This window comes from Rothia sp. (in: high G+C Gram-positive bacteria), from assembly GCF_030540545.1.
Classification (GTDB): Bacteria; Actinomycetota; Actinomycetes; order Actinomycetales; family Micrococcaceae; genus Rothia.
In genome coordinates this window covers 115,344-173,014 of the sequence record NZ_JAUNVZ010000004.1, presented here as the reverse complement: position 1 = coordinate 173,014, position 57,671 = coordinate 115,344, and the positions used below count along the sequence as shown (strand labels likewise).

Annotated in this window: 41 protein-coding genes, 3 tRNA genes and 1 other RNA gene (1 of these 45 only partly in view); 18 read left to right on the top strand and 27 right to left on the bottom strand. The window is 55.5% G+C overall.

Features of this window, described 5'->3' with window-relative positions; genetic code table 11:
* Both Q4P78_RS05030 and Q4P78_RS05025 read right to left on the bottom strand, forming a co-directional pair.
* A protein-coding gene (locus Q4P78_RS05030) for an amino acid permease (protein ID WP_303339256.1) crosses the window boundary here: on the bottom strand, positions 1-300 show its start. Its footprint begins 1,131 nt before the window's first position; 300 of the gene's 1,431 nt are visible here — the first part of the coding sequence; its start codon is at positions 298-300; its stop codon lies off the left edge, out of view.
* Between the two features lie 199 nt (positions 301-499).
* The gene (locus Q4P78_RS05025; protein ID WP_303339255.1) at positions 500-1,225 is read right to left on the bottom strand and encodes a queuosine precursor transporter; all 726 of its coding nucleotides are present in this window, start codon (positions 1,223-1,225) and stop codon (positions 500-502) included.
* A 233-nt stretch (positions 1,226-1,458) separates the two neighbouring features.
* Here Q4P78_RS05025 and Q4P78_RS05020 point away from each other — a divergent pair, with 233 nt between their 5' ends.
* Entirely contained in the window at positions 1,459-2,142 is a 684-nt protein-coding gene (locus Q4P78_RS05020; protein WP_303339254.1) for a TetR/AcrR family transcriptional regulator, read from the top strand.
* 191 nt (positions 2,143-2,333) lie between these two features.
* Here Q4P78_RS05020 and Q4P78_RS05015 read toward each other — a convergent pair whose 3' ends face one another.
* Together Q4P78_RS05015 and Q4P78_RS05010 are read right to left on the bottom strand one after the other, a co-directional pair.
* The gene (locus tag Q4P78_RS05015) at positions 2,334-2,705 is read right to left on the bottom strand and encodes a type II toxin-antitoxin system VapB family antitoxin (protein ID WP_303339253.1); all 372 of its coding nucleotides are present in this window, start codon (positions 2,703-2,705) and stop codon (positions 2,334-2,336) included.
* 98 nt (positions 2,706-2,803) lie between these two features.
* Positions 2,804-2,889: transfer RNA gene (locus Q4P78_RS05010), tRNA-Ser, on the bottom strand.
* 198 nt (positions 2,890-3,087) lie between these two features.
* Between Q4P78_RS05010 and ffs the strand changes: the two genes are divergently transcribed.
* The 9 genes from ffs (at position 3,088) to purL (ending at position 14,994) form a co-directional block, all read left to right on the top strand.
* An RNA gene (ffs, locus tag Q4P78_RS05005) (signal recognition particle sRNA small type) lies at positions 3,088-3,184 on the top strand.
* A 100-nt stretch (positions 3,185-3,284) separates the two neighbouring features.
* Positions 3,285-5,804 carry a DNA polymerase III subunit gamma and tau gene (locus Q4P78_RS05000; protein ID WP_303339252.1) on the top strand — a complete coding sequence of 840 codons (2,520 nt, stop codon included), beginning with the start codon at positions 3,285-3,287 and terminating at the stop codon, positions 5,802-5,804.
* 127 nt (positions 5,805-5,931) lie between these two features.
* The gene (recR, locus tag Q4P78_RS04995; RefSeq protein WP_303339251.1) at positions 5,932-7,008 is read left to right on the top strand and encodes a recombination mediator RecR; all 1,077 of its coding nucleotides are present in this window, start codon (positions 5,932-5,934) and stop codon (positions 7,006-7,008) included.
* Between the two features lie 91 nt (positions 7,009-7,099).
* Entirely contained in the window at positions 7,100-8,257 is a 1,158-nt protein-coding gene (locus Q4P78_RS04990) for an MFS transporter (protein WP_303339250.1), read from the top strand.
* 118 nt (positions 8,258-8,375) lie between these two features.
* The gene (locus Q4P78_RS04985) at positions 8,376-9,671 is read left to right on the top strand and encodes an aspartate kinase (RefSeq protein ID WP_303339249.1); all 1,296 of its coding nucleotides are present in this window, start codon (positions 8,376-8,378) and stop codon (positions 9,669-9,671) included.
* Between the two features lie 154 nt (positions 9,672-9,825).
* Entirely contained in the window at positions 9,826-10,755 is a 930-nt protein-coding gene (locus Q4P78_RS04980; protein WP_303339248.1) for a 3-methyladenine DNA glycosylase, read from the top strand.
* An 835-nt stretch (positions 10,756-11,590) separates the two neighbouring features.
* Positions 11,591-11,842, top strand: coding sequence for a phosphoribosylformylglycinamidine synthase subunit PurS (gene purS / locus Q4P78_RS04975; protein WP_303339247.1), 252 nt, complete (start codon positions 11,591-11,593; stop codon positions 11,840-11,842).
* A 3-nt stretch (positions 11,843-11,845) separates the two neighbouring features.
* On the top strand, positions 11,846-12,655 hold the full coding sequence (gene purQ / locus Q4P78_RS04970) for a phosphoribosylformylglycinamidine synthase subunit PurQ (protein ID WP_303339246.1): 810 nt from the start codon (positions 11,846-11,848) through the stop codon (positions 12,653-12,655).
* Between the two features lie 20 nt (positions 12,656-12,675).
* Positions 12,676-14,994, top strand: coding sequence for a phosphoribosylformylglycinamidine synthase subunit PurL (purL, locus tag Q4P78_RS04965; protein ID WP_303339245.1), 2,319 nt, complete (start codon positions 12,676-12,678; stop codon positions 14,992-14,994).
* A gap of 278 nt (positions 14,995-15,272) precedes the next feature.
* Here the strand turns inward: purL and Q4P78_RS04960 are convergent, their stop codons facing one another.
* Positions 15,273-15,929 carry a heme oxygenase (biliverdin-producing) gene (locus tag Q4P78_RS04960; RefSeq protein ID WP_303339244.1) on the bottom strand — a complete coding sequence of 219 codons (657 nt, stop codon included), beginning with the start codon at positions 15,927-15,929 and terminating at the stop codon, positions 15,273-15,275.
* Between the two features lie 245 nt (positions 15,930-16,174).
* Here Q4P78_RS04960 and Q4P78_RS04955 point away from each other — a divergent pair, with 245 nt between their 5' ends.
* The 5 genes from Q4P78_RS04955 (at position 16,175) to Q4P78_RS04935 (ending at position 24,519) form a co-directional block, all read left to right on the top strand.
* Positions 16,175-18,514 carry an HtaA domain-containing protein gene (locus tag Q4P78_RS04955; RefSeq protein WP_303339243.1) on the top strand — a complete coding sequence of 780 codons (2,340 nt, stop codon included), beginning with the start codon at positions 16,175-16,177 and terminating at the stop codon, positions 18,512-18,514.
* 206 nt (positions 18,515-18,720) lie between these two features.
* Entirely contained in the window at positions 18,721-19,866 is a 1,146-nt protein-coding gene (locus Q4P78_RS04950) for a hemin ABC transporter substrate-binding protein (RefSeq protein WP_303339242.1), read from the top strand.
* 54 nt (positions 19,867-19,920) lie between these two features.
* Positions 19,921-20,949, top strand: a complete 1,029-nt coding sequence (locus tag Q4P78_RS04945) for an iron ABC transporter permease (protein ID WP_303339296.1) — start codon at positions 19,921-19,923, stop codon at positions 20,947-20,949.
* Entirely contained in the window at positions 20,949-21,722 is a 774-nt protein-coding gene (locus Q4P78_RS04940) for a heme ABC transporter ATP-binding protein (protein ID WP_303339241.1), read from the top strand. The genes Q4P78_RS04945 and Q4P78_RS04940 overlap by 1 nt, the downstream gene beginning before the upstream one ends.
* Positions 21,723-21,948: 226 nt before the next feature.
* Positions 21,949-24,519 carry an HAD-IC family P-type ATPase gene (locus Q4P78_RS04935; RefSeq protein ID WP_303339240.1) on the top strand — a complete coding sequence of 857 codons (2,571 nt, stop codon included), beginning with the start codon at positions 21,949-21,951 and terminating at the stop codon, positions 24,517-24,519.
* 270 nt (positions 24,520-24,789) lie between these two features.
* Here Q4P78_RS04935 and Q4P78_RS04930 read toward each other — a convergent pair whose 3' ends face one another.
* The 15 genes from Q4P78_RS04930 to Q4P78_RS04860 form a co-directional block, all read right to left on the bottom strand.
* Positions 24,790-26,511, bottom strand: a complete 1,722-nt coding sequence (locus Q4P78_RS04930) for an ABC transporter family substrate-binding protein (RefSeq protein WP_303339239.1) — start codon at positions 26,509-26,511, stop codon at positions 24,790-24,792.
* 301 nt (positions 26,512-26,812) lie between these two features.
* Positions 26,813-28,117: an MFS transporter gene (locus Q4P78_RS04925; protein ID WP_303339238.1), complete on the bottom strand. Its 1,305-nt coding sequence runs from the start codon at positions 28,115-28,117 to the stop codon at positions 26,813-26,815.
* A 604-nt stretch (positions 28,118-28,721) separates the two neighbouring features.
* Positions 28,722-28,871, bottom strand: a complete 150-nt coding sequence (locus Q4P78_RS04920) for a hypothetical protein (RefSeq protein ID WP_303339237.1) — start codon at positions 28,869-28,871, stop codon at positions 28,722-28,724.
* Positions 28,872-28,897: 26 nt separating this feature from the next.
* The gene (locus Q4P78_RS04915) at positions 28,898-29,530 is read right to left on the bottom strand and encodes a hypothetical protein (protein WP_303339236.1); all 633 of its coding nucleotides are present in this window, start codon (positions 29,528-29,530) and stop codon (positions 28,898-28,900) included.
* Between the two features lie 232 nt (positions 29,531-29,762).
* Positions 29,763-31,811, bottom strand: coding sequence for a glucose PTS transporter subunit IIA (locus Q4P78_RS04910; protein WP_303339235.1), 2,049 nt, complete (start codon positions 31,809-31,811; stop codon positions 29,763-29,765).
* A 382-nt stretch (positions 31,812-32,193) separates the two neighbouring features.
* Positions 32,194-32,907 (bottom strand): hypothetical protein, encoded by a 714-nt coding sequence (locus tag Q4P78_RS04905; RefSeq protein ID WP_303339234.1) that lies wholly within the window; start codon positions 32,905-32,907, stop codon positions 32,194-32,196.
* A 178-nt stretch (positions 32,908-33,085) separates the two neighbouring features.
* On the bottom strand, positions 33,086-34,768 hold the full coding sequence (locus Q4P78_RS04900) for an ABC transporter family substrate-binding protein (protein ID WP_303339233.1): 1,683 nt from the start codon (positions 34,766-34,768) through the stop codon (positions 33,086-33,088).
* Positions 34,769-35,086: 318 nt separating this feature from the next.
* Positions 35,087-36,775, bottom strand: a complete 1,689-nt coding sequence (locus Q4P78_RS04895) for an ABC transporter family substrate-binding protein (RefSeq protein ID WP_303339232.1) — start codon at positions 36,773-36,775, stop codon at positions 35,087-35,089.
* A 290-nt stretch (positions 36,776-37,065) separates the two neighbouring features.
* On the bottom strand, positions 37,066-38,757 hold the full coding sequence (locus tag Q4P78_RS04890; RefSeq protein ID WP_303339231.1) for an ABC transporter family substrate-binding protein: 1,692 nt from the start codon (positions 38,755-38,757) through the stop codon (positions 37,066-37,068).
* Between the two features lie 357 nt (positions 38,758-39,114).
* Positions 39,115-41,259: an ABC transporter ATP-binding protein gene (locus Q4P78_RS04885; RefSeq protein ID WP_303339230.1), complete on the bottom strand. Its 2,145-nt coding sequence runs from the start codon at positions 41,257-41,259 to the stop codon at positions 39,115-39,117.
* A complete protein-coding gene (locus tag Q4P78_RS04880) occupies positions 41,259-42,284 on the bottom strand; it encodes an ABC transporter permease (RefSeq protein ID WP_303339229.1) in 1,026 nt (341 codons plus the stop codon). The genes Q4P78_RS04885 and Q4P78_RS04880 overlap by 1 nt, the downstream gene beginning before the upstream one ends.
* On the bottom strand, positions 42,281-43,264 hold the full coding sequence (locus Q4P78_RS04875) for an ABC transporter permease (protein WP_303339228.1): 984 nt from the start codon (positions 43,262-43,264) through the stop codon (positions 42,281-42,283). The genes Q4P78_RS04880 and Q4P78_RS04875 overlap by 4 nt, the downstream gene beginning before the upstream one ends.
* A gap of 644 nt (positions 43,265-43,908) precedes the next feature.
* Positions 43,909-44,868, bottom strand: a complete 960-nt coding sequence (locus Q4P78_RS04870) for a phosphoglycerate dehydrogenase (protein WP_303339227.1) — start codon at positions 44,866-44,868, stop codon at positions 43,909-43,911.
* A gap of 121 nt (positions 44,869-44,989) precedes the next feature.
* Positions 44,990-46,663, bottom strand: a complete 1,674-nt coding sequence (locus Q4P78_RS04865) for an MDR family MFS transporter (RefSeq protein ID WP_303339226.1) — start codon at positions 46,661-46,663, stop codon at positions 44,990-44,992.
* Positions 46,664-46,695: 32 nt separating this feature from the next.
* Positions 46,696-47,349: a TetR/AcrR family transcriptional regulator gene (locus Q4P78_RS04860; RefSeq protein WP_303339225.1), complete on the bottom strand. Its 654-nt coding sequence runs from the start codon at positions 47,347-47,349 to the stop codon at positions 46,696-46,698.
* A 209-nt stretch (positions 47,350-47,558) separates the two neighbouring features.
* Here Q4P78_RS04860 and cls point away from each other — a divergent pair, with 209 nt between their 5' ends.
* Positions 47,559-48,992, top strand: a complete 1,434-nt coding sequence (cls, locus tag Q4P78_RS04855; RefSeq protein ID WP_303339295.1) for a cardiolipin synthase — start codon at positions 47,559-47,561, stop codon at positions 48,990-48,992.
* 25 nt (positions 48,993-49,017) lie between these two features.
* The gene (locus Q4P78_RS04850; RefSeq protein ID WP_303339224.1) at positions 49,018-49,584 is read left to right on the top strand and encodes a hypothetical protein; all 567 of its coding nucleotides are present in this window, start codon (positions 49,018-49,020) and stop codon (positions 49,582-49,584) included.
* Between the two features lie 69 nt (positions 49,585-49,653).
* On the opposite strand, the gene Q4P78_RS04845 is transcribed toward Q4P78_RS04850, so the two are convergent.
* From Q4P78_RS04845 to ilvD, 4 genes are all read right to left on the bottom strand, one after another.
* Entirely contained in the window at positions 49,654-50,703 is a 1,050-nt protein-coding gene (locus tag Q4P78_RS04845; RefSeq protein ID WP_303339223.1) for a YdcF family protein, read from the bottom strand.
* A gap of 69 nt (positions 50,704-50,772) precedes the next feature.
* On the bottom strand, positions 50,773-51,969 hold the full coding sequence (locus tag Q4P78_RS04840; RefSeq protein ID WP_303339222.1) for an RNase H family protein: 1,197 nt from the start codon (positions 51,967-51,969) through the stop codon (positions 50,773-50,775).
* Positions 51,970-52,226: 257 nt separating this feature from the next.
* Positions 52,227-52,562 carry a recombinase gene (locus Q4P78_RS04835; protein ID WP_303339221.1) on the bottom strand — a complete coding sequence of 112 codons (336 nt, stop codon included), beginning with the start codon at positions 52,560-52,562 and terminating at the stop codon, positions 52,227-52,229.
* A gap of 176 nt (positions 52,563-52,738) precedes the next feature.
* Positions 52,739-54,583: a dihydroxy-acid dehydratase gene (gene ilvD, locus Q4P78_RS04830; protein ID WP_303339220.1), complete on the bottom strand. Its 1,845-nt coding sequence runs from the start codon at positions 54,581-54,583 to the stop codon at positions 52,739-52,741.
* 294 nt (positions 54,584-54,877) lie between these two features.
* On the opposite strand from ilvD, the gene Q4P78_RS04825 reads away from it, so the two are divergent.
* Positions 54,878-56,608 (top strand): alpha,alpha-phosphotrehalase, encoded by a 1,731-nt coding sequence (locus tag Q4P78_RS04825; protein ID WP_303339219.1) that lies wholly within the window; start codon positions 54,878-54,880, stop codon positions 56,606-56,608.
* 167 nt (positions 56,609-56,775) lie between these two features.
* Here Q4P78_RS04825 and Q4P78_RS04820 read toward each other — a convergent pair whose 3' ends face one another.
* The 3 genes from Q4P78_RS04820 to Q4P78_RS04810 form a co-directional block, all read right to left on the bottom strand.
* Positions 56,776-57,198 carry a hypothetical protein gene (locus Q4P78_RS04820; RefSeq protein ID WP_303339218.1) on the bottom strand — a complete coding sequence of 141 codons (423 nt, stop codon included), beginning with the start codon at positions 57,196-57,198 and terminating at the stop codon, positions 56,776-56,778.
* A 187-nt stretch (positions 57,199-57,385) separates the two neighbouring features.
* Positions 57,386-57,458, bottom strand: a tRNA-Phe gene (locus tag Q4P78_RS04815).
* Positions 57,459-57,517: 59 nt separating this feature from the next.
* Positions 57,518-57,591 (bottom strand) — tRNA-Asp (locus Q4P78_RS04810).
* Between the last annotated feature and the right edge of the window lie 80 nt (positions 57,592-57,671).

Sequence of the window (57,671 nt, the reverse complement as noted above, 5' to 3'; positions counted from 1 at the left end):
ATATGCCCAGCGACCCAAATAGCCCGCGTAGGGGTTCAGGTAGCGGGTAGAAATAGTACCGAAACCGCCGGGCACGGGGTGACGGATTGCCATTTCGCCCGCGCAGGCAACAATAATTGCGGCGATCAGGGAGCCAATGGCGTAGGAGATAATCACGCCGGGGCCTGCAATGCCGATAGCTGCGCCCGACCCCAGGAAAAGACCGGTGCCCAGCGCCAGACCCATGGCGATCATGGTCATCTGGCCGTGGCTTAGGGAGCGTTTGAGCTCGCTATGCTCAGCTGTCTGCGATGTACTCATCAGGTTACTTTCACTCTGTGCATTGTGTGTTCTTGACGCTTGGACACCCTATGGGGCGCTTGCGTCCTATCGGGTACGATAAAGCGCCGAATGCCCATAGTCATCAAGCAATGCTCTTAACTATCCAGCACTCCGGCGCTCTTATCAAGTTTTATGCGGTGTGCAATATATACCTAAGATAGCCACACTCCCTTAATTTTTAGCCCACGTATTCAGCTTCGTGCTTCTTGAACCAAGCAATGACCGGGTAGCTAATGGGCATGAGCAGAATTTCCACCAGGCACTTGTATACATAGCCCAGCAGTACATAGCTCATAAAGGTTTGAATATCGCTAATGCCCAGCACGGGAGCAGCAATAGTGCAGAAGATCAGGGTGTCCACCAGCTCACCGGCCAGGGTGGAACCAATCATACGGCTCCACAGGTGCTTGCCGCCGGTTGCCTTCTTCATGGCGACCATGACCCAGGCGTTCAGGGTCTGACCGGTCAGATAACCCAGCAGGGAGCCGGCAAAGATCTGCCAGACCGGGCCCAGAACCGTAGCGAATGCCTCCTGATTGGTGTAGAAGTCCGCGGCGGGCAGGTTCAGGGTAATCACAAAGCAGAGCACGGCGAAGGCGGTTGCCACGAAGGAGGCAATAATTGCGCGGCGTGCGCGCTTGAAGCCGTAGACTTCCGAGAGCACATCACCGAGCACATAGGCCAGGGGGTAGAGGAAGAAACCGCCGTCGGTAATGATCACGCCATCGGGCATGATGAAAGGAATGCTAAAGGGCAGCGGGCCAAAGGCGACGCCCTTGGTTGCGGCAATATTGGAGATAATCAGAATCACGCAGGATGCTGCCAGTAGCAGATCGAAGTAGCTGCGACGCTTGCCCCACGGGGTACCCGCGGTGGTTTGAGATTCAGTAGATACAGAGGACATAGTTCACCCTTGATGTGTTTGTTCATGTTCTTGAATCGCCCGTCTGCCACCCGAGCATTATTTAGTGTAGCGCACCGGCAGGGCTCAGCAGCTCTGCCTGCGGCTTCCCGCGGGTGTGGATATATGACATGTACAGTGTTTTAGGGCAGTGACGTGGGAAAATACTTAAATTTTTGGGCTACTTAGGGCACACAGAGTAGTCATTTATTGACATTTTCATGTAAAGTGTCAATATGCCCCGTATTAGTGCTTCTTCCAATGCCGCGCAGCGTGAAAACACCAAGCGCGCAATTCTCGACTCTTTCGGCGCCCTGCTCTACGCGCAGGGCCTGCCGGGACTGACCATGACCGATGTGGCAAAAAATGCCGGCATCGGCCGCACCGCAGTCTATAACTACTTCGCCGATATGGGCGAGCTGCTGGTCGCCTACGCCCTGGATGAGACCGAACGCTTTTTGAAGGAGCTCAACTCCTCCCTGGAGGGTGTCACCAACCCGATCGACCAGTTGGCAATCTATATTCGCCTGCAGATTGAAGACCTTTCCCGCCGCCACCTGCCTCCTGGCCCGGCAATGCGTTCCATGCTCTCCCCCGAGAGCTACGCCAAGCTGGGCAAGCATGTGCGTGAGCTGCAGATGGTACTGGCGGGCATTCTCTCCGAGGCTATTGAGCAGCGCTATATTCCGCGCGCCGATATTCGCGAGCTGGCTATGCTCATTCACGGCTCCCTCTCCTCTAGCGCAGGCCGCACCGAGGACGCACCGGATGAGGAGACTCGCGAGCGCCAGATTTTGAGCACGATTCGTTTTATTCAGATGGGTCTGGGTGCTCGTTTTGATGCCGATGGTGTGTCGGTTCAGCTCTCTGAGGAGCAGGCATCCACCGAATCTTCTCCCACCGCGGTTCAGGTGGCTTAAGCCCTCTGCCGCTGAGGTGATATAGCGGGGCATCATTGTATACCTATAGATAAAGCGCGGGAAGCAGTAATAATCTGCTTCCCGCGCTTTATCTATAGGTGCTTTATCTATATCTCATGGTTCGCCGGGCATCTATGGGCTTGCCGGGCACGCGTTACCTATGTCTTAGAAATCGAGACCTAGGGCGCGGGTTAGGATACGCGCACAGTGGGCTTGGTATGTGTAGCGCTACCCTGGGCAGCAGCCATACCCAGCAATGCCGGGTCGAGAGCATCCAAATCCAGCACGCGCGCATACATCACGGCGCGGCGGTGCAGGGCATTACGCAGCGCGCGGTGTACGCCATCTTCCAGGTAGAGCTCATTGCGCCATTTGACCACGTGCGGGAAAAGATCGCCGTAAAAGGTGGAGTCCTCGGCAAGCAGGGTCTCCAGATCGAGCATTTTTTGGGTGGTGATCATCGAGTCCAGGCGCACCTGCTGCGGCGGGATTTTACCCCAGTCGGCGTGGGTAATGCCGTGCTCGGGGTACGGGCGGGTGGTGCCTACTCGTTTAAAAATCATAGTTCTTTATTCTACCTGGGTGCCCGGTCTTCGGGCGGGAAATACGGTGGGAGTGAGATATAAAAAAGCCCGGTAGCTAGTGCTACCGGGCTTCGCGGCGGAGAATGGGGGATTTGAACCCCCGAGGGCTGTTAACCCAACACGCGTTCCAGGCGTGCGCCATAGGCCGCTAGGCGAATTCTCCTCGTTGCTATAAAAGCGAACGGATAAAACTATACCGGGCTTTTTTGCCCTGCGCAAGCCAAAAGCAATAAAAGTGATAGGGAACACTTATTTAGCCCTGTGAGTGCCGGAAATCTATCCCATCCAAGTCCTCCGTACCCTCTTTTACACCTACTCTCACACCCCATCTCGCTTTTTAGGCGCTCATCGGGTATAGTAGAAGAGCCTCTTACGTGGCGTTATCTTGGAAAACTCCCCCAGGACCGGAAGGTAGCAAGGGTATTCGAGCTATGACGGGTGCGTAAGGGGTTTTTTCATGCCCGAATAACTTTCGAATATCGCCGGGCGCACAGCCCCCTGCGGGTATCTTCTCCCCTAAAATGAGAAGTGAAAGTTTCCCCAGCGCAAAGGATTCCCGTGAGCACCGCACTCTACCGTCGATACCGCCCCGAAACCTTCGCGCAGGTTATCGGCCAGGATCAGGTCACCGAACCGCTCATGACCGCCCTCGCCAATGACCGCGTTAACCACGCCTATCTTTTCTCCGGCCCGCGCGGATGCGGTAAAACCACCTCCGCGCGTATTCTGGCGCGCTGCCTCAACTGCGCCCAGGGCCCGACCCCCACCCCCTGCGGCGAATGCGATTCCTGCCGCGAACTCTCCCGCGACGGCACCGGCTCCCTGGACGTCATTGAAATGGACGCCGCAAGCCACGGCGGTGTGGACCATGCCCGCGATCTGCGCGAGCGAGCAACCCTAGCGCCCGTACGCGACCGCTACAAAATCTTCATTATTGACGAGGCGCATATGGTCACCCGTGAGGGCTTTAATGCGCTGCTGAAGATTGTGGAAGAGCCGCCGGAGCACATTAAATTTATTTTTGCGACCACCGAGCCCAATAAGGTGCTCGGCACGATTCGTTCCCGCACCCACCACTACCCCTTCCGCCTGGTGCCCCCGGAGATCCTGCTGCCCTATTTGCAGCAGCTCTGCGATGAGGAGCAGGTCAGCGTGGAGCCCGGTGTGCTGCAGCTGGTGGTACGTGCCGGCGGTGGTTCGGTGCGTGATTCTCTCTCGATTTTGGATCAGCTGATTTCCGGCGCTTCCACCGAATCCGGCGTGAGCTATGACCGTGCGGTGGCTCTGCTGGGTTATACCCACGCGCAGCTGCTGGATGAGATTGTGAGCGCTATTGGTTCGGCGGATGCTTCCGCGCTCTTTGGCGCGGTGGCGCGTGTGGTGGCAACCGGTCAGGATCCTCGCCGTTTTGTGGAGGATCTGCTGGAGCGTCTGCGCGATTTGCTGGTGGTTCAGGCTGTTCCCGAGGAGGCCGGCAGTATTTTGCAGGGTGTTCCGGCGGATCAGCTGGAGCGCCTGAAAGAACAGGCGAGTGCTCTGAGCGCCGCTTCTCTCAATGCTGCTGCCGAGACGGTGAATACTGCTCTGAACACTATGAGTGGCGCCTCGAACCCGCAGCTTCAGCTGGAACTGCTGGCGGCTCGTTTGCTCCTGCCTGCCGGCGGCGATAGCGCGGCTCTTTCCGCTCGTTTAGATGCCCTGGAGGCGCGTATTGCGCGCGGTCTACCCGCCGCTTCTGCTACTTCTGGCTCGGCTGCTCCAGCACAGAATGCGGCGATTCAGAATGTGCCGGGTCAGGCTACGGCAGCACAGAATACTCGAGCGGCTGCTGCAGCCCAGAGCGCACCCGCCATTCAGGCCCCGGAGCCGCTGAATGCTCCGCCGCTCTCTCAGGCACCGCTTTCTCCGGCGCCTCTGGCACAAGCGCCCCTGGCACAGGCGCATAATGCGCAGGCTGTTGCCACTCCGGCTACTCCCCCGCTGGGAGTTCAGGAAGCACAGCCTACTGCTACCGCGCCCGCTCCGGCACCGCAGGTACCTTCTCAGCCCACTCCGGCTCAGCCCGCGCAGAGCCCTCTGGAACTGGTTCAGTCGTCCTGGGCTCAGGTGCTGGGTCGTATAAGCCAGCAGCACCCGGCTCTCGGTTTCCTGCAGCCGGTACGTATTGATGGTGCGCAGCTTTTTGTGCGCGCTGAACTTCCGGTACTTCAGGCGGTCAAGCCCTTGGCATCCGAGCTATCGTCCCATGTCAGCACGCTTTTGAAGACTCAGATGACGGTGCGTGCGGAGGTTGCTGAGCCCGGTACGGGTCTGCGTGAACCTCTGGTTGCTCTCGGCGCGGCTCAGTCTGCACCGGCACAAGCATCACCCGTTGCCCCCGCTCAGCCGGCTCCTATTGCACAGGGTCCGCGTGGCGGTGAGGAGGCGTGGCAGCGTCACGGCCAGCCCGTGAGCTCCGAGCCCGTTCCTAGCGAGCCTCTGGGCGCGTGGCAGGTAGCGGCAATTCCTCAGGATGCACCCGCTGAACCCGCTGCCCCCGCCCCGGCAGCACCCGCTCAGCCCGCACCCGTGCAGGCTGAACCGGCACCCGTAGCTCCTGAACCCGCCGAAAACCCCGAACCGGCAGAGCCTTCCCCCTACGGTGAGCGTGATTCTTTTGCAGCCTCAACTCCCGTTGACGTAGTTCCTGCTGAATCTACTGAAGCACCCCAGGCTGAGCCCGCTGTGGCACATCAGCCCCCGGTAGCTGAAGCTCACCCCGCCGCGCCCCTTAACCCGGCAGCACCTCTTAACCCGGTCGCGCCTCTGAATCCTGCGGCGCCCCTGGCACCCGGTTCGGCGCCTTCTCAGGTAGCCCCCGCTCAGCCTGAGCCCTCTGCACCCGAGCAGAGTGCTCCGGCACCGGTCGCAGACCCGAGCCCCGCACCGGCTCAGCCCGCAGCCACTCAGGCAGCGAGCGAGGAAGAATATATCTCTGAGGATGATGAGCGCCTGGAAAATACCGCCGTTTTTGGTCTCAAGGCCCTGGAGAAGGTTTTTGGTGCCACGGTGATTGAAGAGCGCCCCCTGAGCCAATAGGCTCATATGCTGCGGTCACAGGTCACACTTTGACCTGCTAGCGAATACCCCCTTAACCTGTCGGTCGAGGGGGTATTCTTGTACATGCCGTTCTTTTGGCGGCACCCCGAGAAGAAAGAGAAACACTGTGTACGAAGGTGCTGTTCAGGCTCTCATTGATGAACTGGGCCGTTTGCCGGGCGTGGGCCCGAAGTCGGCGCAACGTATCGCTTTTTATATGCTCAATGCCGAAGCTGAGGAAATGCAGCGCCTGACCGACGCGATTTCCCGGGTGAAGACCAGCGTGAGTTTCTGCCGTGAGTGTGGCAATGTCTCCGAGACGGATCTATGCGCGATTTGCCGCGATGAGTCCCGCGACCCGAGCGTGATTTGTGTGGTGGAGGAGTCCAAGGATGTGGTGGCAATTGAGCGTACCCGCTCCTTTGCCGGCCGCTACCATGTGCTCGGTGGCGCGATTAATCCCCTGGCGGGTATGGGTCCGGAGCAGCTGCGTATTCGTGAGCTGCTCACTCGCCTATCCGATGAGCGTATTACCGAGCTGATTTTGGCGATGGATCCGAACCTTGAGGGTGAGGCGACCGCGACCTATCTTTCGCGTATGCTGGTGCCCCTGGGTATTCGTCTGTCCCGTCTTGCCTCGGGTCTGCCGGTGGGCGGCGATTTGGAATATGCCGATGAGATTACTCTGGGTCGCGCCCTGGAGGGCCGCCGTATTATTAGCGAGGGCGTGCCGCAGACCAATACCGCCGAGCAGGATTTCCGTGAGCAGGCTCAGCGCGAGCGCGAAGAAGCAGAGCATGCGGCGCAGGCTCCCGCGGAGCCTAAGAAGCGCTGGTCGGGCAGTATGTTTGATGAGCTGGATTCTTCTGTTGCATCTGATAGCGCAGTGTCTGATGGTGCGATTTCTGCCCCCGAGCAGCAATCTTCTCTGGATGCTGCACTGATTGAGCAGGCGCTGGAGGATAGCGCTGCCAGCGGTGCTGGTGACTCGGTCGAAGTAGCTATGGAAACCGCCGCCGACACCGGCGCAGAAACTGGTGCGGAGATTGATAAAGAAGAGCAGATTCCCGTGGAGACCGCCGCGGCGGCGCGTATTGCCGATTATGAGCAGCGTCTGCAGCAGCTGGCTCAGGAGCCACTGCGCACGCCCAAGCCGCATGTGCCTCCTCGCCCGGAATCTAGCTATGTTAACCCCTGGGAGTAGGTCCTTCTCCGCAGCCCAATACGAGCCGCAGGCTAGAGTCTGGAAAGTTACTCCCACCACATTACTCTAAAACACTGTTATCCTAAAAGAGATGACTTCTTTACGCGCTATTCCCGGTAGTATTTGGGCTCTTTCCTGGGCAAGTTTCATTAACCGTTCAACGGGTTTTTTGGGGCTCTTTGCCGCTATTTTCTTCACCTATATTGGGGTTGATCCGACTCTACTGGCTCTCTTTTTGCTGCTGAGCGGTAGTGCGGGTGTGCTGGGCTCTTTGGCAGGTGGTGCCTGGGCGGACCGCTGGGGTGCTAAGCGCATTTTGCTCTTTTCGACCCTGCTGAATATGGCGTTTTTTATTGCCTTGGGTACGGTGAATTATTCCGGGCATATGCTGGTGCTGATTCTGGCGTCGCTCAATAGCTTCGCTTCCCAGCTGTGGGTGGCTCCTGCCTCCGCGATAGTGGCGGCGTCGGCTGAAGACCAGGAGCGCGTGACCCGTTTCGCCTTCTACCGTATTTTTATGAATGTGGGTGCTATTGTTGCCCCGGTTCTGGTGGCTTTTGCAGGTAAAGAGCGTTTTCACGAGCTATTTTTACTGTCAGCTATTGCTTCGGCGGCGGTTCCTTTTCTACTCAGATATGTTCCTAAGAGTGCCTCCTCCCATGAGTCTCATCAGAAATCTGCCGGTGCCCGTCATTCTCTGCCGCTGATTCTGGTCTATCTGGCGCTGATGGTTACCATGCTAATTTATGCTCAGCATCAGAGCGCTATTCCTCTGGTGCTCGATCCTATCGAGTCGGGTATGCAGCTCTACGCTCTGCTGCTGATTATTAATCCGGTGATTATTATTTGTGTGGAGTATCCGCTGAGTTTCTTCTCGAAGAAGCTTGCTCAGCCTCTGGCGTTGAGTCTGGGTATTGCGGTGATGACCGCGGGCGTTATGCTCACCGGTGCCAGCGTGTTGACCTCTTGGACCTGGGCTTGGGCTATTGCCGGTTGGGTGCTCTTTTCTATTGGCGAGTGTCTTTTTGCGCCCACTTCCCATAGCTATGTTGCTGCCCTTGCCGATGATGCTTCTCAGGCTCGCGCGCAGGGTGCTCTCAGTGCCGCTCAGACTATTGGTTCGGCGCTGGGTCCTGCGGTGGGTGCGGCTCTGGTGGTGGGTGTTGGCGCCTGGACTTGGCCTATTTTTGGTGTGCTTGCAGTTGCAGCTTGTGTCTGCGTATGGCTCTCTGCGAGGGTGCGAGTGTAGTTTTTCACGTCCATTACGGGCATTTCAGTTATACTGTGCCCCCTTGAGGGCGATACTATAGATAGTGCGTTGAAAATCATTCAACATGCTACATTCACACCGACCAGGAGTTTTTCCGATGAGCCTGATCGTCCAAAAGTTTGGCGGTTCTTCTGTTGCTGACGCCGAGGGCGTTAAGCGCGTTGCACGCCGTATTGTGGACACGAAGAACGCGGGCAATGATGTGGTGGTTGTTGTGTCCGCTATGGGTGACACCACCGATGAGCTGCTCGATCTTGCTGGCGAGGTTACCAGCACCATTTACCCCGGCCGTGAGCTGGATATGCTGCTGACTGCCGGCGAGCGTATTTCTATGGCTATTTTGGCGATGGCTATTCATGAGCTGGGCGCTAAGGCTCAGTCCTTCACCGGTTCGCAGGCGGGTATGATTACCGACGGTGTGCACGGTGCTGCACGCCTGGTTGAGGTCAACCCGGACCGCATTAAGGAATCCATTACCGAGGGTAATATTGCGATCGTTGCGGGCTTCCAGGGTATTAACCGCGAAACCGGCGATATTACCACTCTGGGTCGTGGCGGTTCCGATACTACCGCTGTGGCACTGGCAGCAGCTCTGAACGCTGATGTCTGCGAGATTTACTCCGATGTTGACGGCGTGTTTACCGCCGATCCGCGCGTGGTCTCCACCGCTCATAAGCTGGATACTGTGACCAGTGAAGAAATGCTGGAACTGGCAGCTAATGGCGCGAAGATTCTGCACCTGCGCAGCGTTGAGTACGCTCGTCGTTTTAATTTGAAGCTTCATGTGCGTTCCTCCTTCTCCGGTTTGGAGGGCACTGTGGTGATTCCTACCAGCTCTGATGAGCTGACCCCCGTGAATATGAAGGAGATTCCTTTGGAACAGCCGCTGATTTCTGGTGTTGCACACGACCGTAGCCAGGCAAAGATTACCGTGGTGGGTGTGCCGGATGTTCCCGGTAGCGCTGCTGCTGTCTTCGGTGCCCTGTCTCAGGCTGATATTAACCTGGATATGATCGTTCAGAACGTTCCCACCGACCGCCCGGGCGTGACCGATATTTCTTTGACTCTGGATCAGGCTCAGGGTCAGCAGGCTCTGGATGCCCTGGAGGCTAAGCGTGAGGAGCTGGGCTTCTCCGAGGTTATTTACAACGAGAAGGTTGGCAAGCTCTCCCTGGTGGGTGCGGGTATGCGTTCGGGTTCGGGCGTGTCCTTCGCATTCTTCGACGCTCTGAGCCGTGCGGGCGTGAACGTTGATATGATTTCCACCTCCGAGATCCGCATTTCGGTTATTACCGATATCGACAAGCTGGACGATGCTGTGCGCGCTGTGCACGCAGCTTTCGGTCTGGATGTTGAGGGCGAGGCTACCGTGTACGGTGGTACCGGCCGCTAATCTTTGCCTCTAGGCTTATGATTTTAGGCGGGGTAGATACGTGAAGTATCTACCCCGCTTTTATAATTTCTGGCGGTCATCTCTGCCGGGCTGAGAGCTTACACCATCTACCAAGACCCCGTGCACTCCACCTAGGCGTGGATACAATAGAAGCATGTCTTTAGTTTTCCTCCCGGCTTCCCGTTGGCGCGCTCAGGCACAGGCTCATGAGCAGGCGGTGGCTCGCTATGTTGATCCGCATCTTGAGCGTCGTGCCGCGGGGCAGGCGCATCCGGTGGAGGATTTCCTTTTTGATTATTACACTCTCAAGCCGGGTCAGTTTAAGCGCTGGCATCCGGGCGCCGGTTTTATTTTGGGGGATGCTCCCGAGTACTTGGAGCGTAAATTTTATCGCGCTGCTACCCTCCAAGAGCTAGAAGCTGCCGGTGTTGATTCTGATACCGCACGCTATCAGGTGGATCATGGCTTAGCTGTAACCGTGGATGTTGAAGATTTTATAGAGCGCCGCTCCACCGCCCTAGATTTCACCCTGCAAATTCTGGGCAATACGGCGTCCCAAAAGGGCTATTTTGGGTGCTTTGGCATGCACGAATGGGCTATGGCCTATAAGTCTGAAGAGAACTCTATTCGCCATTCTCATCTGCCCCTGCGCCTGGGCGCTGAGGGTACGGATAGGGTGGTTGAGTCCAATCGTATTCGTTGCTCTCATTTTGATGCTTTCCGTTTCTTTATGCCCCAGGCGGCACCCCTGAACGAGTTGCAGCCCACTCGCGAGCTGCAGCGAACTATGGAGCAGCCGGCGTGCCTACACGCGAATATGGATGTGTATAAGTGGGCGTATAAGCTGCTGCCTCTGGTGGATTCGCAGCTGCTGCTGGATTCTTTTGAGCTGGCATGGGAGTGCCGTGAGTTGGATATGCGCGCGGCTCCCTATGATATTGCTGATTGGGGTTACGAGCCGATTCCGGTGGAAACTGTCGAGGGCAAGGCGGAGTATGTGCGCTATCAGCGCGCCTTTGCGCAGCGTTCGGTGGATCTGCGCCGCCGCCTCCTATCTCAGGTTAATTTGATACGCGCCGCATAATCAGTACACATGCAGAGACGGTAGCATACGGGATCATGTATGCCACCGCCTCCACATATTACGCTATGTTCCTCGTCCGCTCAGACGATCTCTGTATACCTTGTGAACCGACCACGTAAGTGTTGTGATGGTAAGAGCACAACATAAAGAGTCCCAGTCGCTTATACCCAGAAAAACCTCAGCAGATATGAAGATAGATATAACATCACCCAAAAATTTAAGGTAGATATTCTCTTTTTTCTTCATATACATCAGCTGCAGTTTCCTACACACCTTAACCAAGACGTACGCGCTTGTAAGGAAGTAGACTGCGTTCAACATAGCCGAATCACCCAATCGTAATCTATACGCTGCTCACGGGCACTCTATACCTAGGGAAGCACAATGGCTATCCAGTCTGCAGCACCAGCTGCCACCTCATAGGGCATTCCTTCTTTACGAAGTTCATTGTTTCTCCTCATGTATCGTAGAGTGCCGGCTTGTCTTTGCCGACACCTCTTATTACTTCATATCTAGCAGTCTCGGCTAGATATCTATTACCCATATCGTATGGGTTACTTCAACCCTAACACATAAATGGCACCCAACATGTATGTATTCAAGCGAAAATCATTCCCGTATTTGGAGAGAGTAAATACACTTATCAGGTGATTTCTATGAGAAAACGGGTATATCTGCGTGTTTTCGTTCCCAACAGCTACAGATACCTCACCCCGCCCTTCAAGTGAAAAATTCCACGCGTCCATATGGTGGCAACGGGCACACTGCGCGCGGTGTGTGAGGTAACATTAAAGTGGCTCATACAGAACTCTCGCACCTTTAGGAGTGCCCACACATGGCCCGTATTGTTGTTGACGTTATGCTCAAGCCCGAAATCCTGGATCCCCAGGGTAAGGCAATCGCCCACGAACTTCCGCGCATCGGTTTGAACGATTTCGCAGGCGTTCGCCAGGGTAAGCGTTTTGAACTGACCGTTGAGGGCGAGGTGACCGAGGCTCATCTGGCGGCTGCACGCAAGGCAGCTGAGGAGCTGCTCTCCAACCCCGTCATTGAAGACGTTGTAAACGTATCTGTACTGGAGGACTAAGCAATGGCAGAGTCTCTCGCAGCACACGAGGTGCCTCTGGTTGGCGATTTTAGCGCCCCGGCTGGCCCCGACTTTTCTGATATCCGCGTTGGCGTGGTGACCTTCCCCGGCACCCTGGACGACCGCGATGCGGCTCGTGCGGTTCGCCTGGCTGGCGGTACCGTCGTTGAGCTCTGGCACGACGACTCCAACCTACACAATGTAGACGCTGTGATTATCCCCGGTGGCTTCTCCTACGGTGACTACCTGCGCGCGGGCGCTATTGCCGCTAAGGCGCCGGTTATGACCAGCGTGGTGGCAGCAGCAAATGCATCCGGCACTTCGGGTTCTTCTCCCCTGCCGGTTCTGGGTATTTGCAATGGCTTCCAGATTCTGACCGAGGCACACCTGCTGCCCGGTTCCATGATTAAGAACGATCACCGCAAGTTCATTTGCCGTGACCAGGTTCTGCGCATTGACAATAACACCACTGCTTTCACCAGCGGCTACGAGCTGGGTCAGGAAATTGTGGTGCCCCTGAAGAACCAGGACGGCCAGTACGTGTGCGATCAGCGCACCCTGGACGAGCTGGAGGCAGAGAACCGCGTGGCGTTCCGCTACGTGGGTTACAACCCCAATGGCTCCCGCAATGATATTGCCGGCGTGACCAACGCTCGCGGCAATGTTGTGGGTCTGATGCCTCACCCCGAGCACGCTGTGGAGCCGGGCTTCGGTCCTTCCTCTTCCGGTTTCGGCGATGTTTCCCTGCGCGGTGGCGCTGACGGTCTGGGTGTGTTCACCTCCGTGCTCTCTTCCCTGGTTAACGCCCGCTAGTTTCTATAAGGATTATTGTTATGAGCGAGAAGCAGTTTAATCTCGATACTGTTGAACATGCGGCGCAGACCCCTGAAACCGAGCTGCCCTGGGCTGAACTCGGTCTGAAGGAAAACGAGTTCGAGGATATTAAGAAGATCCTGGGTCGTCGTCCCACCGCTGCGGAGCTGGCAATGTACTCGGTCATGTGGTCCGAGCACTGCTCCTACAAGTCTTCTAAGGTTCATCTGAAGCAGTTCGGTCAGAAGGTGACCGATGAGATGAAGAAGGACCTGATGGTCGGCATTGGCGAGAACGCCGGTGTGACCAATATTGGTGACGGCTGGGCTGTTACCTTCAAGATTGAGTCCCACAACCACCCCTCCTATGTTGAGCCCTACCAGGGTGCAGCTACCGGTGTTGGCGGTATTGTGCGTGACATTATTTCCATGGGTGCACGCCCGATTGCTGTGATGGATCCGCTGCGTTTTGGCGCGATTGATCACCCGGATACCGCTCGCGTAATTGGCGGCGTGGTTGCAGGTATCGGTGGCTACGGTAACTCTCTGGGTCTGCCCAATGTTGGTGGCGAGGTTGAGTTTGATGAGTGCTATCAGGCGAACCCGCTGGTTAACGCCCTGGCTGTGGGCATTATGCGCCACGAGGATATCCGCCTGGCAAACGCTTCGGGCGTGGGCAATAAGGTTGTGCTCTTCGGTGCTCGCACCGGTGGCGACGGCATTGGTGGCGCATCCGTGCTGGCTTCCGAGTCTTTCGATGACACTAAGCCGTCCAAGCGTCCTGCTGTTCAGGTGGGCGACCCCTTCGCTGAGAAGGTTCTGATTGAGTGCTGCCTGGAGCTGTTCAAGGGCTCCGTGGTGGAGGGTATTCAGGACCTGGGTGCTGCGGGTATTTCCTGCGCTACCAGCGAGCTGGCGTCCAATGGTGACGGCGGTATGCATGTGGATCTGACCAAGGTGCTGCTGCGTGATCCTACCCTGACCCCGGGCGAGATTCTCATGTCCGAGTCTCAGGAGCGCATGATGGCTGTTGTGGCTCCCGAGAACGTGGCTCGCTTTGAAGAGATTATGAATAAGTGGGGCGTTGAGTACTCCTTCCTGGGCGAGGTGACCAATACCGGTCGCCTGGTCATTGAGTGGGATGGCGAGGTCATTGTGGATGTTGATCCCAAGACCGTGGCTCACGATGGCCCCACCTATGAGCGCCCCTACGCTCGCCCTCAGTGGCAGGATGAGCTGCAGGCTAACCATTTTAGCGGCAGCGCAGCTGATGATTCCCGCCCGCGCGGTGAGGAACTGGGCGAGGCTATTAAGGCGTTCATGGCGTCCCCGAATATGTGCTCCAAGTCCTGGATTACGAACCAGTACGACCGCTACGTGCAGGGCAATACCGCCCTGTCCATGCCGGATGATTCCGGTGTGGTTCGCGTGGATGAGGACACCAACCTGGGTGTTGCTCTGGCAACCGACGCAAACGCTCGCTTCACCTACCTGGATCCCTATGAGGGTGCTCGCGCATCCCTGGCTGAGGCGTACCGTAACGTTGCGACCGTGGGTGCACGCCCCGTGGCTGTTTCTGACTGCCTGAACTTCGGTTCCCCCGAGGATCCGGATGTTATGTGGCAGTTTGCCGAGGCTGTTCGCGGCCTGGCGGATGGCTGCATGGAGCTGGGTGTTCCGGTGACCGGCGGTAACGTCTCCCTGTACAACCAGACCGGTGGCAAGGCTATTAACCCGACCCCCGTGGTGGCAATGATGGGCGTTATGGACGATGTTACTCGTCGTACCCCCTCCGGTTGGGCTCCCGAGCATGACGGCCAGGCTATTTACCTGCTGGGTACCACCGCTGATGAGCTGGATGGCTCTGAGTGGGCTCGTTTCAAGGGTCACCTGGGCGGTCTGCCTCCGAAGGTTGACCTGGCGACCGAGAAGCAGCTGGGCGATATGCTGGTGAATATGAGCCGCGACGGCATGATTGATGCCGCTCACGATGTTTCCGCCGGTGGTCTGGCGGCTGCTCTGGTGGAGGCCTGCCTGCGTTTCAACACCGGTGCCCGCATTGGTCTGGGCGAGGTTGCTGAGCGTGACGGTCTGGATCTGTTCACCCTGCTCTTCTCTGAGTCCCTGGGTCGCGTGGTTGTTTCCGTTCCGCGCAGCGAAGAGGTTCGCTTCAAGGATATGTGCACTGCTCGCGGTTTCGCTTTTGCACGTATTGGCGTGGTGGATGCTTCCTCCAACGCTCTGGAATTCCAGGATGAGGTGTCGTTGGATCTGGATGAGCTGCGTGCAGCTCACGAGGGTACTCTGGCGTCTTACTTCGGTGAGGTTGCTCAGGGCTAATCTCTTTCAGATAGCTGACCTGTAGAGGTATAGCGGCGGGCGGTGTGTCTAGATGACGCACCGCCCGCCGTTTTTCTATGCTCTTGTGTGCCGTTCTCTACGCTTTATTGTGGTATTTATCTCGGGGTACAGCTTCACTATTTTTGTAATATTTTGGTTATTTAGCTTCTACAGACACGCCTAAGGGGTGACTTTCCTCATAGAAAGTCACCCCTTAAGTCATACTTCTCTTCTATAGTGCGCGCCCTGAAATGGGCTTTGCTCCCACTATCGAGGCTTTAGGCGGCGGTTTCGCGACCCAGTTCGGCAAAGAGTGCGGCGTTCAGGCGGAAGCCTTCGATTGCCTCAGCAACCAGTGCCTGGCGCTGCTCCGCGCTCAGGGGGGCGTTATCGAGCAGTTCGCGGTAGCCATCCTTGAAGATCTTGGGCTTGGGCAGCTCGGGGAAGCGGTACATGCTCAGCGCATCCTTTTCAATGCCGTAGTGACGTGCCACCAGGGCTGCCACTGCCTGACCGCCCGAGAGGTCGCCCAGGTAGCGCAGGTAGTGGTGTGCCAGGTAGCGCTCGGGTGCGTTTTCGGTGGCGAGGATGGCGTCTACATATGCCTGAGTGGAGGGCAGGATCGGGTCGATTTCTTCCTGACCTAGGGCTTTAATATCGGAGCGGATAGCTGCGCCGCGATCCAGGCCTTCAATGGTGAAGGGGCGGGTGATCTCATTGTCTTCGGCGCAGAACTTTGCAGTCAATCCTTCCAGTGCCTCGTAGATGTAGACATACTGGTTGATCAGGCGCAGGTATGCTGCGGTGTTCAGCTTGCCGCCCATGAGGTCTTCCATGAAGGTGGAGTGCTCGGCGTTGTCGTGTACCTGCTTGGTGCCAGCCTTCAGCTGTGCGGAGAAGCGCTCTTCGGCGGGGGCTTCGGGGGCGATAGTCACGGTGTACTCCTTGAAGGTTGAGTGATTCGTGGGTGAATCCTTGAGCAAATATTTTGGTGACAGCCTGTCACCAAGTTGTTAATGACATCATGTCACTAAATTTGAGATTTGGCAACACTTTTTCAAAAAATTTTGATAAGGTTATCCTCAGACCCGTAAACCGTCTACCTATTACAGTACACATTCGTACCGTATTAGGTCTAGACTTAAGAGACCGATACACATCACGAGAATGAGGAGAGGCTATGTCTAGCTCTTTCACCAAGCGCTCCTGCGCCCTGCTGGCCAGCGCAGCGCTGACCTTTAGCGGTGTTGCTCTCGCTCCGGCTATCGCTGTAGATGCACCGGCAGCAGTCAGCACCCAGGCTTCCGACGCTCAGCCCATCACCGACGGTGCGCTGTCCTGGGGCCTGCGCAGTTCCTTCACCAAGTACCTGACCGGCCCCATTGCCGGCGGTAAGATCACCACCACCGGTAATATCCTGTACTCCGGCGGCAAGTTCCTGATGAACAAGGGCAACGGCACCTTCGAAAACGGTCGCTACACCGTGACCCTGGAAGGTTCCTACAAGGTGGAGGGCCACCACGGCGTGCTGGAGACCACCTTCTCCAACACCCGCGTGACCGTTGACTCCGATGGTAACGGCTTCATCATTGTTGATGTTGATTACCGCCCACTTGTGTCTACCTCCAAGCCTGAGCCGATTACTCACGTGAACGATATGAAGCTGGCTAAGGTGTCCGGTGCTTCCGTGGTTAACAATGGCGATAGCTTTGCTATTAAGGTCTCCTCCGATGCGGCTACCCCGAATGTTTCTGTCACCGAGGAATCCTCTCCGGTCTTCGGCGGCTTCTACAAGGCTGGCGACCCCCTGGATGGCTTCGAGTACTCCGGTAAGCTCAGCGCAGCTCCGACTCCCGAGCCCACCGTCCCGGTTGTGCCCACTCCGGAACCGACTGTAGCTCCGACCACCGAGGCGCCGAGCCCCGTACCCACCGTGGCTCCCACTACCGAGGCTCCCAAGCCCACCGTGGCACCGACCACCGAGGCTCCCAAGCCCACTCCGTCGGCTACCACTGCGGCTCCCTCCCCCAGCGCTTCTGCGACCACCCAGGCTCCCGTTGCTACCGGCAACAAGGTCGAGTCCGGTTCCCTGCAGTGGGGTATCCGCGATTCCTACATTAAGTACCTGCACATGCCCATTACCAAGGGCAATGTCTCGGTGGACGGCACCATTGTTGCCGGCTACAACGCAACTGTGGACGCTCCCATTGCGCTGACCGCATCCGGTGGTGCTATTGATGTTGAGTCCAAGACCGGTACCGTGTACTTCTCCAACACCGTCAAGATGTGGGGTCACGAGGATGCCAAGAACCCCGGCACCTTCGAGCTGGACACCACTCTGACCAATATCCGTCTGGTTCTCAAGGGCGGCAAGGGCTACCTGGTGGCTGACGCCAAGTCCAAGATGCTGCACGATGCAACCCTGTACGAGTACAAGGATCTGACCATTGCAACCGTGGATCTGAGCACTCTGTCCATCTCTGCAACCGGTCTGTCCCTGAACGGCGCTACCGTGACCCTGACTGCGGAGGGCGATAAGGCTCTGTTCGCAGGTCAGTACAGCGACAAGGGTGATCTGGTCATGGCTCCCCTGAACCTGGGCCTGAAGCTGAGCGCTACCGCCAAGGAGCAGGTCAAGACCGATGTCAAGGATCAGACTCCTTCCACTCCGGACACCCCGAAGAAGGATGACCAGAAGTCTTCCGATAAGGCTGCTCCTTCCGAGAAGACCGGTAATAACGGTTCGAACTCTTCCACTTCTTCTCAGAGCACCTCGGTGTCCAAGAACCCGGCAACCGCTGTGTGCGTGCCCGTGACCCGCACCCGCGAGGTTTCCACCGGTGCATCCGATGGTAAGGTCACCGCAGCAACCCTGGGTTGGGGCGTTCGTTCTTCCTTCCGTTCCTACATCCGCGGCCTGGCAAAGGGCTCCTGGGAGCTGAACGGTGTAACCTACTCCGATAACGCGTTCAACTGGTCCAATGGCACCGGTACCTACGCAAACGGCAAGGGTTCCATCTCCTTCTCCGGTACCGTTCACTTCACCGGCCACAACGGTGTTCTGGACACCACCCTCTCCAACCCCCGCCTGGAGATTAACGGTTCCACCGGTACCCTGTACCTGACCGTGAAGTCCAATAGCATGGACGGCAAGCCCGTCAATTACGGCGAGGTTGCTTTCGCCACCGTTGACACCTCCGGTGTTCAGCTCTCCAATGGCACCCTGAGCCTGAGCGGCGCTGCGGTGAACATTTCCGAGACCGGTTCCAAGGCTATGGCTGATTTCTACGAGCCCGGTAAGGATATGGATCCGCTGAGCCTGAGCGCTTCGGTGTCTTCCTCCTCGGCTACCAAGACTGTCACCGAGACCGTCTACGAGGGTGAGGGTTGCGATCCTGCAACCGGTAAGAAGCTGGCTTCCACCGGCGCAAACGGTGTAGCAACCGGCGCTGGCGTTGGTCTGGCTGCTCTGGCAGCCGGTGCGGGTATTCTGGTGTACTCGCGTCGCCGCCAGGCCTAAGACGCTATCCTCGCCTTCCGGTCCTCGAGCATAGCGGAGGGCGAGTAGCTCAATAAACGGGGCGCGGCACGGGTTTTTCCCGCTGGCGCGCCCCGTTCTTCTCTTCCTTTAATGCCCCGTGCATCCGGGTGTGTACTCGGCTTGGCGGGTGGGGTTCTAACCCCCTTTCCTCACTTCACAGAGACATATCGCAGAAAGGCCGTAACGTGGCGAATTCTTCCTCTGCTCCCCGTTCTTTTATTAAGAGCGCCCTGGCGCTGCTGACCGCCCTGCTTATGCTGGTTCTGACCGGCTGCGGCGTGGGTACTCAGAATGCAAGCGGTGGCAATGCTGCTACTCAGCAGGTGGTTAATGAGCAGGAGAGCCAGTCCCGTCTGGATTCCCTGATTTCTCAGCTCAAGGGTTCTACGGTGGATAACCCGAAGTCTATTACCGGTCCCTCCACCGCTGAAAATGCCCCCGAGATCCAGCCCATGGTGGATAAGCCCACCCCGAAGTTCCCGGTGACTCTGACCGATCATCAGGGTACCGAGGTGACCATTAAGTCCGCTGATCGTATTCTGGCGCTGGATATGTACGGCACCATTGCTCAGGAAGTAATTGCTCTGGGTTTGGGTGATCGTCTGGTTGGCCGCGTGATTGCTAATACCGAGCCGAGCCTGCAGAAGCTGCCTCTGGTGACCCAGAACGGTCACGATCTCAATGCTGAGGCTGTGCTTTCAACCAACCCCGATCTGGTGCTCTACGATGAGTCCAATGGTCCTCAGGAGATTGTGGAGCAGCTGCGTAGCGCCGGTATTACCGTGGTGGTGCTGGATAAGGAACGCAGCATGCAGAGCATCATTCCTCAGCTGAAGGCTGTTGCCCACACCCTGGGCGTGGATGAGGCTGGCGAGCAGGTTGCTACCCGCGTGGAGCGTGAATTGCAGCAGGCTATGGATGCCATTAAGGAAGTTGCCCCCAAGGATGAAGAGGGCAAGATTAAGATGGTCTTCCTCTATGTTCGCGGTAATGGTGGCGTGTTCTTTATCCTGGGTGACGGCTCGGGTGCTGACGATCTGATTGATGCTCTGCAGGGTGTGGATGTTGCCTCTCGCGGTGGCGCGAAGGAGCTTCTGCCTGCCAATAGCGAGTCCTTGGTGAAGGTGAACCCGGATATGATCCTGACCATGACTAATGGTGTGAAGTCTACCGGTAACCTGGATGGCTTCTTGGCTCGCCCGGGTGTTATGGAAACCAATGCAGGTAAGAACCGCCGCGTGGTGGATATGGCTGACGGCCAGATTCTTTCCTACGGCCCGAATACTCCCGCTGTGCTGCTGCAGCTGGCGCGTGCTATTTACGCAAAGTAGGCGCCGGTGAGTCACTCTGTTTCTTCCGCGCAGCCCGCATCGAATTATGCGGCAATGCGCCGGGCGCGCATTACCGCGACCTTTACGGTGCTGGTTGTTAGCCTGGTGGTTATTACGGTAGTCTCTGCCGGTTTGGGTCAGTACTATATCCCCGTGCATGAGGTCATTGGTTCTATTGGCCGTAAGCTGGGGTGGGCGCCGGCAAACCCGACACTGACTCTGGCGGATAATACCCTGTGGAATATTCGTTTCCCGCGTGTGCTGCTGGGTCTGCTGGTGGGTGCCGCTCTGGGTGTTTCGGGCGCCGTGATGCAATCGGTGTTCGGTAATCCTTTGGCTGAGCCGGGCGTGATTGGTGTGTCCTCGGGCGCTGCTGTGGGTGCTTGTGTTGCCATTGTGCTGGGTTTTCAGTTCTTGGGTATTTTCACTGTTCCGGCTTTTGCTTTTGTGGGCGCGCTGGCGGCCACTGCCCTGGTGTACACTCTCTCTCGTTCTTCGGGTAAGGCGAAGGTCCTGTCTATGATTCTGACCGGTATTGCGGTCACCGCCGTGGCGAATGCTGCTATTGCTTTTTTGATGTTCTTGGCTGATTCGACCAGCCGCGATCAGATTGTGTTTTGGCAGATGGGTTCGCTCAATGGTGCGACCTGGCGCGGTGTTTCCAGCGTGTGGCCGGTGATTCTGCTTAGTTTGGTGGTGTGCTTTGTGCTGGCGTCTAAGCTGGATCTTTTGGCTCTGGGTGAGCGCGCGGCGCAGCATTCGGGTGTGAATGTTGAGCGCCTGCGCCTGATTTCTATTGCGGCGACGGCTTTGTTGACCGGTGCTGCGGTGGCGTATGCGGGCATTATTGCTTTTGTGGGTTTGATTGTTCCGCATGTGCTGCGTTTGCTCTTGGGTCCGTCGAATAAGGCTCTGCTACCGGCGTCGGCTTTGGGTGGTGCGCTGTTGATTGCGGCTTCTGATTTGGCGGCGCGTACTCTGGTGCCTTTTGCTGATTTGCCAATTGGTATTTTTACGGCGCTGGTGGGTGGCCCGACGTTCTTCTTCTTGCTGCGTCGTTCGATGGGTAAGGGTGGTCTCTAATGTCTTCTCCTTTGCTCAGTGCCCGTAATATTTCTTTGGATATTGAGGGTCGTCGTATTCTCAATGACATTTCTTTTGATGTTTTCCCGGGCGAGGTTGTTTCTCTGATTGGCCCAAATGGCGCGGGCAAGTCCACTCTGCTTTCGGTTATTTCCGGCGATGTGAAGCCCGCTTCGGGCAGTGTTGAGTTGGCTGGTTCTCCCCTGTCGAGTTATAAGCCGCTGGCTTTGGCTCGTGAGCGTGCCGTGCTCTTGCAGAAGATGCAGGTTGCGTTTTCCTATACGGTGCGTGAGGTGGTTGCTATGGGTCGCACCCCGTGGCGCGGTACCGGTAGCGCCGAGGAAGATGAGCGTATTATTGCTGAGTCTATGCAGCGCACTGAGGTGACTCATATGGCTGATCGCGATATTACGACTCTTTCCGGTGGTGAGAGCGGGCGAGCGCATCTTTCGCGTGTCTTTGCTCAGCAGACTCCGCTGGTCCTATTGGATGAGCCCACGGCTGCTCTGGATATTACGCATCAGGAGCAGACTTTGGTGACCAGCCGTGCGCTGGCTGCCGAAGGGCGCGGTGTGTTGGCGGTGCTGCATGATTTGGATGTTGCTGCCGCTTATTCTAATCGTATTGTGCTGCTGCGCCGGGGTGAGATTGTGGCGATGGGTACTCCCGAGGAGGTTTGCTCATCTGAGCTGCTGTCTGAGGTGTATCGTCATCCGATTGAGGTGCTAAAGCATCCTGTGACGGGTCGTTTGCTGATTTTGCCTAAGCGTTAGAACCCCGCCCCACAACGAATATTATTGAGCTGCGGGAGCGCCCGGTATATCCGGTCGCTTCCGCAGCTTTTCTACGTGTTTTATGGTGTTTCCTGGGTATTAGCTGGATTATTCTTCTTTTTCGGCGTGTGTGTGCTTGCGACCGGTAAAATGGAAGAATCTTTGTTTTATGCGCGGGTGGGTTTTGTATCCGCGTTTCCACTCATTCTTGAAGGAGAGCACGCCTATGGCGAAGGCTGTTGAGGCCGCCACGGACGGCTATGTCCCTGATTATTCTGAGTTGGCTCATTCCGGTGGTGCTCAGCTTGCTGAGCGTGGTTTGACCGATGCTGAGGTTCAGGAGCGTATTGCTGCCGGTAAGGTAAATACGCAGAATAATAAGTCCTCGCGTACCGTGTGGTCTATTGCCCGCACTCATCTTTTTACGGTGTTTAACCTGGTGTTGGGTTTGTGCGGTGCTGTGGTGGTTTATTATCAGCGTTGGCTGGACATGCTCTTTATGGGTGCTGTGATTGCCAATGTGATTATTGGTCTGGTGCAGGAGCTTCAGGCTAAACGCGAGCTAGATCGTATTACTCTGCTGGATCGTTCGCCGGCAAGTGTGGTGCGTAATGGTGCTCTTGAGCAGGTTCCGATGGAGCAGCTGGTTGAGGGCGATGTTGTGGTGCTCAAGCGCGGCGATCAGGTGCCTGCGGATGCTGTGGTGCTGACCAGCGATTCCCTGGAGATGGATGAGTCTCTGCTCACCGGTGAGAACGACGCTATTGCTAAGCGCCCGGGCGATATGGTGCTTTCGGCATCCAGCGTGCTGGGTGGTACCGGTCGTGTGCTGCTCTCGGCGGTGGGTGCGCATTCTCGTGCGTCGAAGATTTCTAATGAGGCTCGTCAGTTCGCTCCGATTCAGTCGGAACTGCGCGATGCTCTGAACCGCGTGGTTCGTTGGATTACCTGCGCTCTGGCGGTCATTATTCCCATTGTGATGTGGGGTCAGATTCAGGCTGCTGGCGGTTGGGATACCGTGGTTGAGCAGAATCTGTGGGAGCGCGTGAATATTGCGGTGGTTTCTTCGGTGGCTTCGATGATCCCTCAGGGTCTGGCGCTGATGACCACTTTGGCTTTTGCTGCGGCTGCTGTGTCGCTGGGTCGTAAGCATAAGATTTTGGTGCAGGAGCAGCCTGCGGTTGAGGTGCTGGCTCGTGTGGATACCGTGTGTTTTGATAAGACCGGTACTCTGACCGAGGGTGGCGTGATTTTTGATTCGGTGCGTCCTTTGGATACTCCGGTTCAGTCGGTGGCTCCTGAGGATCAGCTTGCCGACTCTGCTGCGTGGAAGTCTGCTTTGCCTGCCGGTTGGGCGGATGCTCTGTCTTGGTTTGGTCATGATGAGAACGCGAACCCTACGGCTGCTGCTCTGACCGGTGGTTTTGAGGCTCTGCCTGCTGAAGAGGCGAGCGGTATTGTGCCGTTCTCTTCGGCTCTTCGTTTTAGTGCGGTGGAGTTCCCCTCTACCGGTGCGTGGTTGCTGGGTGCTCCTGAGGCTCTGCTGGATCAGAAGACCGGTGAGCGTGAGCGTGCGGCACAGCTGGCGGCTTTGGGTCTGCGTACTATGGTTCTGGCTCATGCTCCGGCGATTGTGCGTGATGATGAGGATAAGCCTGTTCAGCAGATTCCTGCGGGTGTGCAGCCGGTGCTGTTCATTATTTTCCGTGAGAATGTGCGTGCGGACGCCCCGGAGATTGTGGAGTACTTTACCCGTCAGGGCGTGACCTTGAAGGTCTTCTCGGGCGATAATCCCTTTACGGTGCGTGCTGCCGCTGAGATTGCGGGTATGGATGTTTCTGCCGGTGCGGTGGATGCTTCTACTCTGCCTCAGGATGGCCCGGAGCTGGCCCAGGCTGCCGCTACCCATAATATTTTTGGTCGTGTTTCTCCCGAGCAGAAGAAGAATATGGTGCTGGCTCTCAAGGAGCAGGGTCATATTGTGGCGATGACCGGTGACGGTATTAATGATGCTCTGGCGCTTAAGCATGCGAACCTGGGTATTGCTATGGGTAATGCTGCTCCGGCGACGAAGGCTGTGTCTCGTTTGGTGCTGACCGATGGTAAGTTCTCTTCTCTGCCTCCGGCTTTGGAGCAGGGCCGTCAGGTGATTACGAATATTGAGATGGTCTCGAATCTGTTCTTGACCAAGACTGGTTTCGCGATCCTTTTGGGTGTAGTGTTCTCCCTGGTGGGTCTGACTTTCCCCTTCTTGCCGCGTCAGTACTCTACGGCTGATTTCTTGATTGTTGGTGCTTCATCCTTTGCGTTGACTCTGCTGCCGAATTCTCGTCGTTATGTTCCGGGCTTTTTGAAGCGTGTGTTGAACTATACGGTACCGAATTCTGTGATTGTGGTGCTCATGCTCTTGACGGTGAACCTTCTGGGTACCTATGTGCTCTCTCCTGCTCCTGAGTTGCGTCAATTGCAGACTGCTAGCTTCATTACTTTGGTGATGATGGGTATGTGGAATTTGGCTGCTGTTGCTCGTCCTTTTAATGGTGCTCGTTTGGCTCTGTATGCGGCGCTGACGGCTGTGTTCTTTGCGGCTCTGCTGGTGCCGGTGCTGGTGGAGTATCACCAGTTCATGGCATTGAGCCCGCAGCTGCTGGGTATTTCTGTGGCTGCTGGTGTTCTGGGTGCGGTGCTGATTGAGATTAATGCTCATCGTAACCGCCGCTGGCAGAAGCGCATGTATCCTGAGCTGGAGGTTCCTTCGATGAGCTTTGTCCCGAAGAAGTCTAAGGCTCGCGGCTAAGGACCGGATCCTCTAGAAACTCTAATCGTCAAGGGGCGGGTGCACGTGTTCACGTACACCCGCCCCTTGGCATCGTGCCGTAGTGCTGGGCAGCGTTAAGCCACTGATACCCCGGTGTGTGTACACATCGGGGTATCAGTGGCTACTTATGGAGATTCAGTAGGTTTTGCAGAGGTGCTCCGGGCAAAGGTCAGTGCCGCACCGCAGCTCCCGGTGGATACCCCGAATACAGGTCAGGTAGGGGTATCCACCCTGCTGGAAAGCGGCAGATTACTTCTGCCAGCCCACCATAGTCCAGTAGGAGGCATCGTTATATGCCATCTTGAACAGGGACGGACCGTAGTTTGCCAGTCCCTTCTTGACGACCATGTACGAGGGGCCGTTACCGTAGGGGATATAGATTGCCACGCGCTCATTGTGCAGCTTCTCAGCCTTATTAGCGTTAGCCAGCTGCTCGTCACGGCTCTCCACGGTGGAGATGGAGCGGCAAATCTCATCAACCTCGGGGTCACCAATACCGCGGTAGTAGGTCGAGTCGTAGATGTACAGTGCGGTGTTGGCCGGGTCGGTTGCAATGGTCAAACCGCTGAAGACCGCAGCGTACTGCTTGGTACCGATGATGGAGTTCGAGCTTGCCACCGGCTGCACGTCATTGGTGACCTTAATACCAGCAGCCTTCAACTGACCTTCCAGAGCCTGGAAGACAGCATTGGTGATGGGGTCACTGCCGAAGGTGGTGACAGCAAATTCTGCGGTCTTGCCGTCCTTCTGGTAGTAGTCGCCGGACTTGGTGTAGCCTGCTGCTTCCAGAATCTTCTTTGCTGCATCCGCGCCCTTCTCGGGTACTGCTGCGCTGAAGTTATCGTTGTAGCCGCGCTGGAATGCCATCGCAATATTGGAACCGGGAACCTTCTCGCTCCAACCAACGGGGCTGAAGGAGGGCTTTGCCAGCTGCTCGCGATCCACAGCCGCAAAGACTGCGCGACGCAGCTGCAAATCGGTGATGGATGCAGGGTTCAGTTCCAGCCACTTCACACCGATAGACTGACCGTTACGGATTTCGGTGTTCTTAATATCCTTCACAGCCTGGTAGGTTGCAGCACCGGTGAAGCCCAGAGCGTCAATTTCATCATTCTTGATGGCTGCACGCTGTGCTTCAGCATCCAGCTGACGCCAAATAATCTTATCCAGTGCTGCCTTGTTCTCGCCCCACCAATTCGGGTTGGGCTTGAGGGTCATTACCTTAGCACTGGAGTCCCAGTTATCCAAACGGTAGGGGCCTGCGAAGTACTTATCGTCCATCTTGTTGTTAAAGCCTTCGTTGAAGAGCTGCACATCCTTCAGTGCAGGGTGTACTGCTCGTGCATAGAGGCCGTCTGTGGGGTACCACGGGGTCTTAGAGGTTGCCTTGATGTGGTACTTATCGCCATCTACAGCTTCCAGAGATGCAAGGTTCTGCCATGCCGGATCGTCGTAGAGCTGGTAACCGGCGTCAGATCCACCCTTGTAGATATCCCAGAATGCCTGAACTGCGTCAATATCAATGGGGGTGCCGTCGTTGAACTTCGCCTTCTTATTAATGCGGTAAGTTACGACCTGCACGCCGTCCTTGGTTTCAGCCTTGTAGTCGCTGATAAAGTCAGAGTTCGGCTCGGAGTCACCACGGGGAGTGGTGTTGTAGAAACCAGCGCCCGAAGGGATGTTAATGGCGCTCAAAACCTCAATATTGCTACTGGTGTAGCCGGACTGGGTCAGAGTATTAAAGTTGGGGCCCATAGCGGCGATGGAGAGGCGCAGCTCGCCACCCTGCTTCAGATTGCTGTGGGGCTGTTCGTTAATATTGATGTTCTTGTATGCTTCTTCAGCATTGCTCGCTCCGGAGCCGGAGAGGCTGCTGTTGTCCTTCTTGGAACCACATGCAGCAAGGAGACCAACAGTACCGAGAGCTACAGTACCGGTCAGAATAGTACGGCGATTTACCGAAATAGTCATGATTTTCCTCCATAAGTTAGGATGCACCCTTACGTCAGGGAAGGGAGCGTTGCTAGAACCTACCTGCAATGTAGTGTGCTAGCTCATGGGAAGAGTATATACCACTCGGAGCACTCAGTGTGAACCGGGACGCGCTTATCTATGGTTTTTATAAAATATTTATACATATGGAACTTGTTTCACTACCTGACACCCTCTAGATTCCCATGAATACGGGAAAGTTATCCTTAAAGACACACATCCCACAATGACCACATAGCGGACATTGTGGGATGTGCACCTATCGATATACCGCGGTATATTACGCTTCTACAACCTCAGCCACTTCTTTTTCAGGCTGCTCTTCACTCTCACCCTCACCCATATCGGCAAGCTTGGGCAGGGTACGCAATCCACGCTGACTGATCATCAACACAAAGGCAAGCACCATAAAGCTGGCATAGAACAGGGCGGTGTTTTCAATACCCCAGGCAACGTAGAGGAAACCTGCCAATAAGGTTGCCACAGGAGTCAGGATCATATTAGGAATACCCTGTGCAGAGTGCACGCGACCCACATACTCCACAGGAGTCGAGGCATTAATATAGCTGATAATTGCCGAGTTAAAAGCCGGCAGGGGGATACCCGCAATGAAAAGAACTGCGCTGGTTGCCCAGAAGTTTTGAGCACTGATAACACTTGCGCTGTAGCTAAGGACCATCGTGCCCAGAGCAATAATACCCAGAGTTCCCAGCGTGAAACGTTCAGTCAGCTTACCAACAAAGAAGGATCCGAGCAGGACTCCACCACCGAAGAGGCTGGCAAAGACTCCCAGCTGCCAACCGGGGATTCCTTCTTGGTTGTAGTAGTAGATAAAGCTGAGCGGCATGCCCGTTGCACCAAAGTTAGCAAAGCAGGCAACAAAGGCAATAGCAACCAGAACCTTATCTTTAAAAACATAGCGGAATCCAATTTTCAGATCTTCAAAGAAACTGACGGCTTCTTCTGCGGGTACTTCACTATCCTGACCGAGTGCTGCACGGGCTGCCTGTACATCTTTCCCACCTGGTGCAACGATCCATGCAATCAGATTGATCAAACTATGCGCCCAGGCAAGTAGTCCAATGGAGAGCGCAGCAATGGCACCAGCAATGGGGCCACCGAGCAGGTTCGCTGCGGAGAATCGAGTTTCACCCAAACCGGCAGCGTATCCAAGATCTTCAGTTTTTACCACACGAGCAATAATTGCCTGCTCGCTGGGGTAGTCGAATCGAGAGATGATTGCCGCAGCGCTCAGGATGGCGCCGAGAATCCACAGTGAAGAGATATTACCCGCCACGCAGCCTGCAATGAGTGCCCAGAAGAGCGCCTGACCGGCACAGGAAATGGCGAGGGCTCGGGTGGGCTTAATCCGGTCAACGAGAGTTCCGGCGAAAATATCAACAATCATTGCAAGAATGCTAACGACTGCCAGGAGAATGGAGGCATCTTCGGGGCGTCCAGTCATGAATACAACCATGAGCGGGATTGTTATATAGCTCATGGAGTCTGAGAGCTGGTTTGCTCCGATTGCACATGTGACCTGACGCAGCGGCTTATTATTTTTGAGCATAGTACGTGCATTCATGATGCTCACCTTTCCGTGCCGTAGACGGCACACAATAGATGGAGGTTTTGCAGCATGCACACTAATACGCGAATGAGAGCGTTAGGATCTCGTGGCGCATGAGTATATAGGGCCACCCAGCAGCGCAGCATAAACAGAGAATGTACTCAATTCATAGGCAGCTCAGCAGAAAGCGGCAATACAGCGCAAGGTTAGAGATAACGCTTAAGAGTCCCGCAAAGATATGCGGGTTAGACATAGGAAAGTAGTGTAGAAAGCGCTTCTAGTGTGCACAGATTTCAGAGATGCACAGCAGGTCGCGGGGCTGGATGCGATTGATCGGGGTGTAGATGACGAACACGATGTTCTCCTAACAATCAGAGGCAACGACATGATTGCCTGTGTGGAGCGTATGTCGGTATACGCTATGGACCCTGGAGCGAGTCCATGAGACTATAATAGACACAGGTCACATAGAGTGTCAAGGGTCACGTAATATATAGTCATATTTCCTCGGTGCCGACGATAGGCTACAGAGTTTCAGGCGCTCCCATCCAACGCATCCCCCGCTTAAAAGCCGTGGGGCGCAAGTAGCACTCGCGCCCCACAGTCTTTCACGGATCAGTTAAGAACGGTCCTTTCTATAGAACATATACCCCATAGTTGTCATAGAGGCAGCAAGCAGACCCAGATCCATATCGGCAATACTATGCACTCGCCCCATTGCCCAGGCGATGACGACATAGAACACAAACGAGATAACCCAAACCGCCACTATCCTCATCTTCACCACCCAAAATATTACTTACGACATGCCTTGTTGAAATCGGGAAGATTGCCAATCGCAAAGAATATACCGTTACAGATAAATCCACCAACTCCTCCAGTCAACAGACCAACAGGAATACAGGTCATTTCAGTTGCAGCGAAATAAGCGAATGCTGCTACCCATGCTGCAGGACAGTCAAGACCTTGAGGTAGCACAACTAAGAACTCTTCAGCATCAACAAGCTGAATATCTGCACTCGTTGTTACATATGCAGGAATCAGAAATTTCTTACCTTCAGTTTTCTGCAGGAAGTTAATCACTTGCTGCTTTGACGAGGCTGCAGCAAGAAATCTAAGATTCTCGTCAACTGCATTCTGATTTTCTGCATCACGATATAGATCCATCAGGGCATTGCTAGAACGCAACATTTCCAATTTCTCTGCAAACTCACGAGGATTACGCTGAATATCCTGCTGAATAATCTCCTGGGGATCAAGCACAGAAAAACCTGAAGCACGCAAAGCCTCATGGATACCCACTGAGTCCCCAGAAGTCGAAACATTCGAAGCGTTGGACGGACAAGAACCCGCCAGAAGCATCCAGAAGGCCAACAACAGTGCAGTTACCGCCTTTACAGAGGCGGTACTCATCTTCATGTATCGCATGATTCATCCTTAAATCAATTAGCACCATGGCTAATACTCTACGTAAGGGTCCCTACCAAGCCTCATATTTAGATTAGACCAACATCACGTCCCGTGTCAAGGGTCACGTCATAATGCCTCATATACTCGCCCTTGACCGTAGACCTCCACAGGCACTCAGAACACACTCCCCTACTTAAACACATGGGGCGCGAGTAGCACTCGCGCCCCACAGTACCCTGTAGATTTATCTCTACTTGGTGGTCACCTTAATCACGGTGTGATCAGCATCCGCCACGCCAGGCAGGCCCTGAACCTCCGCAAACTTCACGGTATTGGTCACAATCACCGGAGTGATCAGCGGGTAGCCGGCTGCCTTAATGACCTCGGGGTCAAAGACAATCAGCTCATCGCCGGGGGCAACCATATCGCCCTTCTTGACCTTCACCTCAAAGCCCTCACCGTTCAGGTTCACAGTATCCAGGCCCACGTGAATCAGCAGCTCAACACCGGACTCCAGCTTCAGACCCACAGCGTGGCCCGAAGGCAGAGTAGCGCTCACCTTAGCGGCAGCGGGAGCGAACACGGTATTGCCGCTGGGCTCAATAGCAACGCCCTTACCCAGCTTCTCACCCGCGAAGATCGGGTCGGGAACCTCGGAGAGAGCTACAGCGGTACCCTCCAGAGGAGCGGTCAGCTCGAACACCTCAGCAGCCGTAGGCTCCTCAGCTGCCACAGCGGCAGCAGCAGGCTTAGCCTCAGCTGCCGGCTCAGACGTAGCAGCTTCAGCTGCCTTTTCAGCATGCTTAGATTCAGCAGCAACATCAGCCTTAGGCTTGGACTCGTAACCGAAAAGGATCACACCAAACATTGCGCCAAAGAAGGCAATAGCCAGACCAATAATGTAGAAGAACCAGGGCTGCATTGCCGGAATGGACAGCAGGGAAGTAAATGCGAAGGCGTAAGACTTAACACCCAGTGCCGAAATGGTCATACCGCCAATAATTGCCGGAACCAGAATAATCGGGAAGACACGCTTGTAGCGCAGCACCACACCGTACAGGGAAGGCTCAGAAATACCACCCAGCAGACCGGACATGGAGGCACCAATAGCAGTCTGGCGCAGCTCGCGATCCTTAGTAGCGCGAATAGCCACACCGGTCACCACGCCGAACACAGCGAAGTTGTAGGCACCCATCGGGGACTGAATAAAGTCGAAACCATTAACCTGCAGGTTAGAAATCATGACAGCATTCAGCGGCCAGTGCAGACCCAGCGGCACCATGAACAGGTACAGACCCGCAATCAGACCACCAACAGCCCAGGGAGCAACGGTGTTAATAGCGCCCAGGAAATCAGAGATGGACTGAGCAACCAGAATACCGATCGGGCCCACCACAAAAGCGGTCAGCGGCACCAGGACCATCACAGAGATCATGGGCACGAAGACCATCTGCAGCATGTTCGGGATAACCTTCTTCAGGAAACGCTCAAGCGGTGCCAGCAGAGCGGCAGCCAGCAGCGGCGGGAAAATCTGGCCGGTGTACGAGAATGCGTACAGCGGCAGGTCAAGACCGAAGAAGGGAACATTGAGAATATGGCTATTCTTATCAGCCAGTGCAGCCAGATCGGTGAAAGTACCGGTCATCAGAGCTGCGGGGATAGCGGCACCAACCCACATATTTGCACCCAGGCGCTTAGCAGCGGTAGCACCGAGCATAATGGGCATGAAGTTCAGCACCGACAGGGACGCTGCCTTGAGGATGTACCAGAAAGCGAACTGCTGCATCCACTGCTTGTTCAGCTCGGCTGCGGCTGCTTCATCACTCAGACGGGCACCGTTAATAATGTCGATATTAACGCTCTGACCGGTCAGGTCAACATACTGGCCAAAGAAGCCCAGCTGCTGCAGGAACACGATCAGAGTCAGCACCATGGAGGTACCCAGCAGTGCCCACAGAATCGGGCGGAAGGAGTCGGAGAGTACATCGAAGACGTTGGTCAGCCAGCCGGCCTTCTTGCCATTGGCTGCTACTTCACCTTCGTCAACATTCTTCATGCTGGGCAGGTCGTGGATTTCATTGTAGACAGCTTCCACACGCTCGCCGAGCACAACCTGAGTCTGTCCGGACTGCTCGATTACGGAGAGCACACCGGGCAGCTTCTCAATCTCTTCCTTGTTGACCTTGCCATTGTCGGCGGGGGTCACGCGCAGGCGGGTTGCGCAGTGGGTAAAGTGCGCAATGTTCTCGGGGCCGCCCAGGCCCTCGAGAATCTTCTCGCCAAGTTCACGGTTTTTCACGATTATTCCTTGGATGAATATATGGATAGATAACGATGGGGCAGCGCATCGCATTGCCCGGTCACAAGCCCCGAAAAACGAAAAAGACCCGAGGTGTGCCTAGTAGCCCGTCTCTACGGCTATGCCGTATACCGGTTTTACTCTAAGCTCCTCAGGTCTTGCCTGCTTGACCAGTAACAACCCTGTGTGCTGCTCCGAAATGCCTTGTGCACGGTAAACCGGGCACTGCATTTCATCAGTACCCGGTAACTTTATCGCTTTTAGGCGTGAGGGGCAAGGTGTAGCTAAGCTTTAAGCACAGGCTCACACTAAGCTGGAATATTTTTCAGCACCTGATACTTCTCCCCCGCTGATTGTCTATCCAGGGGCTCGGGGAACCTGTCTAAAACTCCCCCGTATATAGGTCCTTAGATTTCAAATAATCTAGCATGCCGCGGTTTGATTCCAGCCAGTAGATTCTATAGAGCCCGCCCCAAGCAACCAGCATCACCATGCACGCCGCCAGGCAGAAGAGAATAAATTGAGCCAGTGCCCACCAGGGGAAGCTGGGGGCTGCGCGATCGGCAATGGTGCTGAGCATCAGCACATAGGTTGCCGCACCCAGCACGGTGCCCCAACCACTGCGCACCAGCCAGCTGATAATAATAATTGATCCGCGAAAATCCAGGGGAGGTTTAAAATTTTGTCCTCCGGCTCGCGTATCGGTTATTTTAATAACCGCCATCATGAGGATAATCAGCAGAAAAACTATCGCCGTTGACGGCAGAGCTTGCGGCATATGCCCCACCGCCCACGACTGGCGGTTAACGTGCAGACTGGAAGGCATGAGGGCAATCATCGACTCGGTACTGGAGCCATCATAGGCCCAGATATTTTTAATATAAAGATATATAGCACACAGAGGAATAATAGCTAAGGAACGTACAGCATAATCACGCGCTCTAGCGCGGTGATATATCAGGGGCTCTAATCCGCAGCCGCGTATTATGGTGCGCCGTGTACTTTCTTGAGTCCATTCATCGTCGCGGAGATTAATATTTTGAGCATTATCCTCTTTAACAGATTCTATATATTGTGCCCATCGTTGACGAATCATAGTTTCTCCTGAGTGTTACGTCTTTGTCCCTTCAGTATACCAATGTGAGCTACACCTCTGCAAATATATGCATTAGTAAGAAGATATATGACCCAGGAGCCCAAAAGGGGCGGGTTCCCCTTATGGAAACCCACCCCTTTACGCCATTGACAGCGTATCTAGACTAGAGATACGTCTATTACTTCTGCCAACCAACCTTGGTCCAGTCGATGGTCTCAAAGAGGAACGCACCATAGTTCGCCAGGTCCTTCTTGCAGACCACGAAGTTCGGGCCGTTGAACAGGGTACCCATGACGGACACCTCGTCCATGTGCTTCTTCTCAATGTCGTTGCACAGTGCGGCGCGCTTTGCGTCGTCCTTTTCGACCTGCATCTTCTTGATCATCTCGTCAATTTCTGCGTTACCCACGCCGTTATTATCGGTGCTCAGGTAGAACTGTGCGGTTGCAACGGTGGGGTCTGCGGATACGCCGTAGCCGGAGAGAGCCACGTGGTATTCCTTATTTGACATCACCTTGGAGAAGTTCGTGGGTGCCTGGGTGTCCACCTCGCAGTCAATACCCACCGCCTGCATATTCTTCGCGAAGGTCTGCGCGGTTGCGGTGTTCACTGCAGTGTCGCCGAAGACGGTGAAGGAAATCTTCAGGGGGTTGCCGTCCTTGGCGTAGTAGTCGCCGGACTTGGTGTAGCCTGCTGCTTCCAGCACCTTCGCCACGGCGCTCTTTGCGTCGCCATCGGGCTTGGGGTAGTTATCGCGGTAGTTCTTGCTCAGCGGCAGCTGAATCATGGAGCCGGAGAGCTTCTCTTCGTAGGGCATGTTCTGGAAACGGATCTTTGCCAGTGCCTCACGGTCAGTACCCAGGAAGATTGCCTTGCGCACTGCTGCGTCTTCAATCTTCTTGGGGTTGAGCATCAGACCACCAGCGAAGAGGTACTGGCCCTTGCGGGTATCGGTACCATTGGTGCCGTTGAGCTCGGTGTAGCTTGCCGCGCTATTTGCAGCCATGGCGTCCAGCTCGCCGTTCTTGAATGCTGCTCGCGCTGCGCTCAATTCCATGGAGCGGAAGTTAATCTTGGAGAGCATGGGCTTATCTCCCCACCAGTTCTCGTTGGGAACCAGGGAGAGAACCTTAGCGGAGGTATCCCACTTCTCCACCTTGAAGGGGCCTGCTGCCAGCTCGGAGTGGGGTTCGTTCACAAAGCCGTTGTTGAACAGTTCCTTATCCGTCATCTTGGGGTGCATGATCAGGCTGAAGATTTCGGAGACCGGATAGTAGGGGGTGGAGAAGGTGACCTTGACCTTCTTGGTGTCGCCATCTACCGCCTCAACGCTCTCAATCTGAGGGTACATTTCCGGGGTCAGAATCTTGTAGTCGCCCGCAGCAACGCGCTTAATCTGCCAGGTAGCCTTGAATGCTTCAACGTCGAAGTCGGTACCGTCGTTGAACTTAGCCTTGGGGTTCAGGGTGTAGGTGATGACCTGCTTGCCCGCTTCTTCGCTCTCTTCGCATGCCTGAACGAAGTTGGTGTTCAACACGGGGGTGCCGTCGTACTTAGAGATCCATGCGCCCGCGGTGTAGACCGGGGAGAGGGCGGTGCGAATATCTGCAATACCACCGGAGAGGGACCACTGGTTAAAGTCGGAGCCCATAGCGGTCAGCGCCAGATTCAGCTCGCCACCGTTCTTGAGTGCGGAGACGGGCTGCTCGTTAATGTTGAAAACACTCTTCACATCGGTGTTTTCGTCCAGGCTCTGCTTTGCCTCGGTGTTCTTCTTGCCACAGGCTGCCAGCAGACCTGCTGCGCCCAAAGCTGCGGAACCACCCAGTACGGTACGACGGTTAACAATGTAGCTGCTCATGCTACTTCTCCTTGGCTGTACGAGGATACCGCTCTGTACCGCGGTATCTCTCAAACTGTGAAAGATAGTGAGTGTTAGAGGGTATCTCCGCCTGCGGGCGGTCTTTCTCCTAACATGCACGTTTATACACGGCTTTAAGCACCCCCGCACTCTGCGGGGGTGCTTAATCTCAGCATACGGATTAACTCTTTATGGCAACTTTTTCAGTGCCCACGGATATTCCGCACGTTTGACCGGGCGAGCGCAGGAGGCGGGGGCGGCGAGCTCGGGCAAACACTATGCCGTTGCCCCGCTGACCTGCGGCTCATGCACCGGGGTTTACTTCATCCAGCCGATCTTAACCCAGGGAATCTGAGCGTTACGTGCGTAGAGGAAGGAACCGTAGTTCGCCAGCTTTTCCTTGACGATCACGTAGTCCGGGCCGTTGAAGGAGGTACCCAGGGTGCAGACCTCGTCCATATGCTTCTTCTCGATATCATTGCACAGCTGGGCGCGCTTAACGTCGTCCGGCTCGGTGAGCATCTTTTCGATCATGGCATCAATCTCTGCGGTACCCACACCATCGTTTTCCTTGCGGTAGTAGAACTGCTTGGTGCCGATGGTCGGGTCGGAGGACACGCTATAACCGGAGAAGGTAATATCGTAGTCCTTATTACCGACGACCTTGGAGAAGGCGCTATTGGGCTGCTGGTCAATGCCGCATTCAATGCCAATTTCCTTCATATTCTGCACGAATGCCTGAGCCATGCTGTTGTTCACAGCGGTATCGCCGAAGATGGTGATGCTGACCTTGACGTTCTTGCCGTCCTTTGCGTAGTAGTCACCATTCTTGGTGTAGCCTGCGCCTTCCAGGATCTTCTGTGCCTGGGAGACGTCCTTGGTTTCTACCGGGAAGTTGTAGCGGTAGTTCTTGTTGAAGGGCATCATAACCATCGAGCCGGAGACCTTTTCCTTATAGGGTAGGCCCTGGAAGCGAATCTTACCCAGGTTCTCACGGTCGGTACCGACGAAGATTGCCTTGCGCACCTTCTGATCCTCAACACGCTTGGGGTTGATGTTCAAACCGCCCGCAAAGAGGTACTGGCCCCTGCGCACCACGGTGCCCGCGGTGTCCTTGAGCTCGTTGTAGCCCGCGGCGGTGCCGGTAGCCACGGCGTCAATTTCGCCGTTCTTCAGTGCTGCACGAGCTGCCTGGGGTTCCATCTGGCGGAAGATAATCTTATCCAGCACGGGCTTATCGCCCCACCACTTCTCGTTGGGTACCAGGGTCATAACCTTCTCACCGGTGTTCAGGCTTTCCAGCTTGAAGGGACCCGAGCAGTATTCGGGGTGCGGGTTATTCACATAGCCATTGTTGAACAGCTCAGGGTCGCGCATGGACGGGTGCATAATTTCGCTAAAGAGGTTCTGCACGGGGTATGCGGGTTCCTTACAGACGACCTTCACGTGGAAGTTATCGCCGTCAATGGCTTCAATGCTCTCGATCTTGCCGTAGAGCTCGCTGCCCTCAATCTTCCAGGGGCCTTCTTCATCCCGCTTAACTTCCCAGGTGGTGCGCATAGCGTCAATATCCACGGGGGTGCCGTCGTTGAAGACTGCCTGCTTGTTCAGCTTGTAGGTCAGGATTTCCTTGGAGCCTTCAATCTTCTGCTCGAAGGATTCGCAATATGCCTTATTCAGCACTTCCGAGCCGTCCGGGAGGGTCTGCCAGAAGCTGGCGTTACGCATGGGCGACATAACGGTGGAGGTGTACGAGCTATTGCCCGATGCGGACCAGGTATTAAAGTCCGGGCCCAGCGCGGTAATGGACAGAACCAGGGTGCCACCCTGCTTCAGAGCCGAAACGGGCTGCTCGTTAATATCGTAGAGCTCCTTAATATCGGTGCTGGAGTCGGCGATATTCTTCGTCTCTTCGTTGTTCTTCTTGGCGCAACCTACCAGCAGGGCAGCGGCGCCTGCGGTTGCGGTGCCAGCCAGAGCGGTACGGCGAGTAATTGCGTGAGTCATTGCTCCTCCTTGGGGCAGAAAGTCCCATACTTTCTTCTACAGAGTTGATGTGGGTTCCCACTGACACGAGTGAGTTCCATATCACTATTATAGGGGCATTTCTGCAAGAATTTAGGAGTTTCAGCAAATATTTCACCGTAATTGACTATTTTTTACGGAATATGACATTCATGTTATGCATAGATAAACATTAAGGCGAGTCACACTTCCACTCTGCGGACTATCGAATGGTAATCCGCAAAGCGGTCGTATAACTCGCCTCAATATCTCTAGATTAGAAAGCTATCGGCTTACTCCTCCCAGCCAACGTTCTCCCATACCGTGGAAGCGAAGAGGAATGCACCGTAGTTTGCCAGCTTCTGCTTGCAGACCACGAAGTCAGGGCCATTCTGCACAGAGCCCAGGGTGGAGACATCCTCCATGTGCTTCTTCTCAATGTCGTTGCACAGCTGGGCGCGCTTATCGTTATCCTTCTCCAGCAGCATCTTCTTAATCATCTCGTCAATCTCGGCGGTGCCCACACCGTCCTGGTCTTCACGAGAGTAGAAGTACTTGGTTGCAGCGGTGGGATCCTGAGAGACGCCATAACCAGATACAGCAATATCGTAAGACTTCGAAGCAACCACAGTGCTGAATGCACTCAAAGGCTGGTTATCAATACCGCTCTCAATACCGATTTCCTTCATATTCTGAACAAAGGTCTGAGCCTGTGCATTCGAAGCGGGAGTATCGCCGAAGATGGTGATAGTTGCCTTCGCGTTCTTACCATCCTTCTGGTAGTAGTCACCGCTCTTGGTGTAACCAGCATCCTCCAGAATCTTCTGAGCCGCCTTAATACGATCATTATCTGCAGCAGTCGGGAAGTTATCGCGGTAGTTCTTAGAGAAGGGCAGCAAAATCATCGAACCGGGAACCTTCTCCTCGTAGGGCAGACCCTTGAACCAGATATTTGCCAAAGCGGCACGGTTGGTACCAACGAAGATTGCCTTACGCACCTTCTGATCCTCAACACGCTTGGGGTTAATGTTCAGACCACCCGCGTAGAGATGCTGACCCTTACGGGTTTCGGTACCCTTGGTGCCGTTAATCTCCATGTAGGTCGAGGAAGAACTGGTAGCCAGAGCATCAATTTCGCCATTCTTCAGTGCTGCGCGAGATGCTGCGGGATCCATTTCACGGAAGACAATCTTATCCAGACGCGGCTTATTACCCCACCACTTCTCATTGGGAACCAGGGTAAGCACCTTAGCGGAGGTATCCAACTTACCTACCTTGAAGGGTCCTGCGCCCAGCTCATCGTGCAGGTTGTTATTAAAGCCGTTGTTGAAGAGCTCCGGATCCTTCATCTTCGGGTGCAGGAAATAGGTGAAGAGGTCGGTGGAGGGGTATGCAGGCTCAGCCATGGTCACCTTAACCTTGCGCTTATCGCCGCCCACTGCTTCCACGGACTCCACGCGGTCGTAGAAGCCCACAGCAGCAATCTTGTAGTCACCGTCGCTACTCTTCTGAATCTGCCAGGTTGCTTCAAAGGCATCAACGTCAATGGGGGTACCGTCATTAAAGTTAGCCTTGGGGTTCATGGTGTAGGTCAGAATCTGCTTGCCATTCTCCTCGGTTTCGGAGAAGTCCAGGCAAAAGTTCTTATCCAGAACATATTCACCAGCAAAGTTGGTGATCCATACACTAGCGGCGTGAACGGGAGCGATAACATCGAGCACGTAGGAAGAATTACCGTTAGTGCTGCGGACGTTATAGTCCGGACCCAGGCCACCAATGGACAGGTTCAGCTCACCGCCCTGCTTGAGGGTCTTGGGATCCTTTTCATTAATGTTGTACAGGTTCTTGATGTCAGAATCAGCGCCCAACACCTGCTTTTCCTCAGTGGAGGAACTCTTCTTACCGCAGGCAACCAGCATGCCCGCAGCGCCCAATGCTGCGGTGCCGCCCAATACGGTACGACGGTTAAACATCTGAGTGGTCATTTGTATCTCCTTGGGTAGCAGTATCGCTGTCATGGCAATACTCTGCATGTGTGTAACCTCACCGTCCGGGATGCGGTTGATATCACAATACTACCTCATGTCTGTACGGTCAAGTACATAAATATTTCAAAGATTCCCTAAAATCTCGCTATACGGACTCTATACAGTTATGCACTCAGTTATTCAGCTCATAAATGCAGGTCATAAACCTACATCACATATCTATACATACTCTGCATGAGGCACTACTGTCCCATTCTTTCTACCCGCAACACGCCGAGCCCACATTTAGGACACGATAAAGCCCCGCCGCGGATCTTTGAGAATCCACAGCGGGGCTTTGACAGGCCGTAGAGACTAGCCAGCCACAGTGTGAGCGGATGCCGCGCTCACGGTGCTACCGGCAAAAGCCTGCTCAGCTTCCGGGCCATCCGGGAAGAAGCATGCGTAGCCGTGATCCTGACCCTCTACCTCGACAACATCGGGCAGCTCAGCCAAGCACTTCTGCTTCTTATCCTCGGGCAGCAGCTTGAAAATCGGGCAACGGCTAGAGAAGCCACAGCCCTTAGGAGCGTTCACCGGAGTCGGCAGATCGCCCTCAAGCATAATACGGTGACGGTTAGCCTCAACCTCCGGATCGGGAACCGGAATAGCCGAGAGCAGAGCCTTGGTGTAGGGGTGAATCGGGCGGTCGAAGACCTCGTCCACATGACCGATTTCCACAATACGACCCAGGTACATCACAGCAACACGGTCGGATGCGTGGCGAATCACCGCCAGGTCGTGAGCAACCATCAGGTAGCTCAGACCCAGATTAGCGCGCAGCTCCTCGAGCAGGTTAATCACACCAGCCTGCACGGACACGTCCAGTGCAGACACGGGCTCATCCAGAACCACCAGCTTGGGGTTCACAGCCAATGCACGCGCAATACCAATACGCTGACGCTGACCACCCGAGAACTGGTTCGGGAAGCGGTTCACATGGTCGGGCTGCAGACCCACGGTCTTCATCAGCTCAATCACGCGCTTCTTAATATCCTTGGTGGACATACCCTGGTTCTCCAGGGGCTCAGCCAGCACCTCGTACACGGTAAAGCGCGGATCCAGTGCACCGGTCGGATCCTGGAAGACCATCTGCTGGTTCTTACGCAGATCCAAAATCTCCCTAGCAGACTTGTGGTCCTTAGTGGAGACACCGTCAATCAGAATCTCGCCGTCGGTCTTGGGGCTGAACTCCATGATTTCCAGCAGAGTGGTGGTCTTACCACAACCGGACTCACCCACGATGGAGAAGCACTCACCCTCGCGGATATCGAAGGATACGCCGTTCACAGCCTTGACGGTACCCACACGCTTCTTAATCAGCGCGCCCTTAGTCAGCGGGAAGTGCTTCTTGACATTGCGCACCTCCAGCACGGGCTTACGCTCTTCGCGCGGAATATCGTCGAACTTGGAGACAGGGGTCTCGGGGATGACATAGAGGTCCTCTGCGGTCTTGCCCTTGAGCTCCGGAGCAATAGTTGCCGAGGAATAGTGACCCTCGCCAGCACCGGGAACCAGCTGCAGCTCGGGCTCGCCGTGCTCATCCTGGCAGCACTGGCCACCGCTCTTAGCGATGGGGCAGCGCGGGCGGAAGGAGCAGTGCTCAACCGGCTTGATCAGGTTCGGAGGAGTACCCTCAATGGGCACCAGGGAGACCTTATCGGAGCGGTCCACACGAGGAACCGCACCCAGCAGACCAATGGTGTAGGGGTGGCTGGGGTTGTTGTACAGATCCTCAGCCTTTGCCTTTTCCACCGGGCGACCGGCGTACATCACCAGAATGTCATCGGCCATACCGGCAACCACACCCAGGTCGTGGGTAATCATAATGGTTGCTGCGCCGGTCTCTTCCTGAGCCTTTTCCATAACCTCCAGCACCTGCGCCTGGATGGTCACATCCAGTGCAGTGGTGGGCTCATCGGCAATCAGCACGCGCGGGTCGTTCGCAATAGCCATTGCGATCATAATGCGCTGACGCATACCGCCGGAGAACTCGTGAGGGAAGGAACGCAGACGGCTCTCGGGAGAGGGAATGCCGACCATACGCATCAGCTCAATAGAGCGAGCCTTAATGGCCTGCTTGCTCATGCCCTTATTGTGGACCTTGAGCACCTCGGCAATCTGGTCACCAATGGTGTACACGGGGGTCAGCGAGGACAGCGGATCCTGGAACACCATGGAAATGTGCTTACCACGGTACTCACACATCTGCTTATCGCTCAGACCCAGCAGCTCGGTGCCATTGTACTTAATGGAACCGGTAATATCTGCGGTGGTCGGGTGCAGACCCATAATCGCCATCGAGGCAACGGACTTACCCGAACCGGACTCGCCCACAATACCCAGGGTCTTACCCGCGTACAGGTCGAAGTCCACACCGCGCACTGCGTGCACCACACCGTTCTCGGTGTTGAATCGGACGTTGAGGTCCTTAACGCTTAGAACCGGAGAAGTGCTCATTAGTTCTTCGCCTCCTTAGCGCCAGCGGCAGCCAGCTGCTTTTCTTCCTTAGAATCGGACTTCTTGTCCTCGTCCTTCTTCTTGGACTTCTTGATGCTACCGACAGACATGGAGGTCGGGTCGAAGGCATCGCGCAGGCCGTCGTTCATCAGAGCCAGCGGACCCACCAGCAGGAAGAAGAAGAACACCGGGAACCAGAACATATGGGGCAGAGTGTTAATCTGCTCGGATGCTGCCTGGATCATCGAACCCAGGGAGTAGTTGGGGTACTTCACACCGATACCGATGAAGGAGTACGCAACCTCAGAGAGCACCGCACCCATAATGCCGCGGGTGAAGTCCAGAACCAGCAGAGAGCCCAGGTTCGGGACCAGGTGACGCCACACAATCTTGAAGGGGTGAACACCCATGTAGCGTGCAGCCTTGACGTAGTCGCGGGTAATCAGGGACTGTGCCACCGCACGGATCAGACGGGCAGGACCCATCCAGCCGAAGAAAATCAGAACGATCGACAGCAGCATCCACGCGGGCATGGTCTTCTGGATTTCCTTACCGATCTCACCATTAATCAAAATAGCCAGAATCAGCAGGGAGGGAACCATGATCAGGGTCTCCAGAATGAAGAGCATGACCTTATCAACCCAACCACCAAAGTACGCCATCACACAACCGTAGATAGCGGACACCAGGATCGAGACGGTACCCACCAAAATACCGATCAGCAGCGAGACGCGAACCGCCTCAACCATCTGAGCGTACAGGTCGTTACCCGCACTGGTCGTACCGAACCAGTGCTCAGCGCTGGGCTCTTCACCCAGTGCCATAAAGTCAATATCAGTCGGCTTGTAGCTGGTCAGGTACTGACCGAAGAAACCGAAGAGAATCATCAGCAGGAAAACCGCAAGACCGAAGACTGCTGCCTTATTGCGCAGGAATCGGCGAACGATAATCGAGCTCTTGCTAATGACCTTGAAATCGTCTCCCTGAACGACCGGGAGAGCAGTAGTTTCAGTTGCCTGGCTCATGAGATCCTCACTCGGGGGTCAACGACAGTAGTAGCGATATCCGCAATGATGGCGCCGATTGCAAAGAGCACGGAACCATATGCCAGGGTAGCGGTTGCACCGTTTACATCCTGGTGGGTAATAGCTTCAATCGACCACTTACCAATACCGGGCCATGCAAAGACCGACTCCGCGAAGAATGCACCCGCGAAGATGTAGGGAATCTGGTACGCGATGGACTGTGCCACGGGAATGAAGGAGACACGCAGAGCGTGGCGAGTAATCGCCTGGTTACGAGTCAGACCCTTAGCGCGTGCAGTACGCACAAAGTCAGCATTGACGTTGTCCAGCAGGTACTGGCGCTGTGCAATCTGGTAACCCGCCCAACCCAGGATAGTCATACAGAAAGTCGGCACGAAGTAGTGCGCCGCACCGTCAATAAGAGTATCCCAGAAGCCGGTCACACCCGGGGTAGAAATACCGGTCACGTAGAAGATCTTCTCGCCGGCAGCATCGTTAATCTCGATGGCGCCCATCTGAATCACGAAGTACGCAACGGGAGCGGGGATGATGTAGACCAGGTAGGAGTAACCGGTCAGCACGCGGTCAGCAAACTTGTACTGACGAGCTGCCGAGTACACACCCAGCGCCACACCAATAACAATGGTCAGAATAGTTGCTGCGAGCATCAGTCGAGCGGAAACCCAGACGCGGTCACCGAACTCCTGGTTCACGTAGCCACCATCGGGACTACGACCCCAGTCAAACTTAGTCACAACATTAGTCAGCCACTGGACATAGCGGTCCCAGGGGCTCATTTCCGGGTCGAGACCCAGCGCAGCGAAGTTACGGTTCACCTGCTCGGGGGACGGGCGAGGCACCTTCTCCTGCTCGGCAAGCGCCGGCTTGAGGGTAACAACTGCTGCGAAGTAGCCCATCGTGGTGGTAATAAACACCATGACGAGATACGTCAGCGAGCGCTGGAGGACGTACCTAAACATGGGACGGTTCCCCTCCTTGAATGGTCGGTTATCTAAGACTTAACAGTGTGTAGTGGCTCCTGCGATGCATCACGGCGATGCTGTCGTGATTACTGTCACTAGGAGCGGTTCTTTATATCTTATATTTTTAAGGGGCTATCCACCAAACCCACACGCGGGCTCCAAGACCATAAATATGCCCTTTGAACACTATTCTTTGGCGCGGGCAGAGTGGAAGAGGAATTATCATTCACTAAAGATGCGTAACTATGCATTGACTATGCATTGGAGCCCCGGAGGCTATCCACAAGCCATAAAGTCGAAAACACCCCGAGAATCTGCGGATTTCGCCGGGTCTGCAGCTAGTTTATCCACCTCTATCCACAGAAATCCACAGATAACTTAGGGGTGCCTGGCTCTTCTTCAAGGAAGAGTTAAGGGCTAACTTAAGGTGCTCCGGAAAAAATTTTTACCGTTTTAAGACACAGTGACTCTTTTAACCGGTTTTTAACATTCCGTAACACTGGGTGGGCGCTCTGCGGCTTCACTAGGCTATATCTACATATTCTGGTACGCGACCGCGCCCCGTACACAGCGAGCCCCGATACTGTGTATGTATCGGGGCTCGGACTATAACTACTACAAGCTAGATAGCCTTAAGAGACTCAAGCGTTAAAACGATTACGGTACTGGCTGGGAGCAGCACCGGTGCGCAGGGCGCGCAGATTATGAGCGATCAGCTCCTCAGGGTTCACCGGACGACCACCGGCAGCATGCGGAGTAATCACAATATTCTTCGCATCCCACAGGGTAGACTCAGCCGGCAGGGGCTCAACGCTAGCAACATCCAGGGCGGCACCGGCAAGAGAACCCGAGTTCAGAGCCTCAACCAGAGCGTCCTCATCCACGGTGGAGCCGCGACCGACATTCACAAGGTAGGCGCGCGAGGGCAGCAGGGAGAGCTTCTGAGCATTCAGAGCCTGCTTAGTCTCGGGAGAATCCGGCAGGATCATTACCAAAATATCGGTGCTCGGCAGGTACTCATCAAGCTGCTCGGTAGCAATCACCGGGAAGCCATAACGCTCACCGGCGCTACGAGCCACACCGGTCACCTTCGCACCAAAGGCGGAGAAGAGGCGCGCGGTCTCGCGACCAATAGAACCAAAACCCCAAATGAGCACATTGGCATCCAGCAGGGTGGTCACCTGATCGCTCGGATGCAGCTGCTGCGGGCCGCCCAGCTCCCCCGCCCACTCGTGGGCTGCGGTGCGCTGCGCCAGAGTGGGTAGGAAACGCACAAAGTTCAGGGTCAGCGCCAGGGCGTGCTCGGCAACGGTCAGGGAGTGCAGACCCACACCGGAGCAAATAGCAGCCTCGGGACGGAAACCGGCCGCACGCACCGCATCGGGACCCGCCAGCAGAGCCTGCAATAGGCCAACCTTGTGCAAACGCTTGGCCGAATCAGCCAGCTGCTCGGTAGTATTGCCCCAAATCACCACAGCATCTGCGTCGGTATCCTCGTCCGCAATGGGCTGGGTGGGATCGTAGTGGCGTACCGTATCATCCGGCGCCAGATTCAATTGCTCTTCATTGAGCTCAATAGAGGTGGGGAGCAAAATCTTCATAATATCCTCAATTCTTCAGCTGGTTAGGTGCAGCTAATATATTGTCTTTAAGCATAGCAAAGGGGCGGGGTACCGTGCCCCGCCCCTATCATGCCCAGCTAGCAGCTAGCTTCCACGCAGATTACTTCTGCTCATCCTCCAGCTCAACAACCGTCTGAGCCGTACCGTGAATCTGCTCCTTGAGCGGACGATTCGGATCAATCACCGGAATCGCACCCGTAGCCGCAGAACGCACCAGATGATCGGTCGTGCTCGGCTCAGCATCCACCGTGGTAGCCAAAGCATCCTCACGCACAAACACCAGCAGCAGCGCCGACATAACACCCAGCGGCACCAGGTACAGGAAGAGCGGCATCAGCGCATCATTATAGGAGCTGACAATAATGCCGTGAATCGGCTCGGGAAGATTCGCCACCACCGCAGGAGTGAGCGAAGAAGTACCGTGCTCACCGGCAGAAGCGGCAGCCTGCGCCGGCATACGCTCAGTCAAGAACGAGGTCAGGCGCGAGGTGAACAAACCACCCACCAGGGAGGCACCCACCGTCGAACCTACCTGACGGAAAAAGTTATTGGCAGCGGTTGCCGTACCCACCACACGCGCCGGGAACGCATTCTGCACCACCAGAGTCAAGAACTGCATGGACATGCCCAAACCGGCACCCATCACCGCAAGATACAGGCAGAAAACCCAGGTGGGGGTGTCCTGATTAGCGGTAGAGAGCAGCCACAGACCCAAAGTCACCAGCAGAGTACCGGTCACCAGGTACGGCTTATAACGACCGGTCTTCGACACGAGACGACCCGTAATAATCGAAACCACCAGCAGCACACCCATCATGGGAATCAACAGCAAACCTGCCACCGTTGCGCTCACGCCCAGCGACATCTGGAAATAGGTGGGGATGTACTCCACCGAACCCATCATGGCGATACCCAGCGCCAAGGATGCGCCGGTGCTCAGCAGGAAGTTACGTTCCTTGAACAGGTACATGGGCATAATGGGTTCTGCTGCGCGCAGCTCCACGGGGATAAACACCAGGGCGCACAGCAGAGAGAAAATGAACAGGCCAATAATCTCAGCAGAATCCCAGGCGTACTGGTTACCGCCCCAAATCGTAGCCAACACCAGGGCAGAGGTACCCACCATCAGGATAATCGTGCCCAGGTAGTCAACACTCTTCTTAACCTGACCCTTACGGGAAGAGTGCGGCAGCAAGAAAATCACTGCGGCAATCGCCAGGGCAGCCATGGGCAGGTTAATCCAGAACGCCCAACGCCAACCCGGTCCTTCGGTAATCCAACCACCCAGCAGCGGGCCGGCTACCGACGAGAACGCAAACACGCCACCGATAATACCCATATACTTACCGCGGTCACGGGCGGGAATCACATCGGCAATCACGGACTGAGAAAGAATCATCAGACCGCCGCCACCCAGACCCTGCAGCGAGCGGGAAATAATCAGGGTGGTCATATCGTTTGCGAGCGCACCGGTAATGGAACCGGCGGCAAAGGCAAGGATTGCGAAAATTAGGAAGGGCTTGCGGCCAAACTGATCCGACAGCTTACCGTAGGCGGGCATGGTGATGGTGGAGAGCAGAATGAAGCTGGTAATCACCCAACTCATATGCTCCACACCGTGCAGTTCGCCCACAATGGTGGGCAGGGAGGGCGCCAGAACCGTCTGGTTTAGCGCCGACATCAGCATCACAATCACAAGACCCGAGAACATGAGTCGGATCTGGTGTTGTTTCATCTGCTGCGGAGTTTCTTGATGATTTGTCTGTGTGCTCATCATTATCCTTAGCGTTTTGTGTAGGGTTATTTTTAGTAGGTCAAAATCGTGGTGTAGCTATCGGCCAGTGCCCGAATTTGTGTATCGAGCAGGTGCACGTCGTCAATCTGATCACCGAAACGCACCTGGCGCAGAATGGCGCTTGCCAGGTGCAGCATGCTTTCAATCATCTGTTGCTGATCTGCGTTTGGTTCGGGGGCGTGCTCGGCAGGATGCAGGGGGAAAGGTCCGCGGTATCCAGCAGTCGTGAAGCGTTCCCAATCCACCCGGGTCAGGAAGTCACGCAGAAGGTTCTCGGCGTGATGGTTATGCACCTTGACCCTATTCATTAGCTCCGGGTAGCGGTTAATATTCTGGCGGATCTGCTCAATATCTGTGCCGCCGAATCCTGCACGCACAATGGTCAGCAGCAAGTGGGTGAGGCGAACAATCAGGCGGTTATCGCCGCGTTGGGCATCCTGTTCAAGCATCTGATCAGTCAGTTCTAGAGTGGATATACCCAGGATGGCATCTTCTTTGGTGGCGAAGTAGTTGAAGAAGGTTCGGGTGGATACCCCGGCTTGTTCAGCGATTTGTTCAATGGTGGTTTCGCGTAACCCCTTGGTAGCCGCCAGAGTGCTGGCTGCGGCGTGGATTGCCTGCCAGGTGCGTGCGCGGCGGCGTTCGCGTAGGGGTTTAGGTGACAACTGAGTATTTTGCACAGATGCAATTATTGCATTACTGCAAACTTTGCGCAAGTGCACCCAGCAACCGCAGACCCGCACCCGGTGCCACTGAGATGAACACCAAAGCCACCCAATAGGGCAAAAACCCGACCCATAGGGATAATAGACAGGTGGATATTAATATTTTCAGCTTCTTTCAACCTAACCAGTTCAGTTTCCTCCCCGACTGGATGAACACCACCATCTTCGTTCTTGATATCCTCATCCGCTTCACCTCGCTCATCTGGCTACCCTACAACCGCAAGCCCGTGGTGGCGCTCGGCTGGCTTATGGCGATCTTCTTTATCCCCTTCGTAGGCTTTCTCGCCTTCCTCATCTTCGGATCCCGCCACCTACCCCGATACCGCCGAGCACGCCAACACGCCATGAACGACATGATTCGCGAAGCATCCGGCGATTCCCCCTACCTGACCACCATCGACGACCTGAGCGAAGCGGCACGCGTAGCAAGCCAGCTGAACTATAAGCTCGGCGCGTTGCCCCTGGTCGGTGGCAATCGCTTTACCCTGCACGAAGATAACCACGCCGCCATGGTTGCCATGGCCGAACGCATTGGCACCGCGCGCCACTATGTGCACTTCGAGTTCTATATCACCGCCTATGATGAGGCGACCAAGGTCCTCTGGGATGCCCTCTTCGCCGCCCACCAGCGTGGCGTGCAGGTGCGCGTGCTCATTGACCATATTGGTAGCCGCAAATACCCCTCCTTCCACAAGCTCTGCTCCATGCTCGACCGTTCGGGCATCCAATGGCGCCTGATGCTGCCCCTGCGCCCCTGGCGCCTGCAATGGCAGCGCCCGGATTTGCGTAACCACCGCAAGGTGCTCGTGGTGGACGGTGAGGTGGCGTTCTCCGGTTCGCAGAACGCCATTCACCGCTCCTACGATATGAAGGCCAATATTGAAAAGGGCCTGGAATGGAAAGACCTCACTTTCTCCTGCACCGGCCCCATTGTTGAAGAGCTCAACGCTATCTTTATTTCCGACTGGTACTCGGAAACTAATGAGCTGCTGCTGGCAGAAATTGAAGCCAATATCCCCTACACCCCCGGTGGCGTACGCGCCCAGGTAGTACCATCCGGTCCCGGTTTTGAAACTGAAAATAACCTGCGCCTGATCAACTACATGATCTATAACGCCGAAGAGCGCATTACCATCTGCTCCCCCTACTTCGTACCCGACGAAACGCTGCTGCAGGCACTGACGAACGCCGCGTTCTCCGGCATTGAAGTGACCGTGATCGTATGTGAAAAAGGCGACCAGTTCCTACCCAATATGGCTCAACGCTCCTACTACGAGACGCTGCTGGCCGCCGGGGTGCGTATCCTGCAATACCCCGGACCGACCGTGTTGCACTCCAAATACATGTACGTTGATAACGAGATGGTGCTCATCGGATCCTCCAATATGGACCCGCGCTCCTTCTCCCTTAACCTTGAAGTGTCCACCTTCATCACCGACAACGCCATGGTGCGCGCCCTCGAAGACGTCACCGCCCGCTACGAGGCAATCTGCACCGAACTACGCTACGACCAGTGGGCAGCACGACCCAACCGCATTAAAATGGTTGAAAACCTGTGCCGACTCTGGTCGAGCCTCCTCTAGACCCCACTACCAAAGGAAAATAGCAATGGCCCTCATCCTTTCGCCCCGCAAACGTGCCCTCAAGCTCCAAGCCATGGACAAGCACGATATGGCGCACTACGTCTCGGCGTACACCTACGGTAACTTCCTGATCCTGGCAGCGCTGACCGGCCTGCACGATATTCACGAAGTGGTCGATGGCAATGCCTGGGTGATTGTGGCCGGCACCGGTCTGTGCACCTACATTGCCCACATTATTGCCGAACTCATGGAATACCGTGTCACCCACGAAGGCAAGCCCACCCGCGACTACATTCGCCATGCGGCAGCCAACGCAAGCCCCATTCTCACCACCACGGCGCTGCCGACCATTATTCTGCTGCTGGCAACCGGCGACCCGCACGATATGATCGACCAGGAAGCCGCCTACGTGGTGCTGGCCATCTGCTACCTGATGATCGTCTGGCGTATCTTCCGCCTGAACTTCTTCATTAACAAGTACAAGAAAATCAAGGTTACCTTCCGCAACTTCTTCAGCACCCTGCGCACCAGCATTCTGCTGACTGTCATGGTGGTTGCTATCGCTTCCCTGAAGGTGGCGCTCACCCACTAGGATGAAACGAAAAAACGGTACCGGGTTCACTCCCGGTACCGTTTTTATTATCCTGTGAGCAAGTGAGCTCTAGGCGCCAGCCTGCATCATCACATAGGTTCCGTATATCATTACCGCAGCATAAAGCACCGTGCAGATCGCCAACACAATCGCATGCTGCTTACGGGCCAAAGATAGATACCCAATAAACTCACGAATAAAAGCGTTAAAGGCGAAATACAGCTTGGTGCGAGCGCCGGCACCCGAACACTTCAACCCCAAAGAACGCGCCAGCAGCAGAGCACGCAACACATGGTACGAGGTCGTAGCAACCACCACGCGCGGCACCGTGCCACCGGTCACCGGGGCGCCATCCATCAAAGCCCAGGAATAGCTCAAATTCTGGCGAGTGTTCAGCGCCCGATCCTCAATAATGATGTCGGCCTCGGGCACACCGCGTTCCATAGCGTAGCGCGCCATCGCCACACCCTCAGCTACTTCTTCATCATCTCCCTGGCCGCCTGTCATCATCAGACGCGAGCCCGGGCTCTTACGATACACCGCAATACCGCGATCCACACGCGCAGCTAGCAGCGGGGTCACCTTATCCCCCATCAGACCGGAGCCGAGCACCACCACATAATCTACCGGCCCACGGGCAGGCACCAGGTTAATAAGAGCCGTGACCGTATACACCACCGCGTACAGGCTAAAGTAGACAATAATGCAGAAAATATAGCCGTACACAATCTGCCACACCGGGCCAATACCCGGAATCTGCACATTAGCGTTGGGCAGAAGGGGCCAAAGCAGCAGCGCCGCACCCAGGGCAAGAGCCAAAGAATTTGTGAGCGAAAAACCCTCACGCAGAATCAGACGTACACCGCTATAAATCGACACAACGGTCAATGCCAGCGGGGTTAGGGCCACCGCAATCACCGGCCCCACCGCAAAAATGAGCACGGGAATCAACCACAGGGCATTCGTCTCATTGGTTGAGGCAATAGCAATTAGCAGCCAACATAAACAGCCGTACCACACCATGGTGAGAGCGCCGGCAAAAAGAGCACGTCGTTCCCAGCACAATACGCCCAGCGTCAGGGCGCTCATCAGCACAAAAATACCCGCAATAAAAGCCATAGGCACTATTGTACGGTTTTGCACCCGTACCCCATTCAGAAGTCTCCGGCGGGTACGGGAATCCGGACGCTAACGCCAGAGCTTATTGCCCATATGAACATGGGAGGGACGAATATACAACCATTCGGGTGCGGGTAGGCGAACAGCCTTCGTGCACCCCGACAGGGCGGTAATAATAGACTCGCAGCGCTGATTAAACTCGGGAATATGGCGCTTTTCCACCACCTGTCCGGGAAAATGACGGTGCATTTTCGACACGGAGTCGCTGCTTTCCTGCAGGCCGTGACCGGTATGCCCCGGTACGTGCTTGACGATCACTCGGCGAGCGCGGATAGCCTCGGTCATGCGCGACATGACCTCAATAACGCGCGCATCCTGCACGCTTTCAGAGACCCATCGTTCAAAGGAACGGCGGTGATGCGCTAGGCGCAGCACAAAGGTGAGCGCACCCAGGGAATCGGTATTAATGACCAGGCGACGGGTACCGTTATAGAACACAAAAAAGGCGTTGAGCATTGCCGAAAGCTCACCGGTCATAATATTCACACCATCATAGTGGTTATGAAAATAAAAGCCGTCTTCGCTCACGCCAGCAATGCCCATGCGGCCGCCGCGCGTGTACTTCTTATTGTGAGTGGAGCGGAAGGAACAGTCGGTAAAGACTTCGTAATCCTGCAGCTGGTCTTCCGGGGCTTCCTGCTGTTCAGCTTCGAGCATTTGGCGTGCGGTTTCTGCCACCAGCTGCTGGTAGGAGGCGAGCTGCTCGCCTGCATCCGTACCGGCTAGGCGTACGTGTACCTCCCCCAAGGAGTGGTTATCGTAGGGGTCGAGCACTCGCTCAATGGCTCGGTATTCCAGGAAGGTTTTGAGGCTCTCGTGCTGACGGAAGAGGGTTTTGAGTTGGCGTCGATCCGCGGCAATGGTCACCAGGTTACGGCGGTATTCTTCCGGGATGCCCTCAAAGGCTTCGAGTACGGCGCGGCCGAGCAGGTTCGCGTGAATATTTTCGCAGGGTTCAAGCATGCAGTGCTTGTGGGTGCTCAGATTCGGGGATTCGGAGATGACCTCTCGGGTACCGTCTTCGCGGGAAATATAGGTCATGGTCGCGCTGGCACTATAGCAGTACCCGTTGGCGCGCTGAGATTCTTCGACGACGGCAATGACGGCTACGCCTTCTGCGGTGTAGCCTGCGGGATATGAGGTGCTATAGTCCGGCGCGCACCAGGTGAGTGTGCACTTTTTGAAGTGTGCCGGTGTAATGCCCATTGCTTGCCCCCTTCATTGCCGCTCCTTGTATCTGTGAAAAGTATTAACCTATATCTTTATAAAACCTTGAGCGGCATTCAAGCAACGCGGTGTGTGTATTTTGCCAATCAGCGAACGGCTACAGGTCATATTTCTACCGGGCGCCCGGCACCGTACGGATACACACCCACTACACTCTGCACGACACGCATACGGGGCGGGTACTATATCAGTACCCGCCCCGTATAGGACTCTAGCTATGAGAGGTGAGGTATGGTTTATGCTCGCTGGGAGAGCTTAATAATGCGCTTTTCCAGCTTGAGCTTTTGGTTATTGAGCTTCCAATAGCCGTAGAGGTTGTGCACGGTTGCCTGACCGACTTCCTGCAAGCTAGGCAGTCCCTGCTCTGCGAGCGCTCGGTCAATTTCCTGCTGGCTTTTCTTCTGCTTTTTGAGGTCTTCGATGACGACCCCGGCACGTGCTGCAGCGCCCGAGGTGAGTTCGTGGGCGCGCAGAGTCTCATTAATCTGTGCCAGTTTTGCTTCGAGTTCTTCAACACTCGTTTTCCAGGTGTACAGCATAGTTTCCCTATCCAGCCGCGCTATCTTCTGCATATGCTGCGGCCTATAGTGTGGGTACTCTTTGAACACTGATTGTATCCAAAAAAATAGGGTTCAAGAGCTAACCCGCTATATTCGTTCAATTCCCAGCCAATACACAAGAACGGTCACAGCATACGGGGCGGGTACTATATCAGTACCCGCCCCTTATGAGAGCTATACGCTAGAGACTATGCCTCGTCAGGCAGCACGCGCACGCCGCCCTTATCGGCGGAGGATGCCAGCAGACCGTAGACCTTCAGCGCCTTCGACACAGCGCGCGGACGCGGCTTGGTCGGGCGCCAGGGCAGCGGACCCTTCGCCTCACGGCGTGCCTGCAAAACCTCATCGGGCACATTGGCGCGCAGAATACGGTTGTGCACGTCAATCTCAATCTCGTCGCCGGTTTCCAGCAGACCGATAGCGCCGCCGGCAGCTGCCTCAGGCGAAATGTGACCGATGGAAATACCGGAGGTACCGCCGGAGAAACGACCGTCAGTAATCAACGCGCATTTCTTACCCAGACCCAGACCCTTCAGGTAGGAGGTCGGGTAAAGCATTTCCTGCATACCCGGGCCGCCCTTGGGGCCCTCGTACTGGATGACGACAATATCGCCTTCCTTCACGTTCTTGGACAGGATTTCGTGCACGGCCTCGTCCTGAGACTCAACCACGTAGGCCTTACCGATGAAGTGGAAGAGTTCCTCATCAATACCCGCGGACTTAATGATCGCGCCGTCCTGGGCGATATTACCGCGCAGAACCGCCAGACCGCCGTCCTTAGTGTAGGCGTGCTCCACGGAGCGGATGCAGCCGTTCTCAGCGTCGGTCTCATGGCTCTCATACTTATTGGCGGTAGAGAATGCCTGGGTGGTGCGCACGCCACCGGGAGCCGCCAAGAACAGGTCCTTCGCCTGCTCGGTAGCGGTACCGGAACGAATATCCCAGTCAGCCAGCCACTGGTCCAGGTTATCGGCGTGTACGGAGTGAACGTTCTTGTGCAGCAGACCGGCGCGGTTGAGCTCGCCGAGCAGGGCGGGGATACCGCCGGCACGGTGCACGTGCTCAATGTGGTACTTGGTGGAGTTCGGGGCGACCTTTGCCAGGCAGGGCACCTGGCGGCTAATACGGTCAATATCGTCCAGGGTGAAGTCCACGCCCGCTTCGTGTGCGATTGCCAGGGTGTGCAGCACGGTGTTGGTGGAGCCGCCCATTGCCACATCCAGTGCCATTGCGTTTTCGAAGGATTCCTTCGTGGCGATAGAGAGCGGCAGTACCGAGTCGTCATCCTGCTCGTAGTAGCGCTTGGCCAGTTCGACAATGCGGGTGCCGGCTTCTTCAAAGAGGCGCTTGCGTGCAATCTGGGTTGCCAGGGTGGTGCCGTTACCGGGCAGTGCCAGGCCGATTGCTTCGTTCAGGCAGTTCATGGAGTTTGCGGTGAACATGCCTGCGCAGGAGCCGCAGGTGGGGCATGCGTTCTTTTCGACCTGTGCCAGTGCTTCGTCGGAGACGGAGTCGTCCACTGCCATGACCATGGCGTCCACCAGGTCCAGGCGGTGCTCAACCACGCCTTCAATGCCGGCACCCGATTCCATGGGGCCGCCGGAGACGAAGATGGTGGGGATGTTCAGGCGCATTGCTGCCAGCAGCATGCCGGGGGTGATCTTATCGCAGTTGGAGATGCAGACCAGGGCGTCGGCGCGGTGCGCGTTGACCATGTATTCTACGGAGTCTGCGATCAGGTCGCGGGAAGGCAGGGAGTAGAGCATGCCGTCGTGACCCATAGCGATTCCGTCGTCAACCGCGATGGTGTTGAATTCCTTGGCAACACCGCCGGCTTCGCGAATGGCGCCGGCGACCAAATCGCCCATATTCTTCAGGTGCACGTGGCCGGGGACGAACTGGGTGTAGGAGTTCGCGATTGCAATAATCGGCTTGCCGAAGTCGTCATCGCCCATGCCGGTGGCGCGCCAAAGTGCGCGTGCGCCCGCCATATTACGGCCGTGGGTTGAAGTGCGAGAACGCAATTCAGGCATTTCAGGTACCTTCCCTAGTGTGTTGTGCGTCGTTTTATTCCGTTATGTCTATACTCCCCGGCGGGATAAGCCGGTATAATATTCTCTTCGGGCTATACGCTGATGCTTTTCACAGAAGCGAATGTGGTGCCGATTTACCGGCAGTTTTCCCCGAAATGCCTCTACGCCTTGTAAGGCTTAAGCATTCCCCTATTATCCCCCTTAAAATGGGTATGTGTGCTTAGGGTGTCCTCTGTTTCCAGGGAGCGAACACCGCACGGCACCGTATCTTGTCATCGACATCCGGAAAGTTTCATGTCTTTTCACTCCCAGGTCATCTACCAGATCTACCCCAAGTCCTTTTATTCTGCCTCTGGCGGCTCTACCGGCGATATTCGCGGCATCATTGAAAAGGTGCCCTATGTGGCATCCCTGGGCGTAGATTGGGTCTGGTTCAACCCGTTCTTTGCCTCCCCGCAGCGCGATAATGGCTACGATATTTCTGATTACTACGCTATTAACCCGGATCTGGGCACCATGGCGGATGTTGAAGAGATGATTACTGCCTTTAATGCTGAAGGCATTAATGTCATGTTCGATATGGTGCTCAACCATGTCTCCACCGAGCATGAGTGGTTTAAGCGCGCTCTGGCGGGTGAGCGTGAGTACTGGGATTATTTCTATATTCGTCCGGCACAGATTTCCGAGGACGGCTCGCAGCTGCCTCCGACCAACTGGGAGTCGAAGTTCGGCGGTAACGCCTGGGTTCGCTTTGGTGATTACACCGATGAGCAGGGCACTCCCCTGTACTATTTGGCGCTCTATGACCGCACCCAGGCGGATGTGAATTGGCATCACGAGCCGGCACGCCGTGCCCTATTCGATGTGGTGAATTTCTGGTACGACAAGGGTGTGCGCGGTTTCCGTTTCGACGTGATTAATGTGATCGGTAAGGACACCGTACTACGCGATGCTCCGGCGGGCGTCATTGATAAGACCCTGTACACCGACACCCCGGTGGTTCATACCTTTATTCAGGATTTGAACCGTTCCTCCTTTGGCCCTCGAGAGGGTACCGTGACTGTGGGTGAAATGTCATCGACCAGTATTGAGAATTGCGTGGGTTATTCTCACCCCGCTCAGGAACAGCTGGATATGGTCTTTAGCTTCCACCACCTGAAGGTGGACTACGATCAGGGTCAAAAGTGGTCCAAGGTTCCCTTCCGCTTCGCTGAGCTTAAGAACATTTTGAATGATTGGGCCCTGGGTATGCAGGCTGGCGGCGGCTGGAATGCGCTCTTCTGGAATAATCACGATCAGCCGCGCGCACTGAACCGTTTTGGTGACCCGCAGCGTTACCGTACCGAGTCGGCGACTATGCTTGCGAGCGTGATTCACCTGCTGCGCGGCACCCCGTATGTGTATATGGGTGAAGAAATCGGTATGATCGACCCGGTCTATGAGGGTATTGAAGATTATGTGGATGTGGAGGCGCATAACGCCTACGATATGCTGCTTCAGCAGGGCGTGAGTGCCGATCGTGCCTTTGAGATTGTGGCTTCTAAGGCTCGCGATAATTCCCGTACCCCCATGCAGTGGACTTCTGATCCGGATGTTGGTTTTGGTACTTCTAAGCCTTGGCTGGCTCCTGCGGTAGCCTCTGATGCGCACACCGGTGCGGGTATTAGCGTGGCGGATGAGGAGCGCCCCGGCAGCATTTTGTCCTACTATCGTCGCCTGATTGCTCTGCGCAAGGAGTACGAGATTATTGCTAAGGGTAGCTATGAGTCCTTTGCACTGGATCATGAGCGTGTCTTTGGCTATGAGCGTGTGCTGGGTGAGCAGCGTTTGCTGGTGCTCAATAATTTCTTTGGTGAAGAGAACACTATTTCTGTACCCAAGGCTTACGCTCTCTCTAAGGTTCTGATCAGCAATTATGAGGATGCCGATGAGCAGCTAGCGGCGGGCGTGGCGCTGACCGCTACCGCTGATGAGTTCGAGCTGCAGCTCAAGCCTTATCAGTCGCTGGCTCTGCTGATTGGTTAGTCTCTAGCCTGATGTAGATAGGAATAAGGGTGTGGGGTGAACTATTTCTGTTCACCCCACACCCTTATTTCTTATGCGACTACGCTTAGCCGCGGGGTATCTTCACACCCGATACCCTGTGTTTATGGTGTATTGTCTTCGCTTGGCTCCTGTGCGGAGCGTACAGCTTAGGCTTCAGGTTCCTTGTGGCGGGAGCCCGCTCGGCGTTCCGGTGCGAGGATTTCCGTGAATTGGTAGTCCACACCGGGTACTGAGGCTAGCGCTTGCTGTAAACGATCAATGCCATCGTGCAAAGATTCTATGGCGTCTTCACCGGCGGAGGATACCACCAGTTCCACACTCTCACTCCCCGCGCCACCGGGGCTACGCACTAAACCGATGGTGAAACCGGCGGCGTAATGGATGCGAGCCACGCCAAGGCGGGGCTCAAAAGGCGCGTCATCATCAAAATACAGGGTTGCTAAATAGTCATCCACAGCCCGAGCCAGCAGCTCAGGATCCGCATCTATAGCCCGTAGCTGCACGCGCACGCTCAAAAGCGTATCGCCATCGTGGCGATAGAAGCGTTCAGAAGGCTGATAACTCATCATACTCTAATTATCTTCCTAAATACTGTATTTGGCTAGCAGATGGGAAGGCAGGTGTTCACTATTGACGAGGTTTAAGATATAGAAGGTATGAAAAAACCGCGCCGTTTGGGCGCGGAGTACATCAAATACCGTGATTAAGAGCACAAAAAATCCATCCCCACTGTAGAAGCCTGGAGGATGGATTTCGTGGCTCCGACCGGCGTCGATCCGGTGACCTTACGATTTTCAGTCGCACGCTCTACCAACTGAGCTACAGAGCCTTGCGTATGTACATCAGATACGCAATAACCGCGAGATGAAAACATCTACGCGGTCAAAGCGACCCCGACGGGACTTGAACCCGCGACCTCCGCCGTGACAGGGCGGCGCGCTAACCAACTGCGCTACGGGGCCTTGTTGGAATCAACAGATATAAACTATACAGCATTGCTCCGCCGATGGCTAGCGAAAATACTGTGTTTTGAGTCTCTATG

What these genes read in the sequence shown, in the direction of transcription:
- Q4P78_RS04955 (WP_303339243.1), top strand. Translation starts at nt 16,175, where the DNA reads ATGTCTAGCTCTTTCACCAAGCGCTCCTGCGCCCTGCTGGCCAGCGCA.
- Q4P78_RS04885 (WP_303339230.1), bottom strand. Translation starts at nt 41,259, where the DNA reads ATGAGCACTTCTCCGGTTCTAAGCGTTAAGGACCTCAACGTCCGATTC.
- Q4P78_RS04990 (WP_303339250.1), top strand. Translation starts at nt 7,100, where the DNA reads ATGACTTCTTTACGCGCTATTCCCGGTAGTATTTGGGCTCTTTCCTGG.
- Q4P78_RS04840 (WP_303339222.1), bottom strand. Translation starts at nt 51,969, where the DNA reads ATGGGCATTACACCGGCACACTTCAAAAAGTGCACACTCACCTGGTGC.
- Q4P78_RS04925 (WP_303339238.1), bottom strand. Translation starts at nt 28,117, where the DNA reads ATGAATGCACGTACTATGCTCAAAAATAATAAGCCGCTGCGTCAGGTC.
- ilvD (WP_303339220.1), bottom strand. Translation starts at nt 54,583, where the DNA reads ATGCCTGAATTGCGTTCTCGCACTTCAACCCACGGCCGTAATATGGCG.
- Q4P78_RS04820 (WP_303339218.1), bottom strand. Translation starts at nt 57,198, where the DNA reads ATGATGAGTTATCAGCCTTCTGAACGCTTCTATCGCCACGATGGCGAT.
- Q4P78_RS04980 (WP_303339248.1), top strand. Translation starts at nt 9,826, where the DNA reads ATGTCTTTAGTTTTCCTCCCGGCTTCCCGTTGGCGCGCTCAGGCACAG.
- Q4P78_RS04915 (WP_303339236.1), bottom strand. Translation starts at nt 29,530, where the DNA reads ATGCGATACATGAAGATGAGTACCGCCTCTGTAAAGGCGGTAACTGCA.
- Q4P78_RS04935 (WP_303339240.1), top strand. Translation starts at nt 21,949, where the DNA reads ATGGCGAAGGCTGTTGAGGCCGCCACGGACGGCTATGTCCCTGATTAT.
- cls (WP_303339295.1), top strand. Translation starts at nt 47,559, where the DNA reads ATGAACACCACCATCTTCGTTCTTGATATCCTCATCCGCTTCACCTCG.
- Q4P78_RS04835 (WP_303339221.1), bottom strand. Translation starts at nt 52,562, where the DNA reads ATGCAGAAGATAGCGCGGCTGGATAGGGAAACTATGCTGTACACCTGG.
- Q4P78_RS04900 (WP_303339233.1), bottom strand. Translation starts at nt 34,768, where the DNA reads ATGAGCAGCTACATTGTTAACCGTCGTACCGTACTGGGTGGTTCCGCA.
- Q4P78_RS04870 (WP_303339227.1), bottom strand. Translation starts at nt 44,868, where the DNA reads ATGAAGATTTTGCTCCCCACCTCTATTGAGCTCAATGAAGAGCAATTG.
- Q4P78_RS04890 (WP_303339231.1), bottom strand. Translation starts at nt 38,757, where the DNA reads ATGACCACTCAGATGTTTAACCGTCGTACCGTATTGGGCGGCACCGCA.
- Q4P78_RS04875 (WP_303339228.1), bottom strand. Translation starts at nt 43,264, where the DNA reads ATGTTTAGGTACGTCCTCCAGCGCTCGCTGACGTATCTCGTCATGGTG.
- Q4P78_RS04865 (WP_303339226.1), bottom strand. Translation starts at nt 46,663, where the DNA reads ATGAGCACACAGACAAATCATCAAGAAACTCCGCAGCAGATGAAACAA.
- purS (WP_303339247.1), top strand. Translation starts at nt 11,591, where the DNA reads ATGGCCCGTATTGTTGTTGACGTTATGCTCAAGCCCGAAATCCTGGAT.
- purQ (WP_303339246.1), top strand. Translation starts at nt 11,846, where the DNA reads ATGGCAGAGTCTCTCGCAGCACACGAGGTGCCTCTGGTTGGCGATTTT.
- Q4P78_RS04850 (WP_303339224.1), top strand. Translation starts at nt 49,018, where the DNA reads ATGGCCCTCATCCTTTCGCCCCGCAAACGTGCCCTCAAGCTCCAAGCC.
- Q4P78_RS04825 (WP_303339219.1), top strand. Translation starts at nt 54,878, where the DNA reads ATGTCTTTTCACTCCCAGGTCATCTACCAGATCTACCCCAAGTCCTTT.
- purL (WP_303339245.1), top strand. Translation starts at nt 12,676, where the DNA reads ATGAGCGAGAAGCAGTTTAATCTCGATACTGTTGAACATGCGGCGCAG.
- Q4P78_RS04945 (WP_303339296.1), top strand. Translation starts at nt 19,921, where the DNA reads ATGCGCCGGGCGCGCATTACCGCGACCTTTACGGTGCTGGTTGTTAGC.
- Q4P78_RS04905 (WP_303339234.1), bottom strand. Translation starts at nt 32,907, where the DNA reads ATGATTCGTCAACGATGGGCACAATATATAGAATCTGTTAAAGAGGAT.
- Q4P78_RS04880 (WP_303339229.1), bottom strand. Translation starts at nt 42,284, where the DNA reads ATGAGCCAGGCAACTGAAACTACTGCTCTCCCGGTCGTTCAGGGAGAC.
- Q4P78_RS05020 (WP_303339254.1), top strand. Translation starts at nt 1,459, where the DNA reads ATGCCCCGTATTAGTGCTTCTTCCAATGCCGCGCAGCGTGAAAACACC.
- Q4P78_RS04895 (WP_303339232.1), bottom strand. Translation starts at nt 36,775, where the DNA reads ATGACTCACGCAATTACTCGCCGTACCGCTCTGGCTGGCACCGCAACC.
- Q4P78_RS04940 (WP_303339241.1), top strand. Translation starts at nt 20,949, where the DNA reads ATGTCTTCTCCTTTGCTCAGTGCCCGTAATATTTCTTTGGATATTGAG.
- Q4P78_RS04985 (WP_303339249.1), top strand. Translation starts at nt 8,376, where the DNA reads ATGAGCCTGATCGTCCAAAAGTTTGGCGGTTCTTCTGTTGCTGACGCC.
- Q4P78_RS04845 (WP_303339223.1), bottom strand. Translation starts at nt 50,703, where the DNA reads ATGGCTTTTATTGCGGGTATTTTTGTGCTGATGAGCGCCCTGACGCTG.
- Q4P78_RS05015 (WP_303339253.1), bottom strand. Translation starts at nt 2,705, where the DNA reads ATGATTTTTAAACGAGTAGGCACCACCCGCCCGTACCCCGAGCACGGC.
- Q4P78_RS05025 (WP_303339255.1), bottom strand. Translation starts at nt 1,225, where the DNA reads ATGTCCTCTGTATCTACTGAATCTCAAACCACCGCGGGTACCCCGTGG.
- Q4P78_RS04930 (WP_303339239.1), bottom strand. Translation starts at nt 26,511, where the DNA reads ATGACTATTTCGGTAAATCGCCGTACTATTCTGACCGGTACTGTAGCT.